This is a genomic window from Hymenobacter metallilatus, assembly GCF_003944705.1.
GTDB lineage: Bacteria > Bacteroidota > Bacteroidia > Cytophagales > Hymenobacteraceae > Hymenobacter > Hymenobacter metallilatus.
Genome location: NZ_RWIS01000004.1, coordinates 114,685 through 172,355, shown reverse-complemented (window position 1 = coordinate 172,355; position 57,671 = coordinate 114,685). Strand labels below are relative to the sequence as shown.

Sequence of the window (57,671 nt, the reverse complement as noted above, 5' to 3'; positions counted from 1 at the left end):
GTTTCTGGTGTTCACCCAAAATCCGTTCCGACCCATGCCCGCCGACTCGGTGCGGATTCCGGTGGCGCTGGCGCAGCTAGGCCTGCGCGGCCCCTGCACCGTGCGCGACCTGTGGACCGGCCACACCACCGACGGCGTGGCGGGTGAGTTTGCGCCCTACGTGCGCCGACACGGGGCCCGGCTCTATCGTGTTTCCGCTGCCCGAAGGTAGAGCCCCAGGTGGCTTGTTCTGTTAAGCGGAGTATTTGAAATAAGTTGTTCAGGCGTCATCGTTCAACGGCGAGACGCACAGTGGTGCGTCTCTACATCGTTCCCGCTTTTCCTTCTGTTTCATGAACCATATCCTTTCTTCCCTGGCGCTGCTCGGCCTGCTCAGTACGCAGGCTGCCGCGCAAACCGGTAAGCGCTCCGATTACCCGATTCAGGCCGTTTCCTTCACGAAAGTGCAGCTGGCGGATAACTTCTGGCTGCCTAGGCTCAAGACCAATACCGAGGTGACCATTCCGGCGTCGTTTCAGCGGTGTGAGGCCACCAACCGGGTAAAGAACTTTGAAATGGCCGCCGCCCGCCAGGGCAAGTTCGCCACCATCTTCCCCTTCGATGATACCGACATCTACAAGACCATTGAAGGGGCTTCGTACTCGCTCCGGCTCTACCCTGATGAGAAGCTGGATGCGTACATGGATGCGCTGATCAAGAAAGTAGCCGCCGCCCAGGAGCCCGACGGCTACCTGTACACGGCCCGCACCATTGATCCGGCCCACCCCCACGACTGGGCCGGGCCGGAGCGGTGGGTGAAGGAGCGGGAGCTGAGCCATGAGCTCTACAACTCGGGCCACCTCTACGAGGCCGCCGTGGCCCACTACGAGGCCACCGGCAAGAAAACCCTGCTCAACATTGCCCTGAAAAACGCCGATCTGGTGTGCGCCACCTTCGGGCCGGGCAAGCGGGCCGTGGCCCCGGGCCACGAAATTGTGGAAATGGGCCTGGTGAAGCTCTACCGCGTAACGGGCAAGCCGGAGTACCTGAGCACGGCCAAATTCTTCCTCGACCAGCGCGGCCGGTACGCGGGCTACGACCCCAAAAGCCCCGATGCCTGGCGCAACGGCTCCTACTGGCAGGACCACAAGCCCGTCGTCGACCAAAAAGAAGCTGAGGGCCATGCCGTGCGCGCCGAATACCTGTACTCCGCCATGGCCGACGTGGCCGCCCTCACCGGCGACCAACAGCTGCTGGCCGCCGTGGACAGCATCTGGCAGAACATGGTGACCCGCAAGCTCTACGTGACGGGCGGCACCGGCGCAGTGCCGGGCGGGGAGCGGTTCGGGGCCAACTACGAGCTGCCCAACACCACGGCCTACAACGAAACATGCGCCTCGGTGGCCAACGTGTACTGGAACCAGCGCATGTTCCAGCTCCACGGCGAGGCCAAGTACGTGGACATCCTGGAGAAGGTGCTCTACAACGGCCTTATTTCGGGGGTGGGGCTGGATGGCAAATCCTTCTTCTACAGCAACGCCATGCAAATCCGCAACAGCGCCAGCTTCCCCCAGACGGAGCCCCAGCGCGCCGGCTGGTTCGACTGCTCCTGCTGCCCTACCAACCTGGCCCGCCTCATGCCCTCCCTACCCGGCTACGTGTACGCCCAAAGCGGCCGCGACGTGTACGCTAACCTGTTCATCAGCGGCACCACGGAGTTGAAGGTGGGCAACCAGCCCGTGCGCATCACCCAGCACAACAACTACCCCTGGCAGGGCGACCTGAAGTTTACAATGAGCCCCGCCGCCGCCACCGAGTTCAACCTGCTGGTGCGCCTGCCCGGCTGGGCCCGCAACGAGGCCATGCCCTCCGATTTGTACCGCTTTGCCATGCCTTCCACCGAGAAAATCAGCATCACCATCAATGGTAAGCCAGTGCAGTACACCACCCGCAAGGGCTACGCCGTGCTGGCCCGCCAGTGGCGCAAAAACGACCTGGTGGAGGTGAAGCTGCCCATGGAAGTACGCCAGGTAGTAGCCAACCCCCGCGTGCATGATGACCAGGGCAAAGTGGCTTTGCAGCGCGGCCCGGTGGTGTACTGCGCCGAGTGGGCAGACAACCACGGGCGCGCCGGCAACCTCATCGTGCCCGCCGCTACCACCTTCACTACCCGCTACCAGCCCGAGCAGCTCAACGGCATCATGCAGCTGCAGGCTACCGTGCCCGCCGTGCAGCTGGACGCCGCCAACACCAGCATCAGCACCACCCGCCAAACCCTCACGGCCATTCCTTACTACGCCTGGGCCAACCGCGGTAAGGGCGAAATGACCGTCTGGTTTCCCCAGCAGCTCACCGACGTGGAGCTGATTTCCCGCCAGTCCAAAGAGGCCACGGTAGGGAAGTAGCGTGCTTGACCCGTGGCTTTACCTGCGTACGAGCAGCCTGCGCCCGAGCAGGTGGGCCGCCTGGGCCCGCCGGATGGCCTGCCCGAACCGCTCATAGGAAAAGGGCTTGAGCAGGAAGTCGGCTACGCGCAGGGCGGCGGCTTCCGGAGCGTACTCGGGGCTGGCCGTTACCAGCACTACGGCCGGCGCCAGGGGCCCCAGCAGGCGCACCAGTTCCAGGCCCGAGAGGCAGGGCATTTCCACATCGAGCAGCAGAACATCTACGGCCTGGCGGGCCAGTAGGGCCAGGCAGGTAGTGGCATCGGGCAGCGCACCTACCAGTTCCAGGCCAGGCGTGATGCGCACCATTTGCTGCAGCAGGGTCCGGTTCACGGAGTTATCATCTACAATCAGGCAGCGGAGCAGAGTCGTCATGGCAGTTTAGGAAAGGAGGAGAGAGCAAAAGACGAGTGGCCGCCCCCGCTAGGGGCGCTCCATAATCCAAGCCCGGATAAGCTCCTGGGCCTGGGGCGAGAAGGTGGGGTGCCGCTGCCCGGCCACCAGCGGCCACTCGGCCATATCGGCCTGAAACAAATGGTTGACTCCCGGCAGCTTCTTGCTGGTTACGGCGCGGTTGGCCCGCAAACCCCGCTGCAAAGCGGCCAGGTTCTGGTCGGCGTCCACGGCCAAGTCGGCGGCTCCGTTCAGTAGCAGCACCGGGCACTGCACCGCCGTAAGGGCGGGCACGGGGTCGTACACCTGCCGGAAGCGGCTGTGCTCGGAGGTGAGGTCGGCGGCGGCAGCCTGGGCCGCAGCAGCCGGCAGCTCGGGGTCGTCCTGGCGCAGCATATTGGCCACAATGGCCTGAGCCTGCTGGTTGTCGCGGGTGTGAAATACCACGTCCAGAATAGCCTGCTGTCGCTTCACCAGAACCTCTACCTGGGGCTGAGGGAGGCCGGCTGCCCGGAGCACGGTGGTTTGCTGCACCCGGGCCAGCTCCTGGCCCTGCACGCCGGCAGCCCCCAGTGTGACCACAAAGGCCGGTGGCAGGGCGCGGGTAGCCACCAGCAGGGCCACGTTGCCGCCCTCGCCGTGTCCAATCACGCCCAGGCGGGCCAGGTTTACCTCGGGGCGGGTACGCAGATAATTCAGGGCCGCTTCCACGTCGCTGAGGCGCTCCAGCAGGGGCGGGTTGGCTGCCCCACCGGTGGCGCCCACGCCGCGGGCATCCAGGCGCAGCACGGCCACGCCCCGGCGGGTCAGGTAGTCGGCCAGCGCTCCTACCGGGCGGTAGTCGCCCACAGCCGCGTCGCGGTCCAGCGGCCCGGCATCGGCCAGGAGTACCACGGCCGGAAACGGCCCTTTGCCCGCCGGCACCGTGAGCAGGCCCCCCAGGCGCAGGGCAGCCGCGCTATTGCTGAAGGCCACCTCATTTTCGCGGTAGGGTGGGGTAAGGCGCACTTTGCCGCCGGGCGCAGCCGCCGGGGTGCTGTAATCCAGCGTCATGGGCACGTGGTAGCCGGGTTGCTGCCATTGCCCGCTCAGCTGCCGGCCCCCGGGTGCCAGCCGGCCCACAAAGCGGGTGGCAGCTTCCTCCGCCGAAAACACCACCGTATCGCCTTGCAGGGCTACGTGTACGTTCATGCGGCTGACTTTTTGCAGGGGTACATCGAGGGTGGCATAGTAACCGCCCGCCGTGAGTTTCACCAGCCGGAAAATTACTTCCAGCTTACCGCCGGGTACCTGCAGCGGCCCCCGCCACAAGCCATCCAGCGAGGCTGCCGCCGCGGGTGCTTCGGCTGCCCGCCCGCTCAGGCTAAGCAGTAGGCCGCAAGCCAGCAGCCACAACGTGATATGCGTTTTCATAAGGCGAAGCAAAAAAGGGAGAATCGACAGTGAGCGGGGAACCCAGGCCGCCAGGTGACAGTAGGGAGTTTAGAAGCGCGGCCAACCCGGTAGTGCAGGGCCGGTGTCAGGCAGGGCGGGGCGTTGCGTAAGCTGACCAGAGCTTGTAGTGGAGTAGCGGAGCCGGCGGCCCGCTTAGCGGCTCCGGCGTGCCACGGTCAGCAGCCGGGCGTGTTCCAGCATTTCCAGGCTGATTACCCGTTGCCGCGGGGCCAGCACCACCTCACAGTCGGCCAGGCCGGCGTAGCTGCAAATAACCCGGATGGGCTGCCCAGTAAATACCGGCAGTGGCAGCCGGAACATACCATCGGCGTTGCTAACTACGATGTGGGGAGTGCCCACTACCCGGGCCGTTACGCCCGGCAGGGCCAGGCCATCCGTTCCCAGCACGTAGCCATCCAGAAAAGCCGGGGCCACTACCGTAGCTGCGGTGGGGGCGAGGCGCACAGCAGCCTCGGTAGCCGGAACCGGGTTCCGGGGTGGGGCCAGGGGGCCCTCCGTGGCTTCGGCCAAGGCTGGCAGCAGCAGGATGCTGAGGTTGCAGGCGGCCCAAAGAGTAGGGTATTTCATCAGGAGAAGTCGTGAAAAAGCGGTAGGAGCAAGAGCTTATTGGGTGCTTACAGCTATGTAGGGAGTGGGAGCCGTGGCCGGCCGCTCGCGCAGCAGCAGCAGGGCAGTGTACTGGCTTGGGGTCAGAACCAGGTGTGCATTGGTCAGGTAGCGGGCCTCTGCCTGGGCGTAAGCGGCAGCTGGGGCAGTAGGCTGAGCGGCCAGCGAGTCCAGCGTGGTCAGGTGCTGTTCAATATGATGCTGCATGGCCTGTAACTGGTGCGGATGCAGCCGCAGCACCGGGGCCAGGTAGCGGCTGTAAGCCAGGGCCCGCTGCTGAACCGTGCCGGCGGGGGGAGAGCCGGCCTGGGCCGACAGCCGGAGCAGAACCACCAGCACGGCCAGCAGCGTAAAAGCCAGGTAATAGCGGAAACGGGGTGAAGGAGTTATCATGACGCAGAAGCTTGAGGTTGAGACAAATCGACTTCTCAAACCTAGCGCTGTTCAGCCTGGCCCGCCGGGGAATTACCCGAACCAGGCTGTTTCTTTATTGAATGTGGGCCGTGAGTGCCCCAAGCTGCCATGGCTACGGTGGAGCTTACGGCAGATGGGCGTTAGGCGAGCCAGGGCCGGGGTTGGGCCGGGCCGGCCGGGCATTCAACCTGCGCGGGTTGCATGGGCTACAGCCAGACCGTACCTTGCCCGGCAGGTAGCCTGTGGCTGGACCTATCCTCACGTCTCTATTCCTGTACCGCTATGTCTGCTCCTGCTCCCCTCCGCTGCATCATTGCCGACGACAATGCCATCAACCGGCTGACCCTGGAGCAGTTCGTGCGCATTACGGAGGGGCTGGAGCTGCTGGCCTCCCTGCCCGATGCCGTGCAGCTGGTGCCCCGCCTGGAGCAGGAGCCCCGCCCCGATTTGCTACTGCTTGATATTGAAATGCCCCACCTCTCGGGCCTGGAGCTGGTGCGCCTGCTGCCTCGCCCGGCTCCCAGTGTGGTGCTGGTTACCTCGCACCCCCAGTTCGCCGTCGATGCCTTTGCCCTGCCCGTGGCCGATTACCTGCTCAAACCGCTTGACTATGCCCGTTTCCTGCAGGCAGTAGCCCGGGTGCGGGAGCAGCGCCGGCCTCAGCCGGAAGCCGAAGCAGCCGGAGAGCTGCAGCCCGCCGCCCCCAACGACCAGCACCTGTTCATAAAAACCAATAACAAGCTGGTGCGCCTCAATTTTGCCGACGTGCTTTACATTGAGGCCATGTCGGCCTACTCCACCATTGTTACGGCCTCGCGCAAGCACATTGTGCTCAGCACGCTCAAGGCCCTGGAGGAGCGCCTGCCCTTCACCAACTTCCTGCGGGTACACCGTTCCTACATCGTCAATCTGCACCAGGTAGACAGCCTGGCCGACAGCCACCTGCAACTAGGCTCCTACGAGGTACCCGTGGGCAAAAGCTACGAGGCTGCGCTGTTTGGCCGAATGAAAAGCCTGTGAGGAGGTGACAAGTGACGGGATGGCACGGCTGTGCCCACGCGCGGCTCGACGTTCTATTTGTAGCCTCCTCACCTGTTACTCCATGCCCGCCAGCTCCTGGGCCAGGGGGGGCAGTACGGCCTCCACGGCGGCGTGCAGTTGCCGTACGGCTTGGCGCAGAACTTCCTCCTCGGCCCCGGTGCCGGGCTCCAGCAGGCGCACCGTTTCCAAAGTAGCTAAAGGGCCGGCGGTATCGGCAATGGACAGGGCTTCCAGGTTGGGCTTGATGTAGTGCACCAGCCGGCCCACCTCGGGCCAGCTGCCGGCTTCCAGGGCCGCGTGCAGCTGCGCCAGGGCCGGTGGAATATCGGTGAGGAAGTGACGAATAACAGCCGGAACAAAGGCCGCGTTGCCGTGGGCCAGGGCCTGAAAGCGGCTCAGGTCGTAGGGGCGGGACGCGGGCGGGCGCAGGGCCAGCAGCTTGCGGCATAGCTCCTCCTCGTCGAAGGGTTTGGCCAGGAAGTCGTTCATGCCGGCGGCCAGATACTGTTGGGCATCGGAGGCGTAAGCATTGGCGGTAAGGGCCAGAATGGGCGTAGCGGCCCGCTGCGGATTGGGGTGGCGGCGCAGCTGCAGTGTCACGTCCAGGCCGCTGAGGCCGGGTAGCTGAATGTCCATCAGCACTATATCAAAAGCCTGCTCCTCAAACAGGGCCAAGGCCACGGGGCCATCCACGGCTTCGGTAACCGTGCCGCCCCAGGCCTCTATCATTTGCCGGGCTACCAGGCGGTTGATGGCGTTGTCTTCTACCAGCAGCACGTGCAGGCCCTGCAGCACGTTGGTCAGCGGCGCAGCGGTGGCCGGCCGGGCCGGCTCTTCGGCTTTGGGCAAGGTAAGCTGAAACGTAAACGTACTGCCCTGGTCCGGCTGGCTGGTTACCGTCAGCCGGCCACCCATCTGCTCCACCAGGGCCCGGCTGATGGCCAGGCCCAGGCCCGTGCCCCCAAACTGGCGGGCGGTGTCGGCGTAGGCTTGGGTAAAGCTGTCGAAAATAGAATTCAGCTTGTTGGCCGCAATTCCGATACCGGTATCAGCCACCTGAAATTCCACTGTGAGAGAGGTGGCCGTTTCTGCGGCTACCCGGCCAGCCACGCTTACCTGGCCGCCGATAGGGGTAAACTTAATGGCGTTGCTCACCAGGTTGATAAGCACCTGGTTGAGGCGCTGGGCGTCGCCAAGCACCCAGGGGTGGGGGCAGGAGTCGTGCAGGGAGCGGGTGTGGAAGAGCAAGCCTTTCTGCTCGGCCTGCAGCAGCAGCGGCTGCAGGGCTTCACCCACCGCGTCGCAGAGGTGAAAGGGTTGCTGCTCCAGCTCTACCTTGCCGGAGGTAATCTTGGCCACGTCCAGCACGTCGTTGATTACGCCCAGCAGGTGGCGGCCCGAGGACCGGATAATCTGCACCTGCTCGCGCTGCTGAGTGGTGAGGCGGGTTTTGGCCAGCAGGGCCGCCATGCCCAGCACCCCGTTCAGGGGCGTCCGGATTTCGTGGCTCATATTGGCCAGAAAGTTGGCCCGGGCCTGGGCGGCGGCTTCGGCGGCTTCCTTGGCCCGCTTCATTTCTTCCTCCGCCTGCACCCGTTCCGTAATATCCTGGGCGTGGGAAATGATATAGGGTGGCTGTCCGGCCTCGCGTACCACAAAGTTGTGGTACAGCAAAAAATGGAGTTGCTCGTGCCCCAGGGGCTGTATCCGCAGCACACCCTGGGCTTCGCCCTCGGCGGCAATGCGCGCCAGATAGGCGCTGAAATCGGCCTGGTCGGCTGGTAGTAAAGAGGCCTGCACGGGTCGGCCCAGCAGCTCACTTTCCGCGCGGCCCAGCAGCCGGGCCAGCGCCGGATTCACCGACTGCACAATACCCTGCATATCGTAGGTGCAGATCAGGGCCTGGGCATAGTGCATCAGGTCGTGGTAGCGTTTCTGATTGTACTCCAGGGTTTGCTGGGCCTCTTTCAGGGCCGTAATGTCGGTGCTTACCCCCAGAATGTGAGTAGTGCCATCGGAGCGAGTTAGGGGGCGCTTAATGGTCTGATACCAGCGCACTTGCCCGTCGGGCATGGTCAGCCGGTCCTCGGTACGCACCTCGGCCCCCGTGGCCAACACCTGGGCGTCGGCTGAGGAGTAGTGGGCCAGTTCGGCGGCCTCGGGGCCATCGGGATATTGCTCGGCCAGGGTTTGCAGGCGAATGGTTGCCTCTTTCAGCAGTTCCAGGGCATAGTTGCCGAAAATAATCTGCCCCTCGGTGTCGCGCACGTACACGGGGTCGGGGGTGGTGTCGAGCACCAGCTGCTGAAACTGCTGCTGCTCGCGCAGGCGCTCTTCGCTTTGGCGCAGGGCTTCCTCGGCCGCCACGCGGGCCGTAATATCAGTGCCGTAAGCAATAACAAACTGCAGCTGCCCGGCCGTACTCAGTACTGGTTGGTAATGGCGCAGGAAGTGCTGGGGCTGGCGGTTAGCGGGGTTAGTAGTAGCTTCCTGCCACACCTGAGGCTCTCCACTGGTGAGAGCTTGGCGGAAGTAGCCGGCCCGCCGCTCGGCCACGGCCGGCGGCCAACCCAGGCGGGCGGTAAATTCGGCCACGGTATGGCCGAGAATGGCTTGGCGGGCAGCGGTATTGGGCATTCCCCGGGCATTCATAAACAAATAACGGCCCTGGGCGTCCAGCACAGCTACCTGACTGGGGAGGGTATTGAGAATAGCTTCGTAAAATGCCCGCTGCTCAGCTACCCGCTGCTCGGCGCGGTGATGAGCCGTTACATCCAGGCCATAGCCCAGCACCCGCAGGGGAGCCCCGGCCACGGCCGGCAAGCGGCGGTAGCTGCGCAGGAAGTAATGCGTTTCGCCGGAACCGGCCGATGCTTCCTCCCAGGTAGGCAGGGCCTCGGCCGTGCGCAAAGCTTCCTGGAAGTACGTTTCCCGCAACTGGCCCAACTCGGCCAGTTGCAGACGGTAGGTAGAAGCATATTCGGATAGGGTGTGGCCCGGCAACCAGGCCCGCTGGGCTGCATCGGGCACGGCGGCCGGGTTGGTGTACACGTAGCGTTGCTGCTCATCCAGTACCACCACTTCCACTGGCAGGGCATCCAGCAGGGTTTCGTAGAAAATTCGCTGCTGGTCGAGCTGCTGTTCTGCCTGATACCGGGCGCTGATATCAACCAGGTACAGGTTCACGTACTGGCGCTCTGGTACGGGCCGGGCTACCACCTGAAAATGCCGGGTGCCACCAGTTAATTCCTGCTCCTGCACTGCACCAGCGCGCAGGGCGGCCAGGGCCAGGGCGTGCAGGCGGCCGTTGAGGGCGTCGGCTTCCTGGGGCGGCAGGGCGGCCTGGAAAGAGTTGGCGGCCTCATTGGCGAAAAGCTGCTCGCCGCCGGCCCCAAGCCGCACAATAGGGTTGGGGTTTTGCAGAGGTATGCTGGAGATGTCACGCAATTCATCCAGGGCTTGCTCCCGCGCCGTCACGTCGCGGGCGTACACGAGGGTGCCGGTGGGCAGGGGTACGTAGTCTATTTCCAGAATTCGGCCATCGGTAAGTGGCAGGGGGCTACGGTGGCGGGGCTGGGGGGCTGCCCGTAGCTGCTCCCGCTGCCGCAGCGCCTCCGTGGGGTCGGCCAGCAGGGGTAAAGCGGCGGCCCGCAGTTCGGCCACCGGCCGGCCCTGCCAGCGGGCGGGCTCGGCGGGCAGCCCCCACAAAGTACAATACTGCGCATTTACAAGGAGCACGCAGTCGTTGGCATCTACCAGCAGCAGGCCGTCGGGCAGGTGGTCGGCTACCTGAAGCAGTAGTGGATCAGGAAGGGCAGGGGGTGGGGTGGTAGGTACCATGGTATGGCTAGTGAGCCCTTTAAGTTCGGTAACGGCAGCCACATCTTGCCAGAGAAACCCCACGAACTACCGGATTTCCCCCCTTAATGGCCCCCTGGCTTTACCGGGCCGGCCGGCTTAATATCCAGCAACACCAAAAAAAGCAGGCTTGAAGACTTCAGACCTGCTGATGCCTTCCAAAGACCCTCTTGGGGCGCTCAATTGGCCCGCAGCCAGTTTAGGGCGGGAGCTTCCGATTCGAAACAGGCCACCGTGACTCCCAGCATCTCCGCCTGTTCCACGGTGGCGCGCAAGCCGGCGCTATCCAGAATGGTAGCCGTTTCTACTAAGGCCAGGCGGCAACCGGGGGCGCTGGCCGCCACCTGGGGCAGCCACTCGCTGGTTATCCAGGCACAGTCCTCCACCCACACGGGCGGCATGCCCCGGTGGTCGGTGTAGAGGCGGTGCAGGCCGGTTTGGGCACACAGCTCCCGGCCCTGCTGCAGCAGGTCGCGGAAGGAGCTGCCGGCCATAGGGTACACTTCCCAATCCAGCTGCACGTAGTCGGAGGGGTAATGAACAACCTGGCCCAAGGAATTGGTGAAGTGCAGAATGCCTGGTAGATATGAGCGCACAATGATGTGTAACTGGGTATAGAAAAAATGCGGGCGGGCCAAGCCGGTAGCGCCGACCCTCACAGATACTTCCCGCCGGGTAGGGAAACTGGTATACCCGGTCAGAGTGGGTAGCGGCTGCACTAGGCACCGCTACGCCGTTTTCTGCCCACGCTAAGGCAGCGTGAGCAGGTAGCCAATAGTAAAGTTGGCAGCCCAGTCGAATACAAACTGCTGACAACCGGTGGTTTCGGCCACAGCGGAATAAATGTTGAGCCCGGCCGCCAGCTTGGCGCCGCCACCGGAGCGGGTGTACTCGGCTGGAGGCAAAAGCTGGGTGTAGCGTTCCTGGCCCTGACGGCTGGTTTTGGCCAGCTCGTAGGGCACGCCGCCCAGCACGAAGCAGGTGGCCCGCTGGCTGGCCGGCACCTGCCGGGCAGCGGCCCGCACACTGCCGGCCACGGTGGCCGCATCAATCTGCTGCTGGTAATACTTGGCGCCGTAAGTGTCGGCGGTGCGGGGCTGTCCGTGGTCCAGCCAAGCCAGCTTGGTGTTGCCTGAGCCCACATCCAGCACAAAGGCCCGGCCCGAGAAACCAGCTGGCAGCGCAGCCCGGAGCCCATAAATACCTTCTTGCTCGGTCGTTACCATATGCACCACGTAGCCCAACTCTTTGAGTGCCGGCACAATGCGCTTGGTTACGTCGGCCAGCGCCGCCCCGGAGCTCACCACGAAATGAATGTCGCGCCCGCCCACGCCGTAGTCCAGCATCTGGCCGATGTAGGCCTTCAGGCCCCGGCGCACATCATCGGGGGTGGCAATATTTTCCATTACCAGGCTGTTGCCGTATTCGGCGCGCTCCAGGGCCCAGCGTTTCTGCCCGTCGATGCGCACAATAAAGGAGTTGAAACCACTGGCGCCCAGCTCCACCACGCCCTTCAGCCGCCCGTTAATGGGTGCCGCCGGCTGATAGGTAAAGGCCGTAGCAGTGGGTCTGGCAGTCACAGCAGGCACCACAGCAGGGGCCACGGTGGGCGGCGCCACCGCAGCGGGCGTTAGGGTAGCGGCGGCGGCCGGCGTAGCCGGGGCGGCAGCAGCCGGGGCTGCTACAGCGGCGGCCGGCGTGGGAGCAGACTGCTCGGCGGACTGCTGGGCAGCGTTGATGGTGCCATTCAGGCTTACCCGGTCTCCTTCGTGCAGGAGTACGCTCCGGCCATCGGCCAGCACGGCGGTATGGGTTCGGTAGTCGAGGCGAGTACCATTGGGCAGCACTACATTTTTGGTGACAGCCTGGCTCTGACTGCCAGTGTGCAGCCGCAGCTCGTTGTCGCGAAGCTCAAACCAGGCCGCGGCGCTGGCTCCGGCCGGGGCCTGGGCGTGCACCTGCCCGCCTATAGCTAGTAGCAGAAAGCACAATAGATACAGATACAAACGCATGCTCATGGGGTAGGGGTAAGGCGAAACAAGTGACCTAAACTGTCCGCAACCTACCACCCCCGCCCGCCTGTTCGGTAGGTTTTACCCGAATGCCACCGGATCTTACCTGAATGCCCCCGCTCGTTCACTGAGCCGGTGGCTACTGCTCCTTACCCCGGCCGCAAACGCCCGCCGGCGCTGGCAGGGCACCGGCGGTAGCCAGGCATTTCAGCGCCTTACAAAAGCTGCCCTGAAACCTGGCGGAAACAGGCCTTGACCACCTCAGCCCGTCGTTTATACACTCCCACAGATAGTTCTACAAGTACTCTACACCAAGCCCTGCACAAATGCGTCGGTGTAGTCGGGGGAGAAGTGGAGGATATTCGGGAGGTGGGCGAATTCCGTCGGCTCGTGGGTGGTAGTCAGGATAACGGCCCGCATACCGGCGTTCAGGGCCGCTTCGGCGCCTTTGGGCACGTCCTCGAACACGAGGCAGTCGGCGGGAGCTGCGCCGAGCTGCGCGGCGGCCTTCAGGAAGGTTTCGGGGTGGGGCTTGCTGATGGTCACGTCGTCGGCCGAGACGATGGCCGCGAAGTAGCGGCGGATATCCAGCGTATCGAGCACGAAATCAATGTTGAACGGAATGGCGGCCGAGCCAATGGCCATCGGAATACCCTGCTGGTGAGCCCGCGCCAGAAACTCCGGCAGCCCCGGTAGCAGCCGCAGGTGGGGGCGGTAGGCCTGCTGGTAGCGTTTCTCTTTTTCCAGGGCCAGGCGCACCATCTCCTCCTCCGTAAACCGGTCGGGGCCGAACATGCGCACCAGTACTTCCTGGTTTTTACCGTACATCTGGGGCCTCACCTGCTCGTGAGTGAACTGCCCGCCCAGGTCCTCGTTCAGCAGCTGCTGCCAGGCCTGGGTGTGGTAGTCCATGTCGTGAATCATGGTGCCGTTGAGGTCAAAAATAAATGCGTTCATGCAGGGCGTAAGTAGGAGAGGGCCAGAAGCGGCCGGGCGCGGCAAAGGTAGGGGGTAAACAAAGCGGGGAGCCGTTTGCCGGCTCCCCGCAGTGGGTTTGGGATTAGTTGGCAGCCGGACTTTCGGCCAGGGCTTCCAGTCGTTTCTGTTCCAGCACGGCCAGCAGCTTGCCGAAGGGCTCGGTGAACTTCTGCTCACCTTCCTGCTCCAGCTGGTCGGTGAGGGTTTCCAGGTTGAGGCCGAGTTGGGGCAGACTGCCCAGCACGTCCACGACTACCGGCTCGGCGAGGCGGTTGGCGGGCTGGCCGCCGGTGCGGTACAACTCTAGGGTTTCCACCGGAATGGTATTCACCGTGTTCGGGCCGATGAGGGCCTCCACGTACTTCAGGTTATCGTACTTAGGGTTTTTGTTGCCGGTGCTGGCCCAGAGCAGGCGTTGGGGTTGCGCGCCCTGCGCCTGCAGCGCAGCCCAACGCGGGCCAGCAAACAACTCCTGGTACACCGTGTAGGCTTGCTTGGCGCTGGCAATGGCCACCTGCCCCACCAAACTTTCGGCCAGCTGACCCTGCTCACCGCCGGCAGCCGCCAACTGCTCCAGCTGCGGATCAAGGAGTACATCAATGCGCGAAAGGAAGAAGCTGGCCACCGAATCCAGCCGCTGCACCGAGCCACCGGCCCGCACCCGGTCTTCCAGGCCGGCCAGGTAGGCTTCGGCCACCAAACGGTAGCGCTCCACGCTGAAAATCAGGGTTACATTCACGTTTACGCCGGCCGCAATCAGCTTCCGGATGGCGGGCAGGCCGGCCCAGGTGGCGGGTACTTTGATCATCACGTTCGGGCGGTTTACTTCCTGCCAGAAGTGCAGGCCCTCGGCCACGGTGCCTTCGGTGTCATGAATCAGGTTGGGCGACACTTCCAGGCTCACGTACCCGTCGCCGCCGTTTTCGGGGTGGTCGTAGAGGGGGCGAAGCAGGTCGCAGGCCGCCTGCACATCGGCCACGGCCAGGCGGGCATAAATCTCCTCGGCCGACAATCCCTCCCGGGCAAAACGACGAATGTCGTCGGCGTAGTCGTCGGAGCCGGCAATGGCCTTCTCGAAGATGGCCGGGTTGGACGTGACGCCCCGCACGCCGTCTTCCGTGAGCAGGCGCTGCAGCTCGCCGTTCTGCAAAATATTGCGGCGAATGTAATCCAGCCAGATGCTCTGGCCGAAGCTATGAATGGCAACTAATGGGTTCATGTAGAAGGGGTGATGAGATGAAAGCAAAAGGCCGTCATGCTGAGCTTGTGAAGGACTTTGTACTCCTGCACGTCATTCCGAGCGGAGCCGAGGAATCTCGCGTGCTGACTTTGCCAAACTAATTTGATTACCCTCTGGCGAGATTCCTCGGCAAGCTCGGAATGACGTGTGGGAGATTATGGTATACATAACCAACCGGGGTAAGGTCGTTCGCTCCGCTCAGGATGACAGGCGGCGCGCGGCAGCTACTTACGGTCTACGACAGAATTTCCTTGGGTTCCGTTTCCTCCGGCTGACCGGCCAGCACCCACCGGGCTTGCTTCACCACGTTCTGCACCGAGAAACCAAACAGCTCCATCACGGCCTCGCCGGGGCCCGATTCGCCGAAGCGGTTCATGGCCATAACGGTGCCTTCGTCGGTGGCGTATTTGTGCCAGCCCAGGGGCGAGCCGGCCTCAATGGCCACGCGCTTGCGCACGGCGGGCGGCAGCACCTGGTGCTGGTAGGCCTTGGGCTGCTGCTCAAACAGCTCCCAGCTGGGCATGCTCACCACCCGGGCCGCCACGCCCTGCTGCTGCAACGCCTCCTGGGCCTGCAGCGCCAGGGAAACCTCTGAGCCGGTGGCTAATAGAAGTAGTTCCGGCTGGCCGCTTTCGGCTTCGCGCAGGATGTAGGCCCCTTTGGCTACACCCTCCCGGGCTGAGCCAAACTGGCTCTGGTCGAGCACCGGCAGCTTCTGGCGCGACAGGATGAGCACCACCGGGCTTTTGGGCTTGGTAAGGGCCACGCGCCAGGCTTCCACTGTTTCGTTGGCGTCGGCGGGGCGCAGCACAATGATGTTGGGAATAGTGCGCAACGCGGCTACCTGCTCCACCGGCTGGTGCGTAGGGCCGTCCTCACCCAGCCCAATGCTGTCGTGGGTAAACACGAACGTGGCGCTGGACTCGGCCAGGGCCGTAAGGCGGATGGCCCCGCGCATGTAGTCGGAGAAGGTGAGGAAGGTGCCGCCGTAGGGCCGCACCCCGCCGTGGTGGGCCAGGCCATTCATGGCCCCGCCCATGGCGTGCTCCCGCACCCCAAACCACACATTGTTGTGCTCGTAGCTGCCCGGCTGGAAGCTCACGTCCCCGCTGGTGGGCATTTCGTTGGAGCTGGCCAAATCGGCAGAGCCCCCAAACAGGTAGGGCACACTCTTTTTCAGCGCCTTCAGGGCTTTGCCGGAAGCCTGGCGGGTGGCCAGGGCGCCGTCGGCGGCGGTAAAAACGGGCAGGGAGGCGTCCCAGCCTGCGGGCAGCTCACCCGCAAACGAAGCCTGGAACAGTTCCCACTCTGCTCCAAACTCCTGCTGGTACGCCTCGGTTTGCCGTTGCCACTGGGCCTGCAGTGCTGCTCCGCGCTGGCCGGCTTCGGCCAAATGGGCACGCACCTGCTCGGGCACCACAAACGTAGCCTCGGGGTCGAAGCCGAAGAATTCCTTGGCTTTTTTCAGGTTGTCGGGGCCCAACGGGGAGCCGTGTACCTTGCTGGTGCCTTCCTGGGGGCTGCCGTAGCCAATAATCGTCTTAACGGAAATCAGGGAAGGCCGCCCGGTTTCCTGCTGGGCCGCTCGGATGGCGGCTTCAATGGCGTCGAGGTCATTGCCGTCCGGCACGCGCTGGGTGTGCCAGCCGTAGGCCTCAAAGCGGGCCAGCGCATCCTCGGTGTAGGAGAGGTTGGTGGGCCCGTCGAGGCAGATGTCGTTGTCGTCGTAGAGGTAGATGAGCTTGCCCAGCTTGAGGTGACCGGCCAGGGAGGCGGCTTCGGCGGCCACGCCTTCCATCAGGTCCCCGTCGCTTACAAGGGCGTAGGTGAAGTGGTCCTGCAGCGTGTGCCCGGGCCGGTTGTACACGGCCGCCAGGTGAGCCTCGGCCATGGCCATGCCCACCCCGTTGGCGAAGCCCTGGCCCAGCGGCCCCGTGGTTACTTCCACGCCCGGCGTCAGGTTCGACTCGGGGTGGCCGGGGGTTTTGGAGTGCAGCTGGCGAAACGCCTTCAGATCCTCCAGGGACAACTCGTAGCCGTACAGGTGCAGCAGGCTGTACAGCAGGGCCGAGCCGTGGCCCGCCGACAGCACAAACCGGTCCCGGTTGGGCCACTTGGGGTCCTGGGGGTTGAAGCGCAGAATGCGGGAAAACAGCACGTAGGCCATGGGAGCCGCGCCCAGGGGCAGGCCGGGGTGGCCGGAGTTGGCGGCCTGCACCATATCCACCGACAGCAGGCGGATGGTGTTAACGCTTTGTTGAGCGAGGGAATTGGCAGGTTTGGTCACGGCAAGACAAGCAAAAAAGGAAGAAGAAAACGGGGCGTTGCGCTGTGAAGTAGGTGCTTTAGGGACTACCCGGCAAGCCCGCCATCAGAAAAAAAGGACCGTAATCGGTACCGGTAGCCGGGAGGTTCGGAAATTACGGAGAGGTGATTCCCGGCAGGTTTAAGGCCGCACTACCGGCCAGCCCGCCGCATCCCAGGCCAAGGGTTCGAGGCGCAGCTTAGGTCGGCCCTGGTCGGCGGCGTCGTAGCCGTGAAACACGAGGTAATCGGCGTTATCGAAGGTATATACCGAGTTGTGTCCTAGCCCGAACCAGTTTTTGTCGCCGGCCAGCACCTGCGTGCCGCCGCCCTGCTCCAGCGCCACGCCGGCTTTATCCACGTAGGGGCCCGTTATAGCTTTGGAGCGGCCCACCATGATCTTGTAGGTGCTCTGCGGCCCCCGGCAGCAGTAGTCAAAGGAGGTGAACAGGTAGTAGTAGCCGTTTTTGCGGAAGATGAACGGTGCTTCAATGGCCCCGTCGCCGGGCAAGGAGTCGTTGAGCTGGGGGGCGCGGGGGCGGCGGGCTAGGGTACGCCACTGCTCCGGCTGGGCCGGGGCCGTCAGGTCGGGGCGAAGCTGCACCAGCTTGATGCCCTCCCAGAAAGAGCCGAAGGCAAGCCAGGGGCGGCCCGCTTCGTCCCGGATCAGGTTGGGGTCAATGGCATTCCACATATCCCGCCCCGGCACCGACTGCAGCACCCGGCCGTGGTCGGTCCAGTGGAAGTCCTTGGCCGTGGGGTCGAGGGTGTTATTGGTGGCCAGTCCGATGGCGGAGGTGTTTTTGCCAAAAGCCGAAACCGAGTAAAACAGGTAGTATGTGCCGTTATGAAAGGAAATATCGGGCGCCCAGATGTGGCCCTTGAAGCCCGGAATGGCCTGCACGGCCCAGGCCGGCGCGGCAGCAAACACGGCCTTTTCCGGCTGCCAGTTCCGGCGGTCCTTCGACGACCACACCGCAATGCCGTTGCCGGTGCAGAACATGTAATAGGTGCCATTCTGCTGCGCCATCACCGGGTCGTGGGCCGGAATACGGGCCGGCATGTTCTGGGCCTGAGCAGCCAGGCTTCCCCCAAGCAGCAGGGCCCCGCAGTGTAGTTTGAAGGCTGATAAAAACATTATCGATTGTGTTAAGGCAAAGGAAAACCCGTCCGTGGCTAAGTTGCCGGGGTTGGCTTCTAGCGGGCGGGTTGCACGCCTTCCGTGGTCATCTGCACCCGTCTGATGGTGCCGTCCTTGTTGTAGTACAGGTAATCCACGCAGACGGAGCGGCGGAAGCTGCCCCCATCGGTGGGGATGCTGCCGTTGTGGTAGATGAAATACGACTGCCCTTTGAAGTCGATGATGGCCTGATGGTTGGTATTGGAGTTGCCGGCTACCTCATTCAGCAGCCCTTTGAACTCCCAGGGCCCTTCAATACTGCGGCTCATGGCGTAGGCTAGTTTTTCAGGAAACTGGTAGGCGTAGCTGAGGTAGTACCAGCCGTTGTGCTGGTGCACCCAGGGCGCTTCCGTAAAGCCAGGCAGGTTGGGTACTTTGTTGATGGGGCCGTCCAGCTCCGTCATGTTGGGTTTCAGCTTAGCCCAGTAGCAGTTGGTGTTGCCCCAGTACAGGTAGGCTTGGCCCTTGCTGTCGATGAAAACCGTGGGGTCAATATCATCCCAGCTGATCTTACTCTCGGTCATGTTGTTGGTAATCAGGGCTGAGCCCCGAGCGTCCCTGAACGGCCCCGTGGGACTATCCGCCACGGCCACGCCGATGCTTTTGCCCGGAATAGAGCCGTGCTCCACGGCCGCGTACCAGTAGAACTTGCCATTGCGCTCAATCACCTGCGAGGCCCAGGCATCGTCCTTGGCCCAGGCAAAGGCTTTCACGTTCAGGGGGGAGGGGTGCTCCTGCCAGTGCACCATGTCCTGGGAAGAATAGCATAGCCACTCATGCATCACGTAGCGCTGCTCAGGCGCCGGAGCCTCGTCGTGGCCGGCATAGAGGTACACGGTGCCCTTGTGTACCAGGGCACTGGGGTCGGCGGTGTACTTATCTTTGATGATGGGGTTGCCGGCTACGGGCACCGGAGCCGCCTGGCCCAGCACCAGCCTGGGGGCAGCCAGCAACAAACCAGCTACCCACCCAATAAGCGGAGCGTTTTTCATGGGTCTGTCTGTCGCTTAGCGTTTGCCGGGAATCCGCAGCACCGTGAAGGAGTTCGGGGCCAGGGTATAGGTGACGTTCGGGGAAGAAATCTGGAAGGATTCTTCTTTGGGCGCCACATTCATAGGCTGCTCCAGACTGTTCACGGCGTTCAGGTCGGGGCTGGCCAGTACGGTGGCGCGGCCGGCTTTACCCAGCTTCTTCACGCCCTGCAGGGCAATGGTCACGGGCCGGGCCTCAGGCGAGTAGTTCACCAGCTTCACAAGGATGTCACCCGTTTTATCGTCGGCGGTGGCACTGCTGAAGAGGTTGTCCTGGCCGTTTTTGGCCCCGGCGGCGCGCTGCACGGGCAGCATGGTGGTGCCGGGGTTGGTGGAGTACATCTTCTGCACGTAGTAGTTGGGCGTACCGTAAGCTTTCAGGTTATCAAACCAGATCATGTCCGGGGTCCACTGCCAGGCATCCACGTGGGCAAAAAGCGGGGCGTAGGAGGCCATAACCACCTTATCGGCGTTGCGCTCCAGGCCGGTCATGAAAGCTGCCTCCGAAATGGCGCAGTCCCAGCTGTTTTTGTTGTCGGGGCTGCCGATGGCCACGCTCTGGGCGGCGTACTCGCCGGCAAAAATTTTGGTGCCGGTGGTAGGGTAGTTGTCGTAGCGGCCCACGTTCTGGCGGAACCACTCAGGCTTGGCGTAGTAATGCTCATCAATTACCTCGGCCTTTAACTCGCGCAGCCGCTTGCTGGCTTTCTCAAACAACTCCCCGTCGGGGCTGGGGCCCGCGCTGGATACGATATTAATGGTAGGATACTTGGCCTTAATGGCTTTCATAAACGGCTCGTAGCGCTCCAGGTACTGGGGGCCCCACTGCTCGTTGCCAATGCCGATGTACTTGAGGTTGAACGGTGCGGCGTGGCCCATGGCCACGCGCCGGGCACCCCAGGGGCTGCTGGCCGGGCCGTTGGCAAACTCAATCAAATCCAGCGCATCCTGAATAAAGGTTTCCAGCGTGGGGTCATCGTCCTCGTGGTTGTGGGGGGAGCCGGCGTTGGGGCCGGCCGCAGCGGTACCGCCAATCGGGGCCAGCTCCGCCGAGTTGAACTGACAGGCCATACCCACGTTCAGAATCGGCACGGGCTCGGCCCCAATGTCCTCGGAAAGCTGGAAATACTCGAAGAAGCCCAGCCCGAACGACTGGTAGTAGTCGGGGGTGGAGCGGTGCTTGAACTCCATATTCCAGCGGTTTACCAGCGGCACCCGGGAGGCCACGTCGCCGATGGTTTCCTTCCACTGGTACCGCTCAGTGAGGTTGCGGCCCTCCACGATGCAGCCTCCGGGGAAGCGCAGAAAGCCGGGGTTCATGTCCTTGAGCAGCTGCACCAGGTCGGTGCGCAGGCCGTTTTCCCGGTTTTTGTAGGTATCTTTAGGGAACAGCGAAACCACGTCCAGGTCCAGCGTACCGGCCCCTTCCAGCGTCAGCTTTAGCCGCGCCCGGGCCGCCGTGCCCGCCGATTTCAGCACCACGCTGTACTTTTTCCACTCGGTGGTGAGGCCGGTAATGCGTTCCTGGGCCAGGGTTTTGCCCGAAGGCCCTGCTTCGGGGCCGGCTCCCGCACCGCCTTCTTCCAGCGTTACGTTCAGGCCGCTCACGCCGCCCGCGCCCTTGCGCAGGTACACCGAAAATGTGTACTCGCCGCCCTGTTTCACGCCCATGCCCCGGAACCCCTCATTAATGAAGCCGGCATCGGGGCTGGCCGTGGCGGCTGTCAGGCGCAGGAAGTGGTTGTTGGTGGCACTGATGGGCTGCTGGTTGGAAACGGTATAGGTAGATAGGGCCGCCGCCCCCCGAATGCCGCGCCAGCCCAGTAGGTGCTCATCCAGCTCGAACGACTTGTTCTTGACCAGCTCCGGGTACAGCCCGCCGTCGGCGGCGAAGTTGATATCTTCGAAAAACAGCCCGTACATGGTTTTGGCAATGGGTGCGCCGGGCTTATTTACCTGCACGGTGAGGGCAAGGGGCGCCGTCTGGGCCAGGGCCGGTAACGTGGTAAGTAAGGAGCCACTCAGGCCCAGGGAAGCTGCCCAGCAAAGGGCACGGGTGGGAAAAATCGTGGGCATACGAAGGAAATTGGAATGAGCAGTAGTGGAGCAGCTGGCACCCGGCGAGTCCCGCAAGGGCTAATGATGGGTCAAGTATAATAACTTATTTGCACAAACGATTGTGTAAGGAGTCACTATTTAATTTTTCCGTATCAACTCCGGGCAGCGCGGGGGCAGCATCTGCTGGTCTGGGCTGTGCCTGACCGGGGTGTCACGCAACCGTTCATAGAATAAAATGCCTGCTTGTGCCGCAAATTGCTATATCTTTACTACCGGTAGCTAATACTGGCAACAGTTGCTGCTGCAACGGCCGCACCACGTCAGAGTGGTATCAGCTGCTCGGATAAAAGCGGAGTATACCCGAAAGAAAATTGCTTATTTACACAAAGCATTGTGTATTGCCTCTTCTATGGCTTCTCGTAAGAAAACCTCCGCTGCTCCCACCTCCAACACGCCCGTCTCTATGGCCGACCTGGCCCGGGAACTGGGCGTGTCCATGACTACCATTTCGCGGGCCCTCAGCGACCATTACAGTATTGGGCCGGAAATGAAATCAAAGGTACTGAAGCTGGCCAAGAAATATAACTATCAGCCTAACCGGCTGGCCTCAGCTCTGCGCAAAGGCAAGAGCAAGCTGCTGGGCATTATTGTACCTTACATAGAAGGCCGGTTCTTCCCATCGGTGGTGCATGGCATTGAAACGGCCGCCAGCAAAGCCGGCTATAACGTCATCATCTGCCAGTCGCACGAGGATGCCGCCCAGGAGCGGCGCAACATTGAGGCCTTGCTCAGCGCCCAGGTGGCCGGCATCATGGTGTCCTTGTCGCGCACGACCACCAGCTACCGGCACTTCGAGAAAGTACAAAGCCGGGGACTGCCGCTGGTGTTCTTCGACCGTAGCATGGAGGGCGAGGACGTGAATGCCGTTGTGCTCGACGACCAGGAAGGGGCCCTGATTTCTACCCGCCACCTGGTGGCCCAGGGCTGCCGCCGCATTGCCCACCTGGCCGGGCCGCAGCACCTTACCATCTATAAAAACCGCTACCGGGGCTACCTGGAGGGCCTGCGGGAAGCCGGCCTGCCCGTGGAAGAGGAACTGATTGTGTTTACCGACATGACCCAGCCTGAAGGCGCGGAAGCAATGCGTACCTGGCTGGCCCTGCCCAACCCACCCGATGCCGTTTTTTCGGCCGGCGACTACTGCGCCCTGGGCGCCATGCAGGAAGCTCAGCGCCAGGGCGTACAGGTGCCCGCCGATGTGGCCATTACCGGGTTCAGTAATGAGGCCTTTACTGTTATTACCGAGCCTACCATCACCACCATCGACCAGCGCTGCGAGGAAATGGGGCAGGCTACGGTGCGCCTGCTGCTGGAGCTGATTGAGGCCCACGGTACCGCCTTTACGCCCCGGCAAATTGTGCTGCGCCCCGAGTTGCTGACCAGAAACTCGTCGGTACGGGAGGCGAAGCCGGCGGCCCCGGCCAGCAGGCGCGCCGCCAAAGCTGCCGCCCGCTAGCCTACACCCATGCCCCAGCAGTATCTGCTCTTTATTGACACCGAAACCACGGGCCTGCCGGCCCGCTGGCACCGCCCGTATGCCGAGGAATGGGAGTGGCCTAACATTGCGCAGCTGGCCTGGGAAATATACACCCCGGCAGGCCAGCTGCTGAAAGCCGAGCAGGCCTACCTGCAGGTGCCCGCCGGCCGCCTGACAAAGCAGTCAATAGCTATTCACGGCCTGACGGCGGAGTTTCTGGCGGCGCAGGGGCAGGAGCCAGCCGCCGCGCTGCGCCGCCTGCTGGCTGACGTGGAGCTGTACCGTCCCCGAATAATCGGCCACTTTCTGCAGCTGGATTTTCACGTAACCGGAGCCGCTCTGCTGCGGGCCGGGCTGCCTAACCCCTTGCCCGGGCTGCCACAGTTTTGCACCATGCAGGTGAGCCGCACGGTCCGCCCCGAGGCGCCCGGCCGCCCATTGCGCCTGCACGAGCTGCACGAGCTGTTGTTTGCCGAGCCCATGGAGCGCCTGCACGATGCCGCAACCGACGCGGCGGCTACGGCCCGCTGCTTTTTTGAGCTGCGCCGCCGGGGCATTATTTCGGATGCGGTGCTGAACGGGCAGCCCCCCTTACTGCCGCCCAATGGGCGCTCCGCGCGCCGGTTTCCCTGGTCCTGGCTGCTCACGCTGGCCGGATTTCTTGTACTGGTATACTGTCTTGCGCATGGATAATCGACTGGCTTTTCTGCGGACGGTGGCCCCGTTCAATCTGTTGCCCGAGGAGGTAGTGCGCGGAGTGGTAGGCCTGCTGGAAGAAGTGCATTATCCGGCCGAGAAGCTGCTGTACCAGCAGGATGTATCGAAACTGCGCAGCCTGGATATTGTGGCGGAAGGAGCCTACGAAACGTTTTTCTACGATAGTGAGCAGCACAGGCGTCTGCCCGAAACCTACGGGCCGGGCACCTGCTACGGGGGCATGTCCATTCTGCTCAACAAAAAACGCTCCCTGCGAACCGTGCTGGTCCGCAAGGGCACCCGCGTACTACAGCTGCCCCGCCGTGATTTTCGGGCCCTGTGCCTGGCCTACGAGCCGTTCTTTCACTACTTCACGGCCCGCTACGGGGAACGGATGCTCGATGAGGAGTACGCGCACTTTGTGAAGCCGGTAGCCCCGCCCGAGCAGAACTACCTGGTGGCCGATCAGCTCTTTTCGCGCCGCATCAGCACGCTGGAAGTACGCGCGCTGGTTACCTGCCCGGGGCAGCTGCCCATTTTCGAGGCCGCCCGGCGCATGGCCGCCGCCAAAGTCAGCTGCCTGTTCGTGACGGATGCGCAGGAGGCCATTACCGGCTACTGCACCGATATTACCCTGCGCGACGCCGTTATTGCCCGCTGCCTCGATGCCCGCCGGCCGGTGCAGGAGGTGGCCGCTACGCCGCTGGTCAGCATTGCCGAAGAGGCCTACGTGTATGAGGCCGTGCTGCGCATGTTTCAGACCAAAACCCGCTACCTGCTGGTGGAGCGGGCGGGCCAGTACGTGGGGTTTCTGAGCCGCAACAAGCTGCTGAGTGATTTAGCCCAGTCGCCGTTCATGTTCATTCAGGCCGTGAAGCTGGCCCAGAGCCCCCGGGAGCTGAAGCGCCGCTGGGAAATGGTGCCTGATATTGTAAACCAGCTGCTGAGCCGGGGCGTAAAGGCCGACATCGTTAACCAGGTGATTAGCACCGTGGTGGATACCATTTCGCTGAAGGTGATTGAGCGGGCCCTGGCCGAGCAGGGGCCGGCGCCGGCGCGCTTCGTGTTTATGGTGCTGGGCAGTGAAGGCCGGCAGGAACAGACCCTGGTAACGGACCAGGACAATGCCATTATTTACGAAGACAAAGCCAATGAGCACCGCGAGGAAGTGCGGGCCTGGTTTCTGCGCTTTGCCACGGCCATTTCCGACGAGCTGAACCATATTGGCCTGCACTTCTGCACGGGCGGCTTCATGGCTAAGAATCCCAAGTGGACCCACTCCCTCTCGCACTGGAAGCGCAACTACCAACAGTGGATGAGCGAATCGAACCCGGAAACGGTGATGCAGATGGCCACGTTCTTCGACTGCCGCTACCTCTACGGCGACGCCGGGCTGATGCAGGAGCTGCACGTGTTTCTGCAGCAGGAGCTGGCCCAGCCCCTCGACCGGTTCCTGTTTTTTATGACCCGCAACGCCCTGCAGTACGAGCCCCCGCTGACCTCGTTTCTGGGCCGGTTTCGTACGTTTGAGCAGGAAGGACAGCGCGTATTCGACCTCAAAAAAGCCATGACGCCCATCGTGGACCTGGTGCGGGTGTATGCCCTGCGGCACCAGGTGTTCGAAACCAACACCGGGAGGCGGCTGGCCGGATTGCGGGAGCTGGGCGTATTCAAGGAGCAGGAATACCAGGAGCTGCTGCAGGCCTACTATTACCTGATGGGCATGCGCCTGCAGAAACAGGCCCGCCAACTCATCAACGACCGGGAAACCCCCACCAACTACCTTGACCCCAAAACCCTGACCCAGGTGGAGCAGGTCACGCTCAAGGAAATCTTTAAGGTCATTGCCGATTTTCAGCTGAAAATCAAAGTCAGCTTTACCAAAACGCTGTAACCCCAATGCGTGCGTTGAAGCCGTCGGCTGACGCTTCAACGCACGCATTGGTACGCTACCGGAAATGGAAATTCTACAGTAGCTAGTGCAGGTCGTAGATGCCCACGGGGTCCATGTCGGTATACTCCAGGTTTTCGCCGGCCATGCCCCAGATGAAGGCGTAGTGGCTGGTGCCGCAGCCGGTATGAATGGACCAGGGCGGCGACAGAATAGCCTGCTCGTTGCTCACCCACAGCGGCCGGGTTTCACTCGGCTCCCCCATCAGGTGCAGTACCCGCTGGTTTTCGGGCAGGTTGAAGTAGAGGTAGGCCTCCATGCGCCGCGTGTGCGTGTGCGAGGGCATAGTATTCCAGACCGAGCCGGGCTTGAGCTGAGTGAGGCCCATGACCAGCTGGCAGCTCTGGATACCTTCCGAGTAGATGTACTTGTAGATGGTGCGCTGATTGGCCGTTTCCAGCGTACCCATTTCAACCGGCGTGGCCTCCGCCTGGGTTTTGCGGGTGGTGGGGTAGGTGTGGTGCGCCGGCGCCGACAGCACGTAGTATCTGGCCCCTTTGCCGCTGAACTGCACTTCCCGGGAGCCCCGGCCCACGTACAGGCAGTCTTGGTGGCCGAGCTGGTACGTGGTGCCATCCACGGTTATCTGCCCGGGCTGGCCAATGTTGAGGATGCCCAGCTCACGGCGCTCCAGGAAATACGTGGCTTTCAGCTCGCCGGGGTTGGGTAGGGCTACCGGGGCAACGCCGGGCGCCACGCCACCCACAATCATCCGGTCGTAGTGGGTATATACCAGGGTGATTTCGCCGGCCACGAAGAGGTTTTCAATCAGGAAATGTTCCCGCCGTTCGGCAGTGAGCATAGCCGCCGTTTCGCGGGGGCCGACAGCAAAGCGTTGTTGCATACAGAGTGAAATTGTGAGTTTGCGAAGTTGTGAATGGGTGAATCTGGCGGGTGGAGTTGCTCGTCAGCTGCTAAGGCCGCTTCACAATTTCACCACTTCACCCATTCACCGTTACCGGCCCATCCAGCCGCCATCCACGGTCAGGATGGTGCCGTGAATGTAGTCGGCGGCGGCGGAGGCCAGGAACACGGTGGGGCCTTTAAAGTCCTCGGGGGTGCCCCAGCGGCCGGCCGGGATACGGCCCAGAATGCTCTGGGAACGGTCGGGGTCCTGGCGCAGGGCGGTGGTGTTGTCGGTGGCAATGTAGCCGGGGGCAATGGCATTGACGTTCACGCCGCGCCCGCCCCACTCGTTGGCTAGGGCTTTCACCACGCTGCCAATAGCGCCTTTACTGGCCGCGTAGCCCGGCACGTTGATGCCGCCCTGAAACGTGAGCAAAGAAGCCGTAAAGATGATTTTGCCGGCCCCCTGCTCCAGCATACGGCCCCCAATGGCCCGGGCCGTCCGGAACGGAGCATCCAGATTAATCTGCAGCACCTCGTCCCACAGCTCGTCGCTGTGCTCAGCGGCGGGGGCGCGCTTGATGGTGCCGGCATTGTTGATGAGAATATCAATGCGCGGGAAGTCCAGCATGACCTGCGCCAGAAACGCATCCAGGGAGGCCCGCTGACTGAAATCGGCCTGATAGGCGGTGAAGCTGCGGCCCAGGGCCTGCACCTTCTGCTCGGTTTCGGAGCCGCTCAGGGCCAGCGTGGCCGATACGCCAATGATGTCGGCGCCGGCCTCGGCCAGCCCCAGGGCCATGCCCTGGCCAATGCCTTTGTTACAGCCCGTTACGAGGGCAATTTTACCGGTCAGATCAAAAGATGAAGTCACGGAAAGAAAGCTAGGAAGTGAGATTGAACAGCGGAAAACAGCATCGGACCCATGCAACCGGTTAGCTGCGCCTCCGGGCTCCATCCTTTGCCGTTGGTGCGGTTAACTGCCGGTTCGGGTGCAGCAGGCCCGGCGCACAAACGCGGGGATAAAGCAGCCGCAACCGGGCTTAGCGGCGGAGTAGGCGAGAGGCCGGACCCGTGCGACGCGGTGGCGGGGGGCAGCAAAGCACCGGTGCCTAAAAGTAGCTGCATACACAGGTACATAGCTACATGAACTGCCGAAACATGATGTAAGCTACTACCCCTGGTAGGGTGCCGGGTGCTGCGCCAGCAGCAACCGGGAGAAAATGCCGAGCAGGTTGCACAAAAAAATACTTTAGTCAAACACAAACGATTGTGTTTAAAAATGGCAATTTACGGCTTCTAAACCCACTTGCCCACTTTCAGGTCATTCATTTTGCTGAAATACGGCAGAAGGGCTGTTTTTTCTGTCCCACCAATTCCGTGTAGTTGTGCTGTCCATCCGTTCGTTTTCCCGCCTGCGCTGGCACGTGCCGCACACTGGCTTGCTGGCTGCGCTTAGCCTTACCTCTCTGCTGGCTTCGGCCCAAACCGTGCAGCTGACCGTGCAGCCCGGCGACCCGAAACTCCTCATCAGCAAGCACATTCAGGGGCAGTTTGCCGAGCACCTGGGCCGCTGCATCTACGACGGCATTTGGGTGGATGAGAAGCTGAACGTGCCCAAGCAGGGTCGCATCCGCATGGACGTGGTGCGGGCTCTGCAGAAAATTCATGTTCCCAACCTGCGCTGGCCCGGCGGCTGCTTTGCCGATACCTACCACTGGCACGACGGAGTAGGGCCCACGGCCCAGCGGCCCAAAATGCTCAATATGTGGTGGGGCAACAACCTGGAAGACAATAGCTTCGGGACGCACGAATTTCTGGAGCTATGCCAGCTGCTGGGCACCGAGCCGTACCTGGCGGCCAATGTGGGCAGCGGCACCGTGCAGGAAATGGCCGGCTGGATGGAATACCTCAACTCCAACGACGATACCCCGCTGGTGCTGGAACGCCGCAAAAACGGCCACCCGGAGCCCTACAAAGTAAGCTGGTGGGGCATCGGCAATGAAAGCTGGGGCTGCGGCGGCAACATGACGGCCGAGTACTACACCGATGTGTACAAGCGCTACGCCACCTTCGCCCATAACTACCCCGCCTCACCGCCCCTCAAGAAGATTGTGAGCGGGGCCAACGGCGACGATGCCAACTGGACGGAAACCTGCATGAAACGCATTCCGCTTAACCAGATGTGGGGCCTTACCCTGCACCAGTACACCCTGCCCACCGGCAGCTGGAGCGGCAGCAAGGGCAAAGCCACCGGCTTCGGGGAGCAGGAGTACTTCAACACGCTGCGTAACGGCCTGCGCATGGAGGCCATTGTGACCAAGCACGCGGCCATCATGGACAAGTACGATAAGGACAAAAAGGTGGCCTTGCTGGTGGATGAGTGGGGCGTGTGGACGGACGTGGAGCCTGGTACCAACCCCGGCTTCCTATACCAGCAGAACACCCTGCGCGACGCGCTGCTGGCCGGCACCACGCTCAACATCTTTAACAACCACTGTGACCGGGTACGTGGGGCCAATCTGGCCCAGGCTATCAACGTGCTTCAGGCCGTTATTCTCACCGATAAGGAGCGGATGCTGCTCACGCCCACCTACCACGTCTTCGACCTGTACCAGGTGCATCAGGATGCGCAGTATCTGCCCCTGCAGTTCCAGAGCCCCGACTACGTGCTGAATGGAGAGAAAATTCCGGCTCTGAACGCCTCGGCCTCGAAGGACAAGAACGGGGCAGTGCATATTTCCCTCGTCAACCTGGACCCCAACAAGCCCCTGACGCTGGAAACTACCTTGCCTGGCGTAAGCTGGAAATCGGTGTCGGGCCGCATCCTCACCTCGGCCACCGTAGCCGACTACAACACCTTCGATAAGCCCACCAACGTGCAGCTGGCCGATTTTAAAGGCGCAAAGAAAAAAGGCAGCAACCTGGCCGTAACGCTGCCTGCCAAATCGGTGGTGGTGCTGGAGCTGAAGTAGGAGCGGGCCGCCTCATGCTGCCCCAGCCGCTTTTTACACTCTGAGCCTCTACTAGATTGTGTGGAGAGTTACCGAAAATGAACGTCCTTCCTCGGCGGCGCGCGGAAGGACGTTCTTATTTCTCGTATGGAACCAACCCAAAGCCGGTAACCCTGCCAAGGCAGCTGGGTTACTTGCCGGCGGCTTTGATGCTGTCAGTGACGGTGTCGCTGAGTGGGGAAACAGCGGGGCCAAAGTAGTGGAGCAGGCGGCCGTCGGCGCCGACGAGGTACTTGGAGAAGTTCCAGTCGGGGGCCTGCTCGTTCCAGCCGTTGCGGGCGGCGTCGGAAAGCCACTGGTACACCGGATGCTGGTCGGGTTGCTTTACCACCACGCTTTTCTTCATGAGCGGGAAGGATACGCCAAAATTCACCTGGCAAAACTGCGCAATAGCCTTGTCGTCGGCTTTTTCCTGCTCAGCAAAATCATTGGCCGGGAAACCCAGCACCACCAGCTCATCCTTGAACTGTTCAGCAAGCTGCTGCAGCTCCTGGTACTGGTTGGTATAGCCGCAGTTGGAAGCCGTATTCACCAGCAAAACCTTCTTGCCCTGCAACTCCCGAAACGGCAGGTGCTGGCCGCTGTTGAGCTGGCCGTCGAGCTGATAGAACGAAACCGGGCCGGCTACCTGCTGCTGGTTGGTGAGCACCTTGCCCCGGCTGCTTGATTTGGATAGCCGCATAATGAGCGGGTACAGCAACTTGAGGGCTTTCTGGCGGAATGAAGTCATGCGGAAAAAGGGAATAAACAGTGTTGGGAATACCGGGTGCTAGCGCACGGGGCGTAGCGCCTGACCCGGCGAATGGCAAAAATACGGGCGCTTCTGTGCTGGAAAAGCCCTAAGCGGCCACGTCCCGGTTAGGGCTGCCCCGGGGTGTCGTGCCGGGAGGGAAGGGTGGCCTGGGACTCCGGTACGGGTAGGAGGCTGCCGCCGGCCCGGGTGCGCTGCCGAATACGGTTCTCCCGCTCAAATACCGTTATCAGTACCGTGAAATAAGACAGCAGCAACGGCCCCAGCACCAGGCCCAGAATCCCGAAGATTTCTACGCCCAGCACCACGCCGGCCAGGGTAATAAGCGGGTGGATGTTGCCCATGCGCCGGGCCAGCACAATGCGCAGCAGGTTGTCGATGTTGATGATGAGGATAACGCCCACCAGTAAAATACCAACGCCCTGCCCCGTATGGCCCTGCGTGAGCTTAAGAATTGCGGCTGGTGCCCACACCAGGGGCGTACCCAGCACCGGAATAAAGGCCGTGAAAAAGGCCACCGTGCCCCAGAACAGCGCATCGGGTACCCCAAATACCCAGAGCGTGAGGCCGGTCAGTACTGCCTGAACAAATGCAATGAGGGCCTGCCCAAGTACATTGGCATTCACCGTATTGCGCAACGATTCGCCCAGTTCCCGCAGGGTACCCGGGCGGAACGGCAGGTAGCGGCGCAGCCCCCGCAGAAAGCTCTCCTCCTGCGTGAACATGAAATACAAAGTAAACAGCATCAGGCCGATGATGACGGTGAAATGCAGCAGGCCGCTGGCCAGGGACGGAATGCGGGCACTCAGCCAGCTCACCGTCTGCTGCACCAGGCCCCGCACGTTCTGCTCGGTGGTGAAGCGGTAGCCGGTTTTCTGCTCAATCTTGTGCAGCACCACCATAATCTGGCTGGTATCCTGGGCATAGTCCCGGATGCGGTCCACGAGCATAAGCGTGAGGGCCGTGAAGGGCAGGATAATCACCACGAAGGCAAACAGAAGCAGCGCAGCTGTAACCAGCTGCCGGTTCCAGCCCCAGCGGTGTACCAGGGCCTGAAACCACGGCCGGAACACCACGTACAGGATGCCCGCCCCCAGGAAGGCCGTGATATAGCTGCCCAGACCCACCAGAATAAGTACGGCCAGCCCCACCAGGCACACAATCAGCAGTACATATTGCTGGCGCGGGGTGTAAATATTTTCGGAGGAAGCCGGCATGAGGAGAGGAGACAGGTAGAGGAAAAGCTTCCCCAAAGAACGTCATTCCGAGCGGAGCCGCGGAAGCTCGCCTGCTGGGGGCAGCACGTTATGCTCCTACCCGGCGGGCCAGCAACGCTACCACCAGCCCCATGCCGGCAATCAGCGAAAAGGAAACCCGCAGACTGGTAGCCCCGGCCACCAGCCCAATAAGCGGCGGCCCTAGCAGAAACCCGGCAAACCCCACCGTTGATACCGCCGCCAGGGCTACACCCGCTGCCATGGTTTTGGACCGGCCCGCGGCCCCGTACACCAGCGGCACCACCGACGATACGCCCAGCCCCACCAGCATAAACCCAACGGTAGCCGGCACAATACCGGGAGCCAGCACCGCCAGCAATAGCCCGGCGGCCTCCAGCAGTCCGCTCAGGATGAGGGTGCGCTTACGCCCGAACCGGTCCGTAAACCAGTCGGCAATAAAGCGGCCGGCTGCCATGGTGCTCATAAAGGCAGCAAACCCGTAGCCCACCTGAGAGGCGGGCGCTTCTACCACCTTGCGGAAATACACCCCGCTCCAGTCGAACATGGTGCCCTCGCAGAGCAGGGAGCAGAACGCCAGCAACCCCAGCAGCAGCAACGACTTATCGGGGAGCACAAAGATGGGGGCATCGGCCTCACGGGGCGCATCCTGGGGCAGCAGGAAGGGCCGCGCCGCCAGCAGCCCCACCAGCACCACCCCCGACATCAGCAGGAAGTGCGGCAGCGGGGCTACGTGGTGGGCTATCATAAATGAGCCGATGGCCGCCCCGGCAAACCCCGCCAGACTCCAGATACCGTGAAACTTGGCCATAATGGACTTGCCGTACAAGCCTTCCACCCCCACGGCCTGGGTATTGATGCTGATGTTAGCCATGTTGCTGGCCAGCCCAAACAGTACCAGCGCCCCCAGCAGCTGCGGCACAGTGGTAGCCAGTCCCAGCAGCGGCAGCCCCAGCGCGTACAGCAGTACCCCCAGCACCGACATCAGCCGGCTGCCGAAGCGGGCCACCAGCCACCCGGTAAGCGGCAGCGAGGTAACCGAGCCCACGGGCACGGCCAGCAGTACCCCGCCCAACTCCGTATCGGTAAGGCCCAGCTGCTGCTGCACCGTTGGAATGCGCGCCGCCCAGGTTGAGAAGCACAGCCCCTGCAGCAGAAAGGTGGCGCCCACCGCCAGCCGGTAAATGTGGCGCGGCCGCACAACGGAGGAAGAAAGAGTCTGGGTAAGCATAGCAGGGTGCTTGTGGTCAAAAAAACACCCATTCCGCCCCGGTAAGAGGCGAAATGGGTGGGAGTTTCGGAGAAAAATTGCGCCACGCGGTGGGATGCGTCAGCACAAAGGTACGCCGCTAAAGCGTGAATAGTTTATCGGCCTGAGGTAGAGACTGATATTCCGGGTGCGGTAGGTATACCGCGTACGGTTTCAGGGAAGCTGGGCGGGCCTGAAGTGGGCACTGCAGCAGCAGCAATACGTGGTTCTGCACGGGGTTACCGGACCGGCGCGGTATCTACCAGCGCCTCCAGCCGGTCCTGGGCCGCCAGAGGCAGCTTGCTAAGCAAATCCAGGCCGGTAGCGGCTTCAATGGCATCCACACTCACCCGGTACTGGCTCCAGTCGGGGCTAACGGACTGGTCGTTGGGCGTATCCACGGCCAGTAGGCGGGCCTGGCCGGCGGCAATGCGCTGCACATCGTTGGTGCCTTCGGGCAATATCACCAGCACCTTCCACACCCGGGCAGGCACGGTTACGTGGCCGTTGTCGATGGTGGTTTTGAAGCCGGCCGTGCCGGTGCCGCCCTTGCCGTAGCTGCCCATCAGCACGTACACCTCCTGCCCGCGCTGCACCTGGGCGCGGGTCCATTCCTCCAGGCTGCTCCAGGTACGCTGGTTGTTATTGGCGGCCTGCGGAATCATGTTGGTCATCAGGAAGGTCGCCGAGTTGTCGTCCAGCTCCCGGGTACGGTCGGCGGAGGGGCAATTGTGGCCTTTGTCGAAGCCGGAGCCGCTGTAGGAGTTGCGCGTAACGGAGTAAAACTCCCGGGGCAGGGCCGGGTCGGGGCGGAAATCATCCTGGCGTGGGGCCGCGCCCATGTCGGTGCTGGCCAGGTGCCAGCTCACCCAAGTGGGTGTGCCGCGCTGGGCGTTGTAGCCAATGGCAAATTGAGGCTTTACCAGCAGGTAGTTGGTGGGGCTGCTCACGCTGGCCGTAGCCCCGCTGGGGTTGCCCAGGCCCATATTATCGTTGTCGGTGGAAGGCGCCTGGGAGTTGGGGGAGCTGGGGGCTGGGGTTGCCGTAGAGGGTTGGGGGCTGGGCGCACTGGCTGGGGCAACCGTTGCTCCGCCCGTCACGGCCGCGCCGGTAGCCGTTTCCAGCACAATGTCGTCAATGTTCAGGCGCCCGTCACCACCATCTGTTTTCCGGATTTCCAGCCGCAGCGGGCCGGGCGTAACGCCCTGAAACGTGGTAGTGAGCAGGCGCGCCCCCTTGGCCTGCACCGGATTGCCGATGCGGCGGAAGCTGCGGCCCCCATCCACGCTGCCCCACAGCTCCCAGGTGCTGGCCGCGTCCTGGCCGTAGGCCGCCGAGCTGATGCGGATAGTGCGCACCCCGCTGGGCGCATCGAAATTCATGCGCAGCCGCCCTTTGCCGCGCAGACGGGCCGCCCGTTCGCCCTGCTTGTGGTCCTGGTCGGAGGAGCCGATGAGGGCCTCCGTGAAGTGCCAGGAGCCCGAGGTCAACTGCTCGTCGCCTTCAGCATACGCGCCCTTGCCGCCCTGCTCAAAGGTTTCCGGGAAGCGCCCCGGCACCTGCTGCGCCGGCGTTTCCACCGGAATGGCAGGCGGGCTATCCGCAACCGGGGCCGTGCCGACCGTTTCGGGCGAGTTGGAGGAGCAGGCCGGGGCCGAGAGGCTGAGCAGCAGGCCAGCAAACAGGAGCGGGGAGAAGCGGTACATAGTGGAGAAGACAGAACTACCCGGCGAATGTAGCGCGCCGGCCGGAAAGTAGCGCGCAGCTCCGCTTCGCGCATGAGCCGTAGGCGAGTATCGGGTGTAAAGGTGCGGGCGCGTGGGAACCTAGTAGCGCGCAGCTCCGCTTCGCGCACGAGCGAAGCGAGTTCCTACGCGGATGGAGCGGTACCGGGATACTCGCCTACGGCTCGTGCGCGAAGCGGAGCTGCGCGCTACTGGCGCACGAGCAAAGCGAGTATCAGGCATAAGGTGCGGGCGCGAAGCGGAGTTGCGTGCTACTGGCAGAAGCTGTAGGGCCACTGCTCCCAGTCGCTGACTAATCCGGCTTTGACGGGGTTTTCCAGGATATAGCGGATAATATTGTCGAACTCTGTGGTGTTGCGCACCAGATGGTCGTAACTCTCGCGCTGCCAGAACTGACCGGTTCGCTGCAGGAGTTTGTTGGCCTGGGTTGCGGTATAGCTCTTGAATGACTGTAGCGTCCGCAACAGGGGCGGGGCGTCGTCCGGTAACCGCAGTAGCACGTGGACGTGATTTGGCATGAGGCAGTAGCAAAGCAGTTCGTAACAGCGGCCGTTGTAATGCTGCAAAGCGTTCTGCACCAGCGTTGCAATGGCTGGTTGCCGCAACCACGTGGGGCCATATGCCTGAGCGTCGAGCAGCCGGTCAAACCGTCCGAAATAGCGCTTTTGCCGAGCGTACGATTCTTCTTCCGATGCTTCATCCGTCGCCAAGGACTGCCACTGCTCCCGGAGCTGTTCTACCACCGCCGCCGGCAATGACCCGGCCAACCGAATCGTGATAAACACACTCCCGCCCGGCGGCAGCATATGCGGGAGGTTACGCTGGTAGAAAGCCGGGTCAGCAGGGGTGAAAGCCATCTGCACAAGTAACACATAGTCCGGCTACATGTCAACGCCAGCCAAAAAGTAGCGCGCAGCTCCGCTTCGCGCACGAGCCGTAGGCGAGTACCTATACCTGTGGTGCAGTACTGGGGTACTCGTCGGTCCATGCGCAAAGTAGCGCGCAGCTCCGCTTCGCGCACGAGCCGTAGGCGAGTATCCCGGTACCGCTCCATCCGCGTAGGAACTCGCTTTGCTCGTGCGCGAAGCGGAGCTGCGCGCTACTTTGCGCACGAGCCGCCGACCAGTACCCGGAAAAGCCCCCTACTTCCAATACTCGCTCTGCTCGTGCGCGCAACTCCGCTGCGCGCTACTTTCCGGCCTTGGCCTGCTGCATCTGGGCCGTGAGTAGCAGGCTGCTCATGGATAGGATGGCGTTATCCTCGCTCCAGGAGGCGCAGCTGAGGGCCACCTGCCGGCCCCGCCACTTGTGACTGAACCCATCGGGGCGGCCGGGACCGTACAGAGCCTCAAACATGGGCAGTACCCGCTGGGCGTGCTCGGGCCCTTTCACAATGATGGTAACGGCCGCAAACTGCCCTTTGTAGAACTTGTAATGAATGCGGGCCGCCGAAAACTGACCTACGCGCAGGTTCTCGTCCGTACGCTCGTATATCTTCTCGTCGCCTTTGTCCTGCACCAGCCGCAGGTGCAGCGCCTCCGTCAGGGGCGTTCCGAAACGCAGCCCCCGAAACCCGTTGCTTTCGTCGAGGCGCTGTACGGAGGCCGGCTGCTGGGCCCGCAGTGCCAGCGGCGTACCCAGCAACACCAGCAGCACCCACACCAGGCGCAGTCGAAAACCAGCAAGTACCAACAGTTGCATATACAAAAGGACGCCGGCTAACGGCCCGCTGCCCGGCCAACGCGGAGTCGCCCAAAATCGTGTCCGGAAACGGCATCGTTCAGGCAATTTTATTGCTGTGGTGAAGCTGTTTAGGACGTCTTGATTGGTTCTGTCAAACCTCCTAGGCTTGTGGACAGTCAGATAAAAGGTCGTCATGCTGAGCGCAGCCGAAGCATCTCTACCGCTTCGTTGGGATGACAAATGATTAGTCAGCGGTAGAGATGCTTCGACAAGCGGACACCAGATGAAGCATGACGGCCTTTGTGATGCTTTTTTACCGACTGTCCACACACCCTAAACAGCTTCGGGTGACGTTTTGAGGGCGCTCCGGCAAAACGCCGACTCCTAGCGGGGCAGGAAATCGGGGTACACCTGCAGGCACACGGGAGCCGGTAGCGGTACGCTGGTGCCAGTAGGCGTGAGGCGGCCGGTGCGGGCATCGGCAAAGTAGGTAACGATGGTATCGGACTGCTGGTGCGCCACCAGCACCACCCGGCCGCTGGGGTCGAAGGTGAAGCTGCGGGGCGTTTTGCCGGGCAGCATCACGTGCTCCACCAGCGCGAGGCGGCCGCTGCCTTCGTCCAGGGCAAACACCGCCAAGCTGTTGTGGCCCCGGTTAGAGCCCAGCACAAAGCGGCCGTTCGGCGACACCTGCACGTCGGCGCAGGCGTTCCAGCCGCTGAAACCGGCGGGCAGGCAGGGCACCGTCTGGATTTCGCGCAGCGTACCTTGGCGGGCATCGTAGGCCAGGGAGGTAAGCGTGGAATCCAGCTCGTTGATGAGGAAAGCCAGCGGCCGGCTGGGGTGGAAGCGGAGGATGCGCGGCCCCGCCCCGGGCTTGGCCTGGAAGGCCGGCGTGGCCTGGCGCTGCAGGCGGCCCTGCTCCAGCGTGTAGCCGTACACGGTATCGGTGCCCAGGTCCACGGCGAAGAAATACCGGCCGGCCGGGTCGGGCAGGATGCAGTGGGCGCGGGCGTTTGCCTGATTTTTGTGCGGCCCCCGGCCCGTATGCTGGTCCACCGACGAAGCCGGCTGCAGGGTGCCATCCGGGGCCAGGGGCAGGGCCGCCACCGTGCCGTTGCCGTAGTTGGCCACCAGGGCGTGCCGGCCCGGCGCATCCAGACTGATAAAGCACGGAATGGTGCCGCCCGAAGCCTGCTGGTTCAGCAGCGTAAGGCCCCCGCTCTGCGGGTTGATGGCAAAAGCACTAACGCCCCCGTTGGGCGTGCCCTGGTAGTTGTCCACCTCATTCACGGCGTAGAGGAAACGGCGGCGGGCATCCACGGTGAGGTAGGAGGGCGCCGCCCCGCCCCGGGCTCCGGCCACGCGGGTAAGGCCGCCGGTAGCCGTATCCAGCCGGTACAGCCAGATGTTGTCCTGCTCCGCGGGGCCGTAGCTACCCACGTACACCAGGCAGGAGCCCGCCCCGGAAGCGGAGCCGCCCCGCAGGCAGGCGGGCAGCAGCAGGGTGCCCGCCGCGCCCAACCCAATGGTGTAGAGGAAGCGGCGGCGGCTGAAGGTGGTGGTGGGAGTAGGGTGCATCGACAGAAAGATAAGGACCAGTATGCCCCGAAAGCGGGCCGCGCCGGCCCCTGGGGAGTGGAAACAAACTCAGAGGCCGGCGCGGCCCCAACCGGCGCTAGGCCGAGAGCAGGGCCTGCTCCTCGGGGGTGAGGCCGTAGAGGCGGGCCACCAGCGTATCAATCTGCTGCTCCAGGGCCTGGGTATCGGCGGTGGGGGCGGCGGCTTTGGCGGCCAGCACCTGCTCCACCAGCGCCACGATGGGCGCCTGCTGCTCCGCCGTGGCGGCGGGGATGGGGAGATTCCTGAATTCTTTCAGTCTTATCTTCGGAAATAACGCATCGAATTCATTGTTAGCATAGCGGAAGTATTTTGTTAAAATGTTTGATGAAACAATGCCTAGTATATATTCGGCTGTTAGATGAATAAATTCTTTGGGTTTTGCTATATAAAGAGTTCTGTCTACTTTTAAATCTTCCTGGAGAAGAGTGGCTACGAAAGTATTGCCAATTATTTCGCGCATAACTATGCGTTTTCCTTGATAATACTTCTCTTCACGGGGTGCCGCAAGCCAATTTCCATAACTAATAAATGTTTGGCCATTCCAATTGTGGTAGAAGGAGCCTATATGCTTGCTGTGAATATATGGCACAAAAGTTTTGTCTTTTGCGAAATCTGAATGATACTCCTTATTGCTGATAGTTTCAGCCGCTTGACCTGCATAAGCATCATAAGCTCTGAATCCAAAGGAAATATCACAGTAGAAGTCTAATGGCCTACCGTTATTTCTCATTTTGTTCAATACAACATTGATCCTCTCATCAGACTCAACATCAAACAAGTAGTTTTCGTTTTCTCTAAACCTTGTCTGACTGACTTCATGTCTGATGTGCTGCGCTGATTCATCAATACTAATAATTTGAATCTTGTTTATTGAAGATTCGATAAATTGCTTGCCCTTTTTAAATCCGCTTATAATTAAAGTGTCTACGGATGCTTCTTTAAACACTTGTGAAATATTAGGTGCTATCGAATCTATTTCTAATTTATCATCAATAAACATTCGTAGCTTATTCATTGAAGAATTTTTAAGCCACGAGTTTGGTATTATCATAGAGAGTGAACCACCATCAAAAAGTAGGTTGATAGCCTGTTCTATGAAAAGTACATACAGGTCAAGTTGGTATTGAGCTGTCTTATAATTCTCCCTAAAATATGTCTCATACATCTTAAGCGCAGTTCCAGTCAAATAGGGAGGGTTGCCCAGCACGGCATCGAAGCCCCGGAAGGAGCCGTCGGGGTTGAGCACTTCGGGAAACTCGAAGCGCCACTCGAAGGCGTCGCGGAACAGGGCACCCTGCTCGCGCTGCTGGCGCTCCTGCTCCAGCTTTTCAAGGTTGAGGCGGGCGGTGGTTTGCTTGGCCCAGGCATCCTCGGCCGTGAGGCGGGCCTTGCCGAAGAGGTCGGGCTTCTGGTCCAGCTCGGCCCGGAGCAGGTCTTCCTTGGCCCGGGTTATCTTTTTCAGCAGCGGGTCGTGGCGCTGAATATCGGTGCGGAACTGGTCTTTGAGGCGCTGCAAAAAGTCTTCGAGCACCTGCTTCTGCTCCCGGCCCCGGGCCGAGAAAAACTCGCCCACGGCCCGGCGGTAGGCGGCCAGCGAAAAGTCCTTGTTGCGAAACACGGCCGTGAGGTCGGCCCCCAGCGGGTAGCGGCTGATGAGGGAGTTGCCGCTACGGATGTTCAGCTCCAGGTTGGGCAGGGTTTCCAGCTCCTGGTAGTGGCTGGCGGGGGTGTAGTAGGCGTGCTTGAGCAGCTCAATCCAGAGGCGCAGCCGGCAGATGCGCACCGAGTTGGGGTTGAGGTCCACGCCGTAGAGGCAGTGCTCGATGAGGTGGCGCTTCTCCCGGAACAGGGCGCTTTGCAGGCGGGTGTGCTCGGGGCCCACGCGGCGGGTGCGGGTGGCCTCGTCGTAGTGGGCGCGGTACTCAAACAGGCTGGCATCCTCGTCGGCGGTTACCACCAGCTCGTCGCGGGCCACGGCCAAGCGGTAGCGCAGGCGCTTGCCCTCCTCATCCAGCAGCAGGCCCAGCTCGCTCTTGATGGCCAGCAGCTCATTAAGGGCCGATACCAGGAAGTGGCCGGAGCCCACGGCGGGGTCCAGCACGCGCAGCTCGTTGTAGGCCTGGCTGAACTCGGGGCGGCGCTTGGGGCCGGCGTCGGCCAGCTGCTCGTGCAGCTCGTCCAGGGTTTCGGTGGCCCACCCGTACCGCTCGTTGAAGTGGCGCACCACGGCCCGGCGCAGGGTGTGACGGCACATGTACATGGTAATGAAGCCGGGCGTGTAGAAGGACCCGTCGCGGTAGCCGTTGATTTTCTCAAAGATGAGGCCCAGCACAGCTGCCGAAATCAGGGGCCGCTCGTCGTCCTGCACCTCCTCGGCTCCCTCAGAGGCGAAGTCGTAGGCATCCAGAAAGCGCAGCAGGTAGGTGAGGGCGGTGGGGGCGGCACCGGTGGCATCCTGGCGCAGCACCGAGCGGTGGGTTTTGCCGGTGGCCCGGCTGCCCAGCAGCGGCAGCGGAATCATATCGTCGAGGCCGGAGATGCGCAGCGTTATGCGCTCCAGGGCGGAGGGCTCGAAGAGGGAGGAGTTGAGGTAGGGAACGTGGGGGTAAAGGTCGGCCTCGGGCTGCTCCCGCTCGGGGGTGGGGCGGTTGAGGATGCGGTAGAACAGGCGGTTGAGCAGGTCATACTCCTTGAGCTGCTGGGGGTCGAGGAAGCGGAAGGGCTGGGCGTTGCCGGGCTGGTGGTAGCGGCGCAGCTGGCCCTCCAGCAGCTTCAGAAACAGCAGGCGGCTCACCCAGGTCAGGCAGAGGGCCAGGGCTATACCTTCGGCCTGTTGCGGGGGCGTGTCGCCGTAGGTGCTCAGCTCCTCGGGGGGCAGGTTGCGGAGCATGTCCTCGGCCCGGAGCTGGGTGAGGGTGTTTTCGAGCAGGGAGCCGCGCTGCCGCCGCTCGGGGGCGCAGCGCTGAATGAGCTTGCGGCCCTTGTCCTTGATTTCCTCCAGGCCCATGAGGTAGAGCAGCTCCTCGTAGAAGGCCCGGTTGAGGGTGTTGGCATCCTGAGCAAAGGGCTCCTTGAGCAAGTGGGGCGGGGAGAATACTTTGCTGAGCCAGAGCAGGCCCCGCTCGCCCAGGCCCCGGCGCTGGCCGGCGTCGTCGCGCGGGTCCAGGGTAAAGTAGGTGAAGCGAACTTCGGTTTCGAGCTTGTCGAGCAGTTCGCGGGCGTGCTGATAAAAAAAAGACGTATCGCCGGAAGTGGTTTGGCCCTGCTTGTACTTCTGAAACCACTGGCGCAGCTCGGTGTACTTCCAGAACACCCGGTGAAATTCGTGGGCATCAAAAATGAACCACTCGTAGCCGGTAGTAATGATGAGCTGACGCAGCTCAGGCAGCTGCTGCTCGGAGGTGCGCTCCTGGAAGTAGTAGAGCAGCAGCTCGTGCAGCGCCTTGCGGTTGAGGTTATCGGGGCGCACCATCTCGCCGGGGTTTTTGCGGTGCTTCAGCTCGAAGAGCACCCCAAACGGGTCGGCCGCGTCGGGGCCGGTGCGCATTACTAAGTCGCGCTTGCCGTGGGAGTTGAGGTAGTAGCCCGGGAGGCCGGCGGCGCGCAGGAAGCGGATGATAGGCTGCACCATATCGGCCTCGTCTTTGGCCGCGTCCAGCTCGGGCAGTAAAGCCTGGCGGGCGGCCTCGAAGGCGGTAAGGGTGGCGCGGTTGGTTTTCTGACGACGATAAGCCAGGTCGAGGGCCTGGGAAGGTTGCTGGGCGGATAGCTTCATAGGGTGGCAGCAAGATACGGCAGGCCGGGCGAGTTTAAGCGTGCTGACACGCAGCCGCTACTCGTGCGCCAGTAGCGCGCAGCTCCGCTTCGCGCACGAGCGGAGCGAGTATCGGGCGTAAGGTGCAGGATTGGATACCCGCCGACGGCTAGTAGCGCGCAGCTCCGCTTCGCGCACGAGCCACCGGCGAGTTCCCACGCGCCCGCACCTTACGCCCGATACTCGCTCCGCTCGTGCGCGAAGCGGAGCTGCGCGCTACTGGGTTCCTACGCGCCTGCACCTTACGCCCGATACTCGCTTCGCTCGTGCGCGAAGCGGAGCTGCGCGCTACTGGGGCAACGCCCACTACCAATCCGCGTCCTTTCGGCGCTACCTTGCGCCCCAAACCCGACCGTACATGCTCCACCGCTACGCTTCTCTACTTCCCCTCACCGGCTTGCTGACCCTGGCGGCCTGCAACTCCGGCAGCAAACCCACCTCCGGCATCCCGGAAACCGTGAATGCCGACTTCGACCGGTATAAGCAGCGCTTCATCGACTCGCTGTGGTACTACAACCCCGAGTGGGCCAGCGGCCAGGGCTACCACCGCTACGATTCGCTGCTGGTGGTGCCCACCGCCGGCCGTCGCCAGACCGAAGCCGCCGCTCTGGCCCGCCGCCGCCAGGAAATGAAAACGTTCCGGGTAGAAGAGCTGTCAGTGAACAACCAGACCGATTTCCGGCTGATGGAGAACTACCTGCAGTCGGCTGGCTTTTACGCCGATACCCTGCGCGACTGGCAGTGGAACCCGGCCAACTACAACATCGGCGGCTCGGTGGCCGACATCCTCAACGGCCGCTACTGGCCCCTGGACCGCCGCCTGCGCGCCATCAGCAGCAAGCTGAGCCGGGTGGTCGACTACTACGAGGCCGCCAAGCAGAACATCCAGCGCCCCACCCGCGAGCATACCGACCTGGCCATCCGCCAGAACCAGGGCGGGCTGGAGGTGTTCGGGAAGGCGTTGCAGGATTCGGTGGCCAAATCGGGCCTGTCGGCGCGGGAAAAGCAGGATCTGCTGGGGCGCATAGCCACCACCCGCCTGAGCATGGAAGGCTACGTGCGCTTTCTGCAGCAGGAGGTGCTGCCGGCCGGGCAGTTCCGCTCCTTCCGCATCGGTAAGGCTTTGTTCGCCCGCAAGTTCGCCTTGGATATTCAGTCCACCTACTCCGCCGAGCAGGTGTACCGCAAGGCCCTGGCCCATAAGCAGGAGCTGCTGCGCGACATGAAACGGCGGGCGGCCCGCCTCTACCCGAAGTACTTCCCCGGCCAGCCCCTGCCCCCCGATTCGCTGGCGGCAGTGCAGCAGGTTATCGGCCGCCTCTCGCAGCAGCACGCCACGCCCGCGGGCTTCGTGCAGGCCGTGCAGGACCAGATGCCCACCCTGGTGAAATGGGTAGATGACCACCACCTGCTCACCCAGGACCCCACCAAGCCGCTGGTAGTGCGCGAAACCCCGCTCTATATGCGCGGCAGCGGGGCGGGCGCCAGCATCTCGGCCCCCGGCCCTTACGACAAGGCTGCCAATACCTACTACAACGTGGAGCCTCTTACCGGCCAGTCCGCCGCCCGCGCCGAAAGCTACCTGCGCGAGTACAACCAGTACACCCTCCAGATTCTCAACATCCACGAGGCCATTCCGGGCCACTACACCCAGCTGGTGTACGCCAACCGTAGCCCCTCGCTCATCAAATCCATCTTTGGCAACGGGGCCATGATTGAAGGCTGGGCCGTGTACACCGAGCGGATGATGCTGGAAAGCGGCTACGGCGGCAACACCGACGAAATCTGGCTGATGTGGGACAAGTGGAATATGCGCGTAACCCTCAACGCCATCCTCGACCACGAGGTGCAGGCCGGCGCCATTACCGAAGCCGCCGCCGTGGCCCTGCTCCGCCGCGATGGGTTTCAGGAGGAAGCCGAGGCCCGCAACAAGTGGCTGCGCGCTACCCTCAGCCAGGTGCAGCTCAGCAGCTACTTCACCGGCTCCACCGAAATTTATGACCTGCGGGAGGAACTGAAGCGGCAGCAAGGCTCGGCGTTCAACCTGAAAGCCTTTCACGAGCAGTTTCTGAGCTACGGCAGCGCCCCCGTTAAGTACATTCGGCACATGATGCTGCAGCCGGACAAGCAGGACTAAGGCCGCTGTGCCGAAAGCAACCGTCCGTTTGCGCCGTGCTTGCCCAGCAGGCAACGACCAGAACCACTAGCCCCACGGCCAGTTAGCGCCTTACCCATTCGGGAAGCAGCGGACCAGGCGAATGGCCTGGCCGGAGGGTGGGGTAGTTTCTGCCTAGGTAGGTGTCTTGTTTTAGAAAGAAAAAATTCGTGCCGGGAGGGAATTTTCCGGCACGCATAGGTTGTCTGCCCAGGAAGCTCACCCAGGCTTGTGCCTCGGCCGGTTTCACCCCATCAAGCAGCCTACTGCATGAAAGTAATTGATACCAACGACGAGGGGTTGCGCACCCTTATTCACGATTTCCCGCGGGTAATTGCCAAGTTCACTTCGGCCAACTGCCCGGTATGTGATTTGCTGGCTCCTCCTTTCGAGGGTTTTTCCTTGGATGAGCGTTTCCGGAGCACGGCCTTTCTGCGCCTGGATGCCAGCGAAAATCCGGTAGCCCGCAAAATGATGGATACCAGAGTAGCGCCATTCTTTGTATCGTATTGCCGGGGGCAGCTGGTGGAGTGCGACACCCTGCACGAGACGGAGGAAGTGCTGCAGATGCTGCAAAACCTGCAAAGCTGCACCGATGTGGCCCCGCAGCTGGCATAGGCTCAGTTATATACTCCGCATTACGGAGTAACACTGCTCAGCATAACGGGCGCATGTTGGCACGGCAACTGAATTTCCAAGTAGCCTAAGTTGCCGAGTAGCGGCTAGAGCTAGTTCCCCTCCTTGGAAAGGAGGGGCTAGGGGTGGTTGATAGGCGTTGAACGATAATTAGAATTAGCTCTAAAAACCGTTCTATCCGCATCAACCACCCCTAACCCCTCCTCATCTGAGGAGGGGAACTAGCTCTAGCCGCTACTCGGCAACTTGGGTTAAAACTAGTTTCCAGTTCCCGTTGGAGTAGCCCTACGCAAACTGAATAAAAACCAGCGCCGCAAAGCTTGGTCAGGAATTCCCGGCCTAGCTTTGCGGCTATGTTTTTTATTCTTTCCAAAGTGCTGGATTTCGTGTTGTCGCCAACCATCTGGCTGGTAAGCCCGCTGCTGCTGGGCCTGCTGGTACGCAGTACGCGCTGGCGCCGACGGCTGCTATGGGCCGCGGCCATCGGCCTGCTGGTGTTCACCAATTCTGCGCTGGTGAATGAGGCCCTGCTGGCCTGGGAAAAGCCGCCCGTTACCCTGCGCGCGGTAGGTGTACACGACGCCGGTATTCTGCTCACAGGCATCACCGAGGGCAGCAAGTCGCCCCACGACCGGGTGTACGTGCAGCAGGGCGCCGACCGGCTGCTGCATACTCTCTGGCTGTACCGGGCCGGGCGCATCCGGCGCATTATCATCAGCGGCGGCTCGGGGGCACTGGGCGGGCCGGCCGCCCAAACCGAAGCCCGGGAGCTGGAAATACTGCTGCGCCTGGCTGGCGTGCCCCAGCCGGACATTCTGCTGGAAACCCGCAGCCGCAATACCCACGAAAACGCCCTCTATACCAAGGAGCTGCTGGCCCGGCACCCGGAAATCCGCTCCACCGTGCTCATTACCTCCGCTTTTCATCAGCGCCGGGCCGTGGGCTGCTTTGCGAAGGTGGGCCTGCGCCCCACGCCCTTCCCGGCCGGCTACTACTCCTCCGACCGAAAGTTTAGCCTGGGCTATTGGCTGCTTCCCAACGACCAGCCGCTGCTGCTATGGAGTATTCTGCTGCACGAAATAGCCGGCTATGTGGTGTATAACGTGCTGGGCTACTGCTAGCTAAGCAGGGCCTAAGCGGCCCGGTGAAACCGGGGTGCCGGCGCCACATCCAGGGCGGCCACCTGGGCACGGTAGTCCGGGGGCAGCAGGCTGGTTTTCAGCCACCGAAAGGGTGCCGTATGCTGGGCGTAGCGGTACAGCGGCACTACGCCCCGCAGCCAGGAAAAACTGCCGAGCCGAAGCTCTTGCCCCACCACCGTCGGCACTACCAGCCGCTGCCCCTGCACCAGCAGCCGGTAGCGCACCGGCCCCAGGTGTTTGCGGTACTGCCGGTACAAATCGGTGGTGAAGGCGCTGCGTACCAGGTGTTGCTCCAGATGCGCCTGGCGGTCCGTGCGCCAGGCGGCGTACGTGGCGGGCAGGTCCGGAATGCCCATGCGCCGGCCCACCCGGCAGAATACGGCGCATATTTCCGCTTTTTCGGGCTCGGTGAGCCTGCGCTCCAGCAGCTCAAACGCCCGGATGGAGTAGTCGATGAGCATGTACAGCACGTCCCGGTAGGCCCAGGCCGGAATGGCCTGGCCCCGCTTGGCCTCCACCGCCCCGTGAATGGCCGCAATGGTGTCAATGGCCTGCTCGGCCCCGGCCCGGTCGGCAAACACAATGCGACGGGCGTATTCCACCGTCGAAAACAGCCGGCCCAGCGGGTCGGCGGGGAGGCGGCCGGTGAAGTACAGCCAGTCGACGGTCTTGTTGAGGGCAAACTCGGCGGCGGCCCCGGCAAAAATAAACAGCACGGTATCGGCCTTGCCCCAAATGGTGCGCACCACCGAATTCTGCGCTACGAAATACTCCATACAGCCAAACGTGTCAACCTGACTTCCGGCAATTGGAGCGCCGGAATAGATATGCAATAATAATACAAATTACTTTGTATTTCAAAGTATGGTTACACAAACGTGGAGTACTGGATAGGTATCTTAACAAATACAGGTTGCGGCATAGAGCTAGAAAGCTAGTTCCCCTCCTTGGAAAGGAGGGGCTAGGGGTGGTTGATTTGTTGAACGTGAACTAGAAACTAGCTCTAGCAACCGTTCTAATGCAAGATCAACCACCCCTAGCCCCTCCTTTCCAAGGAGGGGAACTAGCTTTCTAGCTCTACGCCGCAACCGGGGTTGGAAAGCCTGCGGCGGCCTTTTACTACTTGTCCGCACAGGCTCAGGCCTAAGCCCAGGCCGGGGCTACTCCACTTTCTTCGGCTGCGGCTTTTCGTCCTAAGCCACCCAAATGGATTTCTGGTTGACGAACTCGCGGATGCCCAGGTGGGAAAGCTCCCGGCCGTAACCAGACTTTTTCACGCCCCCAAAAGGCATTTCCGGCGACGACTTCACCATGCTGTTGACGAATACCGCCCCCGCCTCCACGCGCCGGGCCAGCGCCTGGCCCCGGGCAGCGTCGCGCGTCCAGACGGAGCCGCCCAGCCCGAAGCGCGAGTCGTTGGCGAGGCGGATAGCGTCGTCGGCGTCTTTGGCTTCCAGAATGATGGCTACGGGCCCGAAAAGCTCCTCCGAATACGCCCGCTGGCCGGGCCGCACATGGCTCAGAATCATGGGGCGGAACAGGGCCGTGCCGGGCTTGCTCTGGCCGCCGTACAGCTCCACCTTCGCGCCCTGCCGCACCGAGTCCTCCACCTGCTGGGTTAGCTCGTCGGCCAGGTCGGGGCGGGCTAGGGGGCCGTATTGGGTGGCCGCGTCCAGCGGGTCGCCGGGCCGGAAGGCCAGCAAGTGGGTCTTCATCTTGGCAATGAATTCCTTTACCACTGGCTTCTCCACAATGAAGCGCTTGGCGGCAATACAACTCTGGCCGGCGTTAATCATGCGGGCCTGGGCGGCGGTTTTGGCGGCCCGCTCCAGGTCGGCGTCGGCCAGCACAATGAAGGCATCGGAGCCGCCCAGCTCCAGCACGGTTTTCTTGATCTGGCGGCCCGCGGCGGCGGCCACGGCCGCCCCGGCCGGCTCCGAGCCGGTCAGCGTCACGGCCCGCACCCGGTCGTCCTCCAACAGCTTTTCAACGGCCTCGGAGCCAACCAGCAGGGTGCGGAAGGTAGCGGGCGGGAAGCCGGCATCGTGAAAGATTTTTTCCAGGGCCAGAGCACACTGCGGCACATTGGAAGCGTGCTTGAGCAAGCCCACGTTGCCGGCCATCAGGGCCGGGGCCGCAAACCGCACCACCTGCCAGAACGGGAAGTTCCAGGGCATTACGGCCAGCACAATGCCCAGGGGCTCGTGGGCAATAAAGCTGCGCCGGGCCTCCGTTTTTATCTCCTCATCCGCCATAAACTGCTCGGCGTGCTCGGCGTAGTAGTCGCAGCACAGGGCACACTTGAGGGCTTCGGCCCGGCCATCGGTAACGGGCTTACCCATTTCCACGGCCATCAGGCGGGCCAGCTCGTCCTGCCGCTCCCGCAGCAGCTCGGCGGCGCGGTGCATCAGGCGGGCCCGGTGGGCAAAGGACGTGGTGCGCCACTGGGCAAATGCCCGGTGGGCCTGCCCGACAATGGCCTCGGTTTTGGCCCAGCTAAAGGGCCGGAAGCGCCGCTCTACGCGGCCGGTATAGGGATTGAGGGATTCGATGGGCATGGGAAAAGAAGTAGGAGAGCAGGCATAGCCCGCTATTCGAAGTGAAAGTAAACAAGCCGGGCTACCCGGAGGTTAGCTTGCCGAAACTTCGGCCCAGGCTCTGCCGTAGCCTTGGAGTTCGGCTGTGTGGCTGCACATTCCGGTGCGTGTGCCACCGAAATTTAGGTTTATCGTGTACTTTCGTTTCATCCGCGGGGTTTTGGCTTCTGTTGCCGCCCTGTTTCCTTTAGTTGCTGCCCGTGTCTGCCACCACTCCTGAGTCAGCTGCCCTCGAAACCGAAGTCCTGCTCGTGCAACGCCTGCGCGACCGGGACGAAGGGGCCATGACCATCTTCTACGACAAATACTCCGCGGCTCTTTACGGCGTTATTCTGCGCATTGTAAAGAAGGAAGAAATAGCCGAGGACGTCCTGCAGGAAGCTATGGTCAAAATCTGGCATTCCTTCCCATCCTACGATGCCGAAAAGGGGCGTCTGTTTACCTGGGTGATGAATGTGTGTCGAAATTTAGCCATCGACAAAATCCGCTCCCGACAGTACCGCGTAGGTAGCCGTACGCAGCCAATCGAAGAAAGTGCAGCGCTGCGTCAGGCCGCCGAACCCTCGTTCCGGCCTGAGCACATTGGCTTGCAGGAAATGACGAACCAGCTGAATCCGGAGCAGCGGCAAATCGTGGACCTGCTTTATTTCGGCGGATTTACGCAAAGCGAAGTGGCAGAAGAACTGAATCTACCCCTCGGGACGGTAAAAACCCGGGCCCGGGCGGCTATTAAAGTACTCTCTAAACTGATTCGGTAATCGTGAACATCCAGGAGTATATCGAATCTGGCATCCTTGAGGAGTACGCCCTGGGCGTACTCAATGAGGTCGAGCGCGCTGAAGTGGAGCGCATCGCACGGGAACACCCGGAAGTACACCGGGAGTTACAACAAGTGATAAGCGGGCTGGATGCCTACGCTGAGGCCCACGCCGTAACCCCTCCGGCCGATATGCGGGAGCGGGTACTACAGGGCTGGCAGCAGGCTATCCGGAACACGGCAGAACAGGAAAAGCTGATTCAGACGGCCGACGTTCCGGCTTCCGCGCCCCTGATGACGGCCTCCGCGTCCCCAACCACGCCCATATCCGGCTCCGATGGGGCCGTAGTGCGCCAGCTATCCGCACCTCAGGAGGCACCCAGCCGCCTGAAATGGCTGATTGCGGCTTCGGTGGCTTTGCTGCTGCTGAGTGGCCTGGGCAACTACCTGCTCTATAGCCGGCTGCAGGAAACAGAAGCTAATCTGGAAGTGGCCCAAACGGCGCAGTCGCGCTACGCAGCAACCCAGCAGGCGGCCCTCAACGAGCGGGACCAGCAACTGGCCGTGCTCCGGAGCGCCGACTTCCGCCCAGTGGAGCTGAAAGGCACTCCCAAAGCGCCGGAAGCCCTGGCACGGGTATACTACAATGCCAAAACCAACGCCGTGTACGTGGATGTGCGCAACCTGCCCGCTCCGCCCGCCGGCAAGCAGTATCAGCTCTGGGCCCTCGACAATGGCAAGCCCGTGGATGCCGGTATGCTGGCTTCCGCTACGGCCGCCGGCGACAGTATCCAGCAGATGAAGGACATTGCCAGTGCTCAGGCGTTTGCTATGACCGTGGAAGACGCTGGTGGCGTACCCTCGCCCACCATGAGTACCCTGACGGTAATCGGCAACCTCTAAGGCCGAAGTAAGCGTGAAAAAGGGAGCAGGCCGCGCAAGTGGTCTGCTCCCTTTTGTTGCCATGCTGGTCAGTTTGGGTAAAACGGCCTATCTTCCCGTCTTCCTTCTTAGCTCAATTACTGTGCACGGCACCATCTTCACCCTGCTCAAGCGCTACGTTCAAACCCAGTACGACCATAGCACCTGGATCCGGCTGCTGGAGGTATCGGGCCTGACAGCGGCCGACTTCGACCACAAACACGTGTACCCCGATGAGCACATGTACCGGCTGGTAGGAGAGGCTGCTACCATGACCGGGCTGTCGGCCGACGAGCTGCATGAAAAGTTTGGCGAGTACCTGGTACCCGACCTGATGTACATGTACCAGCGCCTATTGCAGCCGGAGTGGACCACCCTGGACATGCTGGAGCACACGGAAAGTACCATGCACCGGCAGGTACGGCAGGAGCACACCGAAAACGCACCGCCGGTATTGCACGTGACCCGCGTATCGGCCGACGAGCTATTTATCGACTATGTATCCAAGCGACGCATGGGGGGGCTGGCCGTGGGTATTGTGCGCGGCGTGGCGAAATACTACGACGAAGCCGACCAGATCAGCGTGGAGCCTACCACCTCCGAAAACGGGGAGCAGGTTCGTATTCGAGTGCGTCGGACGAAGCCTCAGTAAAGCGGGCCAAGTGCCGGATTGCGGCTCTCGTACCCGGGTGAAGCTTGCGCTAATACGCGGCAGTCAATCTGCTAACCCACATCCACTACACCGTGCGCACCCTCGTTTCATTTCCTTTGACCGTAGCATCCCGCCCCTACTTTGGGGCGCTGCTGGGGCTACTGTTGCTGGTAGCCTGTACGGCCTGCGGGCAGCAACGCGCCAGTACGCCATCCTCCCCCGACATGACGGCCTACGACCACATGCTTAAGCTGCTTTACAAGCAAACGGTGCCGGTTGTGCGGCCAGCCAACCTGGCGGCGCTGCTGCAGCAGCCATCCGCCGGAGTGCTGCTACTGGATACGCGCACGGCCGCTGAATACCGGGTAAGCCATTTGCGTGGAGCCCGGTTCGTGGACTTCGACCGGTACCGGCAAACTGACCTGAGCGCTCTGTCTAAAACCCAGCCGATAGTGGTGTATTGCACAGTAGGAGCCCGGAGCGAACAGGTAGGTGCCTGGCTGCGGGAGCAGGGCTTCCAACAGGTACACAACCTCTATGGCGGCATTTTTCAGTGGCTGAATGAAGGATACGGTGTCGTAAACGCCCAAGGTGCCACCACCAACGTGCACCCGTACTCGGCGCTGTGGCGCCCCTGGCTGAAAAAAGGCACCCCCGTGTATGAATGAGTTGCTGGTTGGTAGTTGCTGGTTGTTGGTTATTACTTCGGCGCAGAGCAACCGATCCAATAACCAACAACTACCAACCAGTAACCAACAACTAGCAACCAACAACTAGTAACTACCAACCACCCATGCCGCACCTGCTGATTTTTGCCCGTCATCCGGAGCTGGGCCGGGTGAAGACCCGGCTGGCCGCCGATATTGGCGCGGAAGGCGCGTTGGCGGTGTACCAGGAACTGCTGGCCCATACCCGCGCCGTGGTGGCACCCTTAGCGGTGCACAAAACGGTGTGGCTGGCCGAAGCCCCGGCTGCCCCCCTGCCGGCCCCCGAATGGCCCGGCTACGAGCCCCTGCTACAGCCCGCCGGCGACCTGGGTCAGAAAATGCAGACGGCCTTTGCCCATGCCTTTGCCCGGCAAGCCGGGCGGGTGCTCATCATTGGTACTGATTGTCCGGGCCTGACTACGGCGCTGCTAACGGAAGCATTTGAGGCCCTTCTCACTCACGATGTAGTGTTGGGACCCGCTGCCGACGGAGGCTACTACCTGCTGGGAATGAGGCAGCTGTATCCGCAGTTATTTCAGGCGAAAAGCTGGAGCACTGCCACCGTGCGGGCCGAAACCCTGGCCGACATCCGCCGCCTGCAGCTACGGCTGCACCAGCTGCCCGAGCTGCAGGATATCGATACCGGGGCCGACCTGAAAGCCTGGCAAACCAGCAGCGGCCGAACATTAGTGCCGGGTTTGCGCGTAGTATAGCGCACTCTTGAGCTTCTGTTTCCCTTGCTATGCGTTGTGTAACCCTGTTTACGGTGGGAATGGGCCTGGCCGCCAGCCTGTCTGCCTGCTCCTCCGGTTCCGATAAGAAAGCCCCCCAAACGGCGGCACCTATTCCTCAGGATAACCCGCTTACGCGCCGGGGTGGCCCGTTCCGGATGCAATGGGCCATGAATCCGCTGTGGGAAGACGGCAAGGCAGAGGTGGCCACTTATGATGCTGAGCGGGTTATTTATGGGGAGCCGCGCCGGTTTGAGTATACTCTGATTACGGTAAAGGAGGAGTTTAATCAGCAGTACAACGTCAAGACGGATGATTACCAGCGCCAGGACGTGTTTCCGGTAATCAAGGTGAACCAGTTCTGCAGTATTCCGACGCCCAACTACCCCTATCATTTCCTGACCTCCCTGTTTTTCCGCCGCGACCAGCCCGTGCAGCTGCACAAGCTCACGTCGTCGTCGCAGGAGTGGTGCGGCAACACCTTCAAGGCCATTACCGACGATGGGTTGCAGTACCAGCAGCAGTATAACTCTTATTGGGATGGGCAGGGCGCCGGACAGCGGGCTTTGCGGCATGATGTACTGTTTGAAGACGCCCTGCCGTATACCCTGCGTAGCCTGCGCTTCGAGGAGCGCCCGGCGTTTGAAGCTTCGGTGTACGAGCTGCAGCAAACCAGCAAAGCGCCGGCGCCCACGCTCTATAAGGCCCAGATAAAAGTTGAAGATGCCCTGACCGCCGATACCAAAGAACCAGCTTGGCGGGTGCGCGTGGCCTTCACTGACCAAAGGCAGAATGTGTACTGGTTTGCTAAGGTCTATCCTAACCTTTTGCTGCGCCAAACCACCTGGGACGGTCGCAACCTATGGCTGAAAGCAGTGCAACGCTACGCTTACTGGCCCCAGGGTAAGCCCACTGCCGCTGCTGCTACGCCCGCTGCCGATTCTGCCACGGCGCAGTAGCGTAGCGGCCCAGGTGGCCTTGCCGGGCATCCCAGAGCAGCGCCGCCAGCACTACGGTATACTCCAGAGCCACCAGCCAGAGGTTTTCGGAGTAAGCCGCCGTGCGGTAGGCGGCATAGGACAGGACCGCCACACCCGACCACACCAGCGCGTAGCGAGCCTGCGTGAACACGCTCAGGGCCACCAGCGGCGTCAGGTACCAGGGATGCACGGTGGTGGCTAGCAGGAAATACAGCGTCAGGAGCAGGAGCAGGGTACGGGGCAACGTAGCCCAGGTGAGGCGCCGCTCGACGGCCGCCAGTATCAGGCCGCCCAGCGCGACGGCCAGCGCCAGCGCCGGGCCCAGGCGGGCAATGGCATTGTAGCCGTAATACCACTGGCCCGCCGCCCGCAGCAGGTAGTACACACTGGCATTAAACTCGAAGCTGCGGAAATACAGGTTCAGGCTCCGGCCGATGTTGCGTAGCAGTTCCGGGCTCAGAAACGGCACAAATAGCAGCGCCAAAATGCCCAACAGGCCCGCGCCTAACCACCCCAGCTGCCAGCCGCGCAGGCGGCGCACCAGCAGCGGCAGCACCAGCAGCGGCAGTAGTTTGGTGGCTACGGCCAGCCCCAGGGCCATGCCGCCGGCCGCCGCCTGGTGGCGGACCAGTAGCCAGAGCATCAGGAGCAAAAAGCTAATGACCAGGGCTTCAAAGTGCAGATTGCCGGTCAGCTCCACGATGACCAGCGGGTTGAGCAGGTACCACAGCGCCTGTTGGGGTGGTAAGCCCGCGTGCCGCAGCAACGCCAGCAGCACAGAAGCCGAAACCACCTCCGCCAGCAGAATACACAGGCGCAGCACCAGCACAAACCCCAGCTCGGAGTACGGATACAGCCCCGCCGCCAGCCCAAACAGGCCCTGGCAAACCGGTGGATACACGGAATAGTAGTGCGGGGAGTTCAACCGGGGATAGAGGCGCTGTAGTAATACAATCAACCCTGCCCGCCGGACTTGTAAACGAACATTTTCCTGTTGGTGTGCCTGAGGCACGGCCACCAGCTCATCGGGACGGTGCTGGTAGGGGTTAACGCCATGTGAAAGAAGCAGGCCGTCCCAACGGAAGCGGTGGTAGTCGTCGGAGAGGGTTGGCAGGGCCGGCAGCCAGAGCAGGCGCAGCACCAGGGCCGCGCCCAGGCCCAGCCGTAGGGAAAGTCCGGATTTCAGCAGCGCAACGTACGCCCCGAAAGCTACGGCCAGCAACCCCAGCAGTTGGGTAAAATGGGTGCGCGGGGTAGCGTAGGCCAGCAGGCCGTAGGCACCGGCACTGAGCAGCAGCGCTGCCCACTGCCCGGCCCGCGAAGTTACTGCCAGCCCGGGCCTAGGCATGTCGCAGGGAGTGGTAGAACACCAGGCCGTACCCGGTGGTCAGTAGCAGGTGCGTGGGCAGCAGGCCAAACTCCCGCAAATACAGCCCGGCCGCAATGCCCCCGCCGAAATACAGCATCAGCACACCCTCCAGCCAGGTAAGGCCGCTCAGGAGCCGTTCGGTGCGGTAGTGTCGGCCCCGCCAGGAGCCCTGCCGCTGCAGCAGCCCCAGCTTGGGCGTCCGGATAAAGGCGCTGCGTTGACCTAGTAAGCCCAGTAGTACCGCCCGGGCGTTGTGCAGACTCAGGCCCATGGAAAACGCCAGAAACAATGCCAGCTGGCCCGCGAAGCCCGGGCTTGGCGGGGTGCGGTAGCGCACGGCCTGCTGCCAGGCCGTATAAAAATAAAAAACAAGCGGCCCCAGTGCCAGCAGAAACAACGAGGCCAGCCGGAAGGCCGGCCGTAGCTGCTCGGCCCCCAGCGCCCGCACAAATACCAGCGGTACGCTTAGTACCGCCATCAGCAGAATGGCCACAAACACCGAGCTGTTCAGCAAATGGAATGTGGCGTAGAGGCGGGTGCTGAACGGCTGTCCGGAGCGCCATACGGCACCCAGGTGTTTGCGGGCCGTTTCGGCGGCCCCTTTGGTCCAGCGGAACTGCTGCGACTTGAGGGCGTCCATGGTGGCGGGCAGCTCGGCCGGGGCGGCCACTTGCGGCAGGTAGCGGAACCGCCAGCCCCGTAGCTGGGCCCGGTAGCTCAGGTCCAGGTCTTCGGTAAGCGTATCGGCACTCCAGCCCCCGGCATCCTCAATGCAGCTGCGCCGCCAGATGCCGCCCGTGCCGTTGAAGTTGAGAAAGTGGCCCCCGGCCTGCCGGCCCGGCTGCTCCACCAGAAAATGCGCGTTCAGCCCGAAGGCCTGCAGCGTCGTCAGCAGGGAATACTCTTCATTGAGGTGGCCCCAGCGGGTTTGCACCACACCGGTGCGCGGGCCGCTGGGCTCATCCCGAAAAAAATGGGGCACCACTCGTTCCAGAAAATCTGGTTCGGGCAGAAAGTCTGCGTCGAAGATGGCAATCAGCTCTCCATCCGTAAGGGTGAGACCATGGGCCAGGGCCCCGGCCTTGTAGCCCGCCCGGTTGGGGCGGCGCACATGGTCGATGCGCAAGCCCCGGGCCTGGTACTGTGCCACCCGGGCCGCCACCAGCTCCACCGTGGCGTCGGTAGAATCATCGAGTACCTGCACGTGCAGGCGCGCCGCCGGGTAGCGCAGGGCGGCGCAGGCGTCGAGGAGGCGCTCCACCACGTACTGCTCGTTGTAGAGAGGCAGCTGCACCGTAAGCCGGGGCCACTCGGTCGGCACAACCGGCTCCGGCTCGGGCGGGGCCGCGTAGGCCCGGCGGGCCAGCCGCGTAAGCTGCCACTGCGTGAGACTAAAGCCTGCCAGCAACAGCAGGCACAGCCCAAAAAGCCCTATCAATACGATTTGCAGAACGAGCATTTATAGGGATGAAGGATGAGTGGGTGAGGGATGAGGGACAAAGGATGAAGGACGTAGGATGAATGATTTTGGGGTTGGGCGTAGGATGTAAGGCTGCTGCGGTGGTTGCTGACCGGCCCGCTACTATTTGCGAATCCCTCATCCTTCATCCCAAATCCTAGAGGTAGCGGAAAATCGTCCACAGAATTTTGTAGCCGGCCCCCAGGGTGCCTTTCACCGTGCCCGATACCTTGCTGACGCCGATGCGGCGGCGGTAGCGTACGGGTACTTCCACGGAACGCAGCCCCAGCTTAGCGGCCTTCAGCTGCATCTCCACCGTCCAGCCGTAGGTAGTATCCTGCATGCCAATACGCAGCAAGGCCTCCCGCCGGATTGCCCGGAACGGACCCAGATCCGTGAACTGGGCCCCGTAGAGCCAGCGCAGCAGAGTAGTAGCCAGCCAGTTGCCGAACAGCTGCTGGGGCAGCATAGAGCCGGCTTCGCGCTGGCCCAGAGCCCGGGAGCCAATCACCAGATCGGCCTCCTGGCGTAGCAGTGGAGCCACCAGCGCCGTCATGTCGGCGGGGTAGTCGGAGTAGTCGCCATCCAGGAACACGATGATATCGGGCTGCTCTGCGGCCGGGCGGCCGAAACAGCGGGCCATACCGGCCAGGCAGGCGTGGCCGTAGCCGGGCCGGGGTTCCCGCAGCACCGTGGCCCCGGCCGCCGCCGCCACGGCCCCGGTCTGGTCGCGGGAGTTATTATCCACCACCAGCACTTCGCGCACCAGCCCTTGCGGAATTTCGGCCAGCACGTGAGCAATAGATTGCTCCTCGTTGAAGGCCGGAATAATCACATCGATGACGGACGGACGAGGGGCGGGAGTGGGCATGGGCAGCGAGTTGAAGCTGCAAAGATGCACAGGTGTCGGGGCTAAACAGGCATCAAGCCGCCACAAAGCCCGTTGATCCTGCCGAACAGGAGCTTCCTGTGGCCGAATTGGCCGCTGTTCGCTGCAAAGGCCGGGTTCATACACCTGGCAGTCTGCTGCTTAGGGGAGAGGCTGATAATTACGTAAGTTCGTGGTATCGGGGGGCGTATTCTGCCCGGGATTTCGTGCTTATTACCCGCCTGTTTTACCAGCTTTATGAATCACTTGCCTGCTTCCCTGATTCCGCCCGATGACGCCGCCCGACTCCGCAGCCTGCATCAGTACCGAATTTTGAACACCACGCCCGAGCCAATCTTTGATGAGTACGTAGCCTTGGCGGCCCAGCTTTTCAACCTGCCTATTTCGCTGATTTCCTTGGTGGATGAGCAGGAAGTGTATTTCAAAGCCAACACTGGCCTGCCGGGGGTGGAGCGCGTCGCCCGGCCGGACAGCCTGTGCTCGGCGGCTATCTTACAGGATGAGGTGCTGGCCTATACTAACTTATCGGAGGAAAGCTGCAGCCTTATCAGTCCCTACGTTGCCAAATCGGCGGGGCTACAGTTTTACGCCGGCGCGACTCTTCGCATGCCTGATGGCAGCAATATCGGCTCTCTGTGCGTGATTGGTCGGGAGGCTCGCGCCATTACCCCCGAGGAGCGGGAACTGCTCACAGCCCTGGCCGGGCTGGCTGGCCTTACCATTGAACTGCGCCGGCAATACTTGGCCCACAACCGCTCTGCCGACTGGCAAGTGGTGCAGCAGGAGCTACAGCAGTTGCTGACGGATGAGGCGGCGCTGGTCCGTTACCTCACCAGCCGGCTCGGAACTATATCGGCTAACGTGGGTGAGTATGCGCCCATGCAGCGCCGGCTTCAGGCACTGCGGCAAATTCTGCAGCAGCACCTGACCGAATTTGATGCTCCGGGGCAGGCGTAACGTCTTATCCGCAACTCCTTTTGCATGTCAAGCTTATTTCAGGAAATATTCGGGCGGGCCCGCCAGGAAAAACGACTCTTAGGTGTGCGTACCAGCCAGAGCGAGCCGGGGCGGTTTTCGGTGGGCTACGTGGTCAGCTTTTCCGATGAGGTAGTGATGCTGCGCATCATCAACCGCGACGGAATGCCCACGGCTATTCAGTCGTTCAATATGCTGGAAGTGTTTCAGGTTGATTTCGACGACCAGTACATCCGCCACGTGGAGTTCAAGGCCGATAATCTGGATAAGGTGTATGCCGGGCTCAAGTCGCCGCCGTTTTTGGAGCAGGAGTACGTGACAGTGCCGCTGCTGCTGGAGCGGGCGCACCAGCTGGGCCAGCTCGTGAACGTGTACACCCACCTGGGTATGGATTATTACGGCTACATCCGCCGGCTCACGCAGGAGCAGGTACTCATGGAGTGCTATACCGAGTACGGCGCGCCCGATGGGCTGGTGGTCTTCCGGGTTGAGGATGTGCGCAACTTCATCTGGAGCAACGAGGACACCCGCGTGCTGGAGCTGCGCCTGAAGCCGCGCGGCGCC

46 protein-coding genes (2 of these 46 only partly in view) are annotated in these 57,671 nt (G+C 62.2%); 18 read left to right on the top strand and 28 right to left on the bottom strand.

Annotated features, from left to right (window positions below; genetic code table 11):
* Both EI290_RS08185 and EI290_RS08180 read left to right on the top strand, forming a co-directional pair.
* Nucleotides 1-211 carry the end of an NPCBM/NEW2 domain-containing protein gene (locus EI290_RS08185; RefSeq protein ID WP_125428559.1) on the top strand. The gene continues 1,643 nt to the left of window position 1, outside the view, so only the last 211 of its 1,854 coding nucleotides appear in the window; its start codon lies beyond the left edge, outside the window; the stop codon is at nt 209-211.
* Nucleotides 212-332: 121 nt separating this feature from the next.
* Nucleotides 333-2,384 (top strand): glycoside hydrolase family 127 protein, encoded by a 2,052-nt coding sequence (locus EI290_RS08180; protein ID WP_125428558.1) that lies wholly within the window; start codon nt 333-335, stop codon nt 2,382-2,384.
* Nucleotides 2,385-2,402: 18 nt separating this feature from the next.
* On the opposite strand, the gene EI290_RS08175 is transcribed toward EI290_RS08180, so the two are convergent.
* The 4 genes from EI290_RS08175 to EI290_RS08160 all read right to left on the bottom strand — a co-directional run bounded on the left by EI290_RS08175 (nt 2,403) and on the right by EI290_RS08160 (nt 5,270).
* Nucleotides 2,403-2,798: a LytR/AlgR family response regulator transcription factor gene (locus EI290_RS08175; RefSeq protein ID WP_125428556.1), complete on the bottom strand. Its 396-nt coding sequence runs from the start codon at nt 2,796-2,798 to the stop codon at nt 2,403-2,405.
* A 48-nt stretch (nt 2,799-2,846) separates the two neighbouring features.
* Complete coding sequence (locus EI290_RS08170) at nt 2,847-4,229, bottom strand: alpha/beta hydrolase family protein (protein ID WP_125428555.1); 1,383 nt, start codon at nt 4,227-4,229, stop codon at nt 2,847-2,849.
* Nucleotides 4,230-4,403: 174 nt separating this feature from the next.
* The gene (locus tag EI290_RS08165) at nt 4,404-4,838 is read right to left on the bottom strand and encodes a hypothetical protein (RefSeq protein WP_125428553.1); all 435 of its coding nucleotides are present in this window, start codon (nt 4,836-4,838) and stop codon (nt 4,404-4,406) included.
* Nucleotides 4,839-4,874: 36 nt separating this feature from the next.
* A complete protein-coding gene (locus EI290_RS08160) occupies nt 4,875-5,270 on the bottom strand; it encodes a hypothetical protein (protein ID WP_125428551.1) in 396 nt (131 codons plus the stop codon).
* Nucleotides 5,271-5,573: 303 nt separating this feature from the next.
* Here EI290_RS08160 and EI290_RS08155 point away from each other — a divergent pair, with 303 nt between their 5' ends.
* Entirely contained in the window at nt 5,574-6,311 is a 738-nt protein-coding gene (locus tag EI290_RS08155; RefSeq protein WP_185816900.1) for a LytR/AlgR family response regulator transcription factor, read from the top strand.
* A 75-nt stretch (nt 6,312-6,386) separates the two neighbouring features.
* Here EI290_RS08155 and EI290_RS08150 read toward each other — a convergent pair whose 3' ends face one another.
* From EI290_RS08150 to EI290_RS08110, 9 genes are all read right to left on the bottom strand, one after another.
* A complete protein-coding gene (locus EI290_RS08150; RefSeq protein WP_125428547.1) occupies nt 6,387-10,172 on the bottom strand; it encodes a PAS domain-containing protein in 3,786 nt (1,261 codons plus the stop codon).
* Between the two features lie 197 nt (nt 10,173-10,369).
* Nucleotides 10,370-10,786, bottom strand: coding sequence for a hypothetical protein (locus EI290_RS08145; protein WP_125428545.1), 417 nt, complete (start codon nt 10,784-10,786; stop codon nt 10,370-10,372).
* Nucleotides 10,787-10,939: 153 nt separating this feature from the next.
* The gene (locus tag EI290_RS08140) at nt 10,940-12,202 is read right to left on the bottom strand and encodes an acetate and sugar kinases/Hsc70/actin family protein (protein ID WP_148103624.1); all 1,263 of its coding nucleotides are present in this window, start codon (nt 12,200-12,202) and stop codon (nt 10,940-10,942) included.
* Between the two features lie 306 nt (nt 12,203-12,508).
* The gene (locus EI290_RS08135; protein WP_125428540.1) at nt 12,509-13,159 is read right to left on the bottom strand and encodes an HAD family hydrolase; all 651 of its coding nucleotides are present in this window, start codon (nt 13,157-13,159) and stop codon (nt 12,509-12,511) included.
* 103 nt (nt 13,160-13,262) lie between these two features.
* On the bottom strand, nt 13,263-14,399 hold the full coding sequence (gene tal, locus EI290_RS08130) for a transaldolase (RefSeq protein ID WP_125428539.1): 1,137 nt from the start codon (nt 14,397-14,399) through the stop codon (nt 13,263-13,265).
* Between the two features lie 256 nt (nt 14,400-14,655).
* Nucleotides 14,656-16,707, bottom strand: coding sequence for a transketolase (gene tkt / locus EI290_RS08125; protein WP_125428537.1), 2,052 nt, complete (start codon nt 16,705-16,707; stop codon nt 14,656-14,658).
* A 159-nt stretch (nt 16,708-16,866) separates the two neighbouring features.
* On the bottom strand, nt 16,867-17,862 hold the full coding sequence (locus tag EI290_RS08120; RefSeq protein ID WP_221766240.1) for an arabinan endo-1,5-alpha-L-arabinosidase: 996 nt from the start codon (nt 17,860-17,862) through the stop codon (nt 16,867-16,869).
* Nucleotides 17,863-17,921: 59 nt separating this feature from the next.
* The gene (locus tag EI290_RS08115) at nt 17,922-18,896 is read right to left on the bottom strand and encodes a glycoside hydrolase family 43 protein (RefSeq protein ID WP_125428535.1); all 975 of its coding nucleotides are present in this window, start codon (nt 18,894-18,896) and stop codon (nt 17,922-17,924) included.
* A gap of 15 nt (nt 18,897-18,911) precedes the next feature.
* Nucleotides 18,912-21,011, bottom strand: coding sequence for an alpha-L-arabinofuranosidase C-terminal domain-containing protein (locus EI290_RS08110; RefSeq protein ID WP_125428533.1), 2,100 nt, complete (start codon nt 21,009-21,011; stop codon nt 18,912-18,914).
* A gap of 391 nt (nt 21,012-21,402) precedes the next feature.
* On the opposite strand from EI290_RS08110, the gene EI290_RS08105 reads away from it, so the two are divergent.
* Genes EI290_RS08105 through EI290_RS08095 form a run of 3 tightly spaced genes read left to right on the top strand, consistent with a single transcriptional unit; the run spans nt 21,403 to nt 25,120 of the window.
* Nucleotides 21,403-22,509 carry a LacI family DNA-binding transcriptional regulator gene (locus EI290_RS08105; protein WP_125428531.1) on the top strand — a complete coding sequence of 369 codons (1,107 nt, stop codon included), beginning with the start codon at nt 21,403-21,405 and terminating at the stop codon, nt 22,507-22,509.
* Nucleotides 22,510-22,518: 9 nt separating this feature from the next.
* Nucleotides 22,519-23,223, top strand: coding sequence for a 3'-5' exonuclease (locus EI290_RS08100; protein WP_125428529.1), 705 nt, complete (start codon nt 22,519-22,521; stop codon nt 23,221-23,223).
* Nucleotides 23,216-25,120 (top strand): DUF294 nucleotidyltransferase-like domain-containing protein, encoded by a 1,905-nt coding sequence (locus tag EI290_RS08095; protein WP_125428527.1) that lies wholly within the window; start codon nt 23,216-23,218, stop codon nt 25,118-25,120. Before EI290_RS08100 ends, EI290_RS08095 begins: the two co-directional genes overlap by 8 nt.
* 82 nt (nt 25,121-25,202) lie before the next feature.
* On the opposite strand, the gene kduI is transcribed toward EI290_RS08095, so the two are convergent.
* Both kduI and EI290_RS08085 read right to left on the bottom strand, forming a co-directional pair.
* Nucleotides 25,203-26,021 carry a 5-dehydro-4-deoxy-D-glucuronate isomerase gene (kduI, locus tag EI290_RS08090; protein WP_125428525.1) on the bottom strand — a complete coding sequence of 273 codons (819 nt, stop codon included), beginning with the start codon at nt 26,019-26,021 and terminating at the stop codon, nt 25,203-25,205.
* 111 nt (nt 26,022-26,132) lie between these two features.
* Entirely contained in the window at nt 26,133-26,897 is a 765-nt protein-coding gene (locus EI290_RS08085; RefSeq protein ID WP_246008892.1) for an SDR family oxidoreductase, read from the bottom strand.
* 514 nt (nt 26,898-27,411) lie between these two features.
* Between EI290_RS08085 and EI290_RS08080 the strand changes: the two genes are divergently transcribed.
* Complete coding sequence (locus EI290_RS08080; protein ID WP_317127466.1) at nt 27,412-28,998, top strand: alpha-N-arabinofuranosidase; 1,587 nt, start codon at nt 27,412-27,414, stop codon at nt 28,996-28,998.
* A 169-nt stretch (nt 28,999-29,167) separates the two neighbouring features.
* Here EI290_RS08080 and EI290_RS08075 read toward each other — a convergent pair whose 3' ends face one another.
* From EI290_RS08075 to EI290_RS08040, 8 genes are all read right to left on the bottom strand, one after another.
* Nucleotides 29,168-29,767 carry a glutathione peroxidase gene (locus tag EI290_RS08075; protein ID WP_246008891.1) on the bottom strand — a complete coding sequence of 200 codons (600 nt, stop codon included), beginning with the start codon at nt 29,765-29,767 and terminating at the stop codon, nt 29,168-29,170.
* Between the two features lie 128 nt (nt 29,768-29,895).
* Nucleotides 29,896-31,005, bottom strand: a complete 1,110-nt coding sequence (locus tag EI290_RS08070; RefSeq protein WP_125428519.1) for an AI-2E family transporter — start codon at nt 31,003-31,005, stop codon at nt 29,896-29,898.
* Nucleotides 31,006-31,093: 88 nt separating this feature from the next.
* On the bottom strand, nt 31,094-32,254 hold the full coding sequence (locus tag EI290_RS08065) for an MFS transporter (RefSeq protein WP_125428517.1): 1,161 nt from the start codon (nt 32,252-32,254) through the stop codon (nt 31,094-31,096).
* Nucleotides 32,255-32,511: 257 nt separating this feature from the next.
* Nucleotides 32,512-33,978 carry a DNA/RNA non-specific endonuclease gene (locus EI290_RS22730; RefSeq protein ID WP_246008890.1) on the bottom strand — a complete coding sequence of 489 codons (1,467 nt, stop codon included), beginning with the start codon at nt 33,976-33,978 and terminating at the stop codon, nt 32,512-32,514.
* Between the two features lie 290 nt (nt 33,979-34,268).
* A complete protein-coding gene (locus tag EI290_RS08055; RefSeq protein ID WP_125428515.1) occupies nt 34,269-34,874 on the bottom strand; it encodes an REP-associated tyrosine transposase in 606 nt (201 codons plus the stop codon).
* Nucleotides 34,875-35,205: 331 nt separating this feature from the next.
* On the bottom strand, nt 35,206-35,718 hold the full coding sequence (locus EI290_RS08050) for a hypothetical protein (RefSeq protein ID WP_125428513.1): 513 nt from the start codon (nt 35,716-35,718) through the stop codon (nt 35,206-35,208).
* 366 nt (nt 35,719-36,084) lie between these two features.
* Nucleotides 36,085-37,281, bottom strand: a complete 1,197-nt coding sequence (locus EI290_RS08045; protein ID WP_125428511.1) for a lactonase family protein — start codon at nt 37,279-37,281, stop codon at nt 36,085-36,087.
* Nucleotides 37,282-37,378: 97 nt separating this feature from the next.
* Nucleotides 37,379-41,098: a type IIG restriction enzyme/methyltransferase gene (locus tag EI290_RS08040; RefSeq protein ID WP_125428509.1), complete on the bottom strand. Its 3,720-nt coding sequence runs from the start codon at nt 41,096-41,098 to the stop codon at nt 37,379-37,381.
* Nucleotides 41,099-41,495: 397 nt separating this feature from the next.
* On the opposite strand from EI290_RS08040, the gene EI290_RS08035 reads away from it, so the two are divergent.
* The 3 genes from EI290_RS08035 (at nt 41,496) to EI290_RS08025 (ending at nt 45,049) form a co-directional block, all read left to right on the top strand.
* Nucleotides 41,496-43,274, top strand: a complete 1,779-nt coding sequence (locus tag EI290_RS08035; RefSeq protein ID WP_125428507.1) for a DUF885 domain-containing protein — start codon at nt 41,496-41,498, stop codon at nt 43,272-43,274.
* Between the two features lie 288 nt (nt 43,275-43,562).
* On the top strand, nt 43,563-43,910 hold the full coding sequence (locus EI290_RS08030) for a thioredoxin family protein (protein WP_125428505.1): 348 nt from the start codon (nt 43,563-43,565) through the stop codon (nt 43,908-43,910).
* A 371-nt stretch (nt 43,911-44,281) separates the two neighbouring features.
* On the top strand, nt 44,282-45,049 hold the full coding sequence (locus EI290_RS08025) for a YdcF family protein (protein ID WP_125428503.1): 768 nt from the start codon (nt 44,282-44,284) through the stop codon (nt 45,047-45,049).
* Nucleotides 45,050-45,060: 11 nt separating this feature from the next.
* On the opposite strand, the gene EI290_RS08020 is transcribed toward EI290_RS08025, so the two are convergent.
* Nucleotides 45,061-45,846 carry an oxygenase MpaB family protein gene (locus EI290_RS08020; RefSeq protein ID WP_125428501.1) on the bottom strand — a complete coding sequence of 262 codons (786 nt, stop codon included), beginning with the start codon at nt 45,844-45,846 and terminating at the stop codon, nt 45,061-45,063.
* A gap of 417 nt (nt 45,847-46,263) precedes the next feature.
* A complete protein-coding gene (locus EI290_RS08015) occupies nt 46,264-47,628 on the bottom strand; it encodes an NAD-dependent succinate-semialdehyde dehydrogenase (RefSeq protein ID WP_125428499.1) in 1,365 nt (454 codons plus the stop codon).
* A gap of 239 nt (nt 47,629-47,867) precedes the next feature.
* On the opposite strand from EI290_RS08015, the gene EI290_RS08010 reads away from it, so the two are divergent.
* From EI290_RS08010 to EI290_RS07985, 6 genes are all read left to right on the top strand, one after another.
* Nucleotides 47,868-48,425, top strand: coding sequence for an RNA polymerase sigma factor (locus EI290_RS08010; protein ID WP_246008889.1), 558 nt, complete (start codon nt 47,868-47,870; stop codon nt 48,423-48,425).
* Nucleotides 48,426-48,427: 2 nt separating this feature from the next.
* Entirely contained in the window at nt 48,428-49,327 is a 900-nt protein-coding gene (locus tag EI290_RS08005) for an anti-sigma factor (RefSeq protein ID WP_125428495.1), read from the top strand.
* A 121-nt stretch (nt 49,328-49,448) separates the two neighbouring features.
* On the top strand, nt 49,449-49,997 hold the full coding sequence (locus EI290_RS08000; RefSeq protein ID WP_185816899.1) for a heme NO-binding domain-containing protein: 549 nt from the start codon (nt 49,449-49,451) through the stop codon (nt 49,995-49,997).
* A gap of 116 nt (nt 49,998-50,113) precedes the next feature.
* Nucleotides 50,114-50,665, top strand: a complete 552-nt coding sequence (locus EI290_RS07995) for a rhodanese-like domain-containing protein (protein ID WP_125428492.1) — start codon at nt 50,114-50,116, stop codon at nt 50,663-50,665.
* A gap of 125 nt (nt 50,666-50,790) precedes the next feature.
* Nucleotides 50,791-51,417 (top strand): TIGR04282 family arsenosugar biosynthesis glycosyltransferase, encoded by a 627-nt coding sequence (locus EI290_RS07990; protein WP_125428491.1) that lies wholly within the window; start codon nt 50,791-50,793, stop codon nt 51,415-51,417.
* Nucleotides 51,418-51,446: 29 nt separating this feature from the next.
* Entirely contained in the window at nt 51,447-52,394 is a 948-nt protein-coding gene (locus EI290_RS07985; protein WP_125428489.1) for a hypothetical protein, read from the top strand.
* Here EI290_RS07985 and EI290_RS07980 read toward each other — a convergent pair.
* The 3 genes from EI290_RS07980 to EI290_RS07970 form a co-directional block, all read right to left on the bottom strand.
* A complete protein-coding gene (locus tag EI290_RS07980; protein ID WP_125428487.1) occupies nt 52,360-53,763 on the bottom strand; it encodes a hypothetical protein in 1,404 nt (467 codons plus the stop codon). The two genes, EI290_RS07985 and EI290_RS07980, sit on opposite strands and share 35 nt — an antisense overlap.
* Nucleotides 53,756-55,243: a cellulose synthase family protein gene (locus EI290_RS07975; RefSeq protein ID WP_125428485.1), complete on the bottom strand. Its 1,488-nt coding sequence runs from the start codon at nt 55,241-55,243 to the stop codon at nt 53,756-53,758. The genes EI290_RS07980 and EI290_RS07975 overlap by 8 nt, the downstream gene beginning before the upstream one ends.
* A 157-nt stretch (nt 55,244-55,400) precedes the next feature.
* Complete coding sequence (locus EI290_RS07970) at nt 55,401-56,114, bottom strand: glycosyltransferase family 2 protein (RefSeq protein WP_125428483.1); 714 nt, start codon at nt 56,112-56,114, stop codon at nt 55,401-55,403.
* Between the two features lie 255 nt (nt 56,115-56,369).
* On the opposite strand from EI290_RS07970, the gene EI290_RS07965 reads away from it, so the two are divergent.
* Both EI290_RS07965 and EI290_RS07960 read left to right on the top strand, forming a co-directional pair.
* Entirely contained in the window at nt 56,370-57,089 is a 720-nt protein-coding gene (locus EI290_RS07965) for a GAF domain-containing protein (protein ID WP_125428481.1), read from the top strand.
* A gap of 24 nt (nt 57,090-57,113) precedes the next feature.
* Nucleotides 57,114-57,671: the 5' portion of a hypothetical protein gene (locus EI290_RS07960; protein WP_125428479.1), read on the top strand. 12 nt of this gene lie beyond the right edge of the window; 558 of the gene's 570 nt are visible here — the first part of the coding sequence; its start codon is at nt 57,114-57,116; its stop codon lies beyond the right edge, outside the window.

Coding starts and splice junctions, on each gene's coding strand:
- EI290_RS08180 (WP_125428558.1), top strand. CDS start 333: ATGAACCATATCCTTTCTTCCCTGGCGCTGCTCGGCCTGCTCAGTACG.
- EI290_RS08175 (WP_125428556.1), bottom strand. CDS start 2,798: ATGACGACTCTGCTCCGCTGCCTGATTGTAGATGATAACTCCGTGAAC.
- EI290_RS08170 (WP_125428555.1), bottom strand. CDS start 4,229: ATGAAAACGCATATCACGTTGTGGCTGCTGGCTTGCGGCCTACTGCTT.
- EI290_RS08165 (WP_125428553.1), bottom strand. CDS start 4,838: ATGAAATACCCTACTCTTTGGGCCGCCTGCAACCTCAGCATCCTGCTG.
- EI290_RS08160 (WP_125428551.1), bottom strand. CDS start 5,270: ATGATAACTCCTTCACCCCGTTTCCGCTATTACCTGGCTTTTACGCTG.
- EI290_RS08155 (WP_185816900.1), top strand. CDS start 5,574: ATGTCTGCTCCTGCTCCCCTCCGCTGCATCATTGCCGACGACAATGCC.
- EI290_RS08150 (WP_125428547.1), bottom strand. CDS start 10,172: ATGGTACCTACCACCCCACCCCCTGCCCTTCCTGATCCACTACTGCTT.
- EI290_RS08140 (WP_148103624.1), bottom strand. CDS start 12,202: ATGCGTTTGTATCTGTATCTATTGTGCTTTCTGCTACTAGCTATAGGC.
- EI290_RS08135 (WP_125428540.1), bottom strand. CDS start 13,159: ATGAACGCATTTATTTTTGACCTCAACGGCACCATGATTCACGACATG.
- tal (WP_125428539.1), bottom strand. CDS start 14,399: ATGAACCCATTAGTTGCCATTCATAGCTTCGGCCAGAGCATCTGGCTG.
- EI290_RS08120 (WP_221766240.1), bottom strand. CDS start 17,862: ATGTTTTTATCAGCCTTCAAACTACACTGCGGGGCCCTGCTGCTTGGG.
- EI290_RS08115 (WP_125428535.1), bottom strand. CDS start 18,896: ATGAAAAACGCTCCGCTTATTGGGTGGGTAGCTGGTTTGTTGCTGGCT.
- EI290_RS08110 (WP_125428533.1), bottom strand. CDS start 21,011: ATGCCCACGATTTTTCCCACCCGTGCCCTTTGCTGGGCAGCTTCCCTG.
- EI290_RS08105 (WP_125428531.1), top strand. CDS start 21,403: ATGGCTTCTCGTAAGAAAACCTCCGCTGCTCCCACCTCCAACACGCCC.
- EI290_RS08100 (WP_125428529.1), top strand. CDS start 22,519: ATGCCCCAGCAGTATCTGCTCTTTATTGACACCGAAACCACGGGCCTG.
- EI290_RS08095 (WP_125428527.1), top strand. CDS start 23,216: ATGGATAATCGACTGGCTTTTCTGCGGACGGTGGCCCCGTTCAATCTG.
- kduI (WP_125428525.1), bottom strand. CDS start 26,021: ATGCAACAACGCTTTGCTGTCGGCCCCCGCGAAACGGCGGCTATGCTC.
- EI290_RS08075 (WP_246008891.1), bottom strand. CDS start 29,767: ATGACTTCATTCCGCCAGAAAGCCCTCAAGTTGCTGTACCCGCTCATT.
- EI290_RS08070 (WP_125428519.1), bottom strand. CDS start 31,005: ATGCCGGCTTCCTCCGAAAATATTTACACCCCGCGCCAGCAATATGTA.
- EI290_RS08065 (WP_125428517.1), bottom strand. CDS start 32,254: ATGCTTACCCAGACTCTTTCTTCCTCCGTTGTGCGGCCGCGCCACATT.
- EI290_RS22730 (WP_246008890.1), bottom strand. CDS start 33,978: ATGTACCGCTTCTCCCCGCTCCTGTTTGCTGGCCTGCTGCTCAGCCTC.
- EI290_RS08055 (WP_125428515.1), bottom strand. CDS start 34,874: ATGGCTTTCACCCCTGCTGACCCGGCTTTCTACCAGCGTAACCTCCCG.
- EI290_RS08050 (WP_125428513.1), bottom strand. CDS start 35,718: ATGCAACTGTTGGTACTTGCTGGTTTTCGACTGCGCCTGGTGTGGGTG.
- EI290_RS08045 (WP_125428511.1), bottom strand. CDS start 37,281: ATGCACCCTACTCCCACCACCACCTTCAGCCGCCGCCGCTTCCTCTAC.
- EI290_RS08040 (WP_125428509.1), bottom strand. CDS start 41,098: ATGAAGCTATCCGCCCAGCAACCTTCCCAGGCCCTCGACCTGGCTTAT.
- EI290_RS08035 (WP_125428507.1), top strand. CDS start 41,496: ATGCTCCACCGCTACGCTTCTCTACTTCCCCTCACCGGCTTGCTGACC.
- EI290_RS08030 (WP_125428505.1), top strand. CDS start 43,563: ATGAAAGTAATTGATACCAACGACGAGGGGTTGCGCACCCTTATTCAC.
- EI290_RS08025 (WP_125428503.1), top strand. CDS start 44,282: ATGTTTTTTATTCTTTCCAAAGTGCTGGATTTCGTGTTGTCGCCAACC.
- EI290_RS08020 (WP_125428501.1), bottom strand. CDS start 45,846: ATGGAGTATTTCGTAGCGCAGAATTCGGTGGTGCGCACCATTTGGGGC.
- EI290_RS08015 (WP_125428499.1), bottom strand. CDS start 47,628: ATGCCCATCGAATCCCTCAATCCCTATACCGGCCGCGTAGAGCGGCGC.
- EI290_RS07990 (WP_125428491.1), top strand. CDS start 50,791: ATGCCGCACCTGCTGATTTTTGCCCGTCATCCGGAGCTGGGCCGGGTG.
- EI290_RS07985 (WP_125428489.1), top strand. CDS start 51,447: ATGCGTTGTGTAACCCTGTTTACGGTGGGAATGGGCCTGGCCGCCAGC.
- EI290_RS07980 (WP_125428487.1), bottom strand. CDS start 53,763: ATGCCTAGGCCCGGGCTGGCAGTAACTTCGCGGGCCGGGCAGTGGGCA.
- EI290_RS07975 (WP_125428485.1), bottom strand. CDS start 55,243: ATGCTCGTTCTGCAAATCGTATTGATAGGGCTTTTTGGGCTGTGCCTG.
- EI290_RS07970 (WP_125428483.1), bottom strand. CDS start 56,114: ATGCCCACTCCCGCCCCTCGTCCGTCCGTCATCGATGTGATTATTCCG.
- EI290_RS07965 (WP_125428481.1), top strand. CDS start 56,370: ATGAATCACTTGCCTGCTTCCCTGATTCCGCCCGATGACGCCGCCCGA.